The 43,100-nt window shown below is 61.5% G+C and carries 33 protein-coding genes and 1 pseudogene; 22 read left to right on the top strand and 12 right to left on the bottom strand.

The window, feature by feature from the left end:
* Window positions 1-205 (top strand): transposase (locus K6T12_RS16335; protein WP_255611821.1); only part of this gene is annotated, 205 nt, incomplete at its 5' end.
* Between the two features lie 192 nt (window positions 206-397).
* Window positions 398-1,036, top strand: coding sequence for a hypothetical protein (locus K6T12_RS16340; protein ID WP_222223939.1), 639 nt, complete (start codon window positions 398-400; stop codon window positions 1,034-1,036).
* Window positions 1,037-1,098: 62 nt separating this feature from the next.
* On the opposite strand, the gene K6T12_RS16345 is transcribed toward K6T12_RS16340, so the two are convergent.
* Window positions 1,099-2,040: a LysR family transcriptional regulator gene (locus K6T12_RS16345; protein ID WP_315853621.1), complete on the bottom strand. Its 942-nt coding sequence runs from the start codon at window positions 2,038-2,040 to the stop codon at window positions 1,099-1,101.
* 269 nt (window positions 2,041-2,309) lie between these two features.
* On the opposite strand from K6T12_RS16345, the gene speB reads away from it, so the two are divergent.
* The 3 genes from speB (at window position 2,310) to K6T12_RS16360 (ending at window position 6,446) form a co-directional block, all read left to right on the top strand.
* Window positions 2,310-3,257 (top strand): agmatinase, encoded by a 948-nt coding sequence (gene speB, locus K6T12_RS16350; RefSeq protein ID WP_222223940.1) that lies wholly within the window; start codon window positions 2,310-2,312, stop codon window positions 3,255-3,257.
* 505 nt (window positions 3,258-3,762) lie between these two features.
* Window positions 3,763-5,202, top strand: coding sequence for an APC family permease (locus tag K6T12_RS16355; protein ID WP_222223941.1), 1,440 nt, complete (start codon window positions 3,763-3,765; stop codon window positions 5,200-5,202).
* A 332-nt stretch (window positions 5,203-5,534) separates the two neighbouring features.
* Window positions 5,535-6,446 (top strand): helix-turn-helix transcriptional regulator, encoded by a 912-nt coding sequence (locus K6T12_RS16360; protein WP_222223942.1) that lies wholly within the window; start codon window positions 5,535-5,537, stop codon window positions 6,444-6,446.
* 788 nt (window positions 6,447-7,234) lie between these two features.
* Here the strand turns inward: K6T12_RS16360 and lhgO are convergent.
* Together lhgO and glaH are read right to left on the bottom strand one after the other, a co-directional pair.
* Complete coding sequence (lhgO, locus tag K6T12_RS16365) at window positions 7,235-8,443, bottom strand: L-2-hydroxyglutarate oxidase (protein ID WP_222223943.1); 1,209 nt, start codon at window positions 8,441-8,443, stop codon at window positions 7,235-7,237.
* Window positions 8,444-8,518: 75 nt separating this feature from the next.
* Entirely contained in the window at window positions 8,519-9,475 is a 957-nt protein-coding gene (gene glaH / locus K6T12_RS16370; protein WP_222223944.1) for a glutarate dioxygenase GlaH, read from the bottom strand.
* A 183-nt stretch (window positions 9,476-9,658) separates the two neighbouring features.
* On the opposite strand from glaH, the gene csiR reads away from it, so the two are divergent.
* Entirely contained in the window at window positions 9,659-10,369 is a 711-nt protein-coding gene (csiR, locus tag K6T12_RS16375; protein WP_222223945.1) for a DNA-binding transcriptional regulator CsiR, read from the top strand.
* 61 nt (window positions 10,370-10,430) lie between these two features.
* Here csiR and puuR read toward each other — a convergent pair whose 3' ends face one another.
* The 7 genes from puuR to K6T12_RS16410 form a co-directional block, all read right to left on the bottom strand.
* The gene (gene puuR, locus K6T12_RS16380) at window positions 10,431-10,973 is read right to left on the bottom strand and encodes an HTH-type transcriptional regulator PuuR (RefSeq protein WP_222223946.1); all 543 of its coding nucleotides are present in this window, start codon (window positions 10,971-10,973) and stop codon (window positions 10,431-10,433) included.
* A gap of 199 nt (window positions 10,974-11,172) precedes the next feature.
* Entirely contained in the window at window positions 11,173-12,021 is an 849-nt protein-coding gene (locus K6T12_RS16385) for an ABC transporter permease subunit (RefSeq protein ID WP_222223947.1), read from the bottom strand.
* On the bottom strand, window positions 12,021-12,926 hold the full coding sequence (locus K6T12_RS16390; RefSeq protein WP_222223948.1) for an ABC transporter permease subunit: 906 nt from the start codon (window positions 12,924-12,926) through the stop codon (window positions 12,021-12,023). The genes K6T12_RS16385 and K6T12_RS16390 overlap by 1 nt, the downstream gene beginning before the upstream one ends.
* The gene (locus K6T12_RS16395; RefSeq protein ID WP_222223949.1) at window positions 12,923-14,068 is read right to left on the bottom strand and encodes an ABC transporter ATP-binding protein; all 1,146 of its coding nucleotides are present in this window, start codon (window positions 14,066-14,068) and stop codon (window positions 12,923-12,925) included. The genes K6T12_RS16390 and K6T12_RS16395 overlap by 4 nt, the downstream gene beginning before the upstream one ends.
* 123 nt (window positions 14,069-14,191) lie before the next feature.
* Window positions 14,192-15,307: an extracellular solute-binding protein gene (locus K6T12_RS16400; RefSeq protein ID WP_222223950.1), complete on the bottom strand. Its 1,116-nt coding sequence runs from the start codon at window positions 15,305-15,307 to the stop codon at window positions 14,192-14,194.
* A gap of 161 nt (window positions 15,308-15,468) precedes the next feature.
* The gene (locus K6T12_RS16405) at window positions 15,469-16,833 is read right to left on the bottom strand and encodes an aspartate aminotransferase family protein (protein ID WP_315853622.1); all 1,365 of its coding nucleotides are present in this window, start codon (window positions 16,831-16,833) and stop codon (window positions 15,469-15,471) included.
* A 104-nt stretch (window positions 16,834-16,937) separates the two neighbouring features.
* On the bottom strand, window positions 16,938-17,720 hold the full coding sequence (locus K6T12_RS16410; protein ID WP_222223952.1) for a gamma-glutamyl-gamma-aminobutyrate hydrolase family protein: 783 nt from the start codon (window positions 17,718-17,720) through the stop codon (window positions 16,938-16,940).
* A gap of 288 nt (window positions 17,721-18,008) precedes the next feature.
* Here K6T12_RS16410 and K6T12_RS16415 point away from each other — a divergent pair, with 288 nt between their 5' ends.
* The 3 genes from K6T12_RS16415 (at window position 18,009) to K6T12_RS16425 (ending at window position 22,473) form a co-directional block, all read left to right on the top strand.
* On the top strand, window positions 18,009-19,379 hold the full coding sequence (locus K6T12_RS16415) for a glutamine synthetase family protein (protein WP_222223953.1): 1,371 nt from the start codon (window positions 18,009-18,011) through the stop codon (window positions 19,377-19,379).
* A gap of 110 nt (window positions 19,380-19,489) precedes the next feature.
* Window positions 19,490-20,911, top strand: a complete 1,422-nt coding sequence (locus K6T12_RS16420; RefSeq protein WP_255611823.1) for an aldehyde dehydrogenase family protein — start codon at window positions 19,490-19,492, stop codon at window positions 20,909-20,911.
* 89 nt (window positions 20,912-21,000) lie between these two features.
* Window positions 21,001-22,473 (top strand): Na+/H+ antiporter NhaC family protein, encoded by a 1,473-nt coding sequence (locus K6T12_RS16425; protein ID WP_222223954.1) that lies wholly within the window; start codon window positions 21,001-21,003, stop codon window positions 22,471-22,473.
* Window positions 22,474-23,032: 559 nt separating this feature from the next.
* On the opposite strand, the gene K6T12_RS16430 is transcribed toward K6T12_RS16425, so the two are convergent.
* Window positions 23,033-23,890 (bottom strand): helix-turn-helix transcriptional regulator, encoded by an 858-nt coding sequence (locus K6T12_RS16430; protein WP_222223955.1) that lies wholly within the window; start codon window positions 23,888-23,890, stop codon window positions 23,033-23,035.
* Window positions 23,891-24,183: 293 nt separating this feature from the next.
* Between K6T12_RS16430 and argS the strand changes: the two genes are divergently transcribed.
* The 13 genes and pseudogenes from argS to K6T12_RS16495 all read left to right on the top strand — a co-directional run bounded on the left by argS (window position 24,184) and on the right by K6T12_RS16495 (window position 41,750).
* The gene (gene argS / locus K6T12_RS16435; protein ID WP_222223956.1) at window positions 24,184-25,920 is read left to right on the top strand and encodes an arginine--tRNA ligase; all 1,737 of its coding nucleotides are present in this window, start codon (window positions 24,184-24,186) and stop codon (window positions 25,918-25,920) included.
* A 470-nt stretch (window positions 25,921-26,390) separates the two neighbouring features.
* Window positions 26,391-30,215, top strand: coding sequence for a M36 family metallopeptidase (locus tag K6T12_RS16440; RefSeq protein WP_222223957.1), 3,825 nt, complete (start codon window positions 26,391-26,393; stop codon window positions 30,213-30,215).
* Between the two features lie 535 nt (window positions 30,216-30,750).
* Complete coding sequence (locus K6T12_RS16445) at window positions 30,751-31,851, top strand: polyamine ABC transporter substrate-binding protein (protein WP_222223958.1); 1,101 nt, start codon at window positions 30,751-30,753, stop codon at window positions 31,849-31,851.
* A gap of 168 nt (window positions 31,852-32,019) precedes the next feature.
* A complete protein-coding gene (locus K6T12_RS16450; RefSeq protein ID WP_222223959.1) occupies window positions 32,020-33,195 on the top strand; it encodes an ABC transporter ATP-binding protein in 1,176 nt (391 codons plus the stop codon).
* The gene (locus K6T12_RS16455; RefSeq protein ID WP_222223960.1) at window positions 33,192-34,100 is read left to right on the top strand and encodes an ABC transporter permease subunit; all 909 of its coding nucleotides are present in this window, start codon (window positions 33,192-33,194) and stop codon (window positions 34,098-34,100) included. Before K6T12_RS16450 ends, K6T12_RS16455 begins: the two co-directional genes overlap by 4 nt.
* Window positions 34,100-34,930, top strand: a complete 831-nt coding sequence (locus K6T12_RS16460) for an ABC transporter permease subunit (protein WP_255611825.1) — start codon at window positions 34,100-34,102, stop codon at window positions 34,928-34,930. The genes K6T12_RS16455 and K6T12_RS16460 overlap by 1 nt, the downstream gene beginning before the upstream one ends.
* Before the next feature lie 391 nt (window positions 34,931-35,321).
* Window positions 35,322-37,313 (top strand): methyl-accepting chemotaxis protein, encoded by a 1,992-nt coding sequence (locus K6T12_RS16465; protein ID WP_222223961.1) that lies wholly within the window; start codon window positions 35,322-35,324, stop codon window positions 37,311-37,313.
* Window positions 37,314-37,523: 210 nt separating this feature from the next.
* Window positions 37,524-37,868 (top strand): cupin domain-containing protein, encoded by a 345-nt coding sequence (locus K6T12_RS16470; protein WP_222223962.1) that lies wholly within the window; start codon window positions 37,524-37,526, stop codon window positions 37,866-37,868.
* Between the two features lie 213 nt (window positions 37,869-38,081).
* Entirely contained in the window at window positions 38,082-39,017 is a 936-nt protein-coding gene (locus K6T12_RS16475; RefSeq protein ID WP_222223963.1) for a LysR family transcriptional regulator, read from the top strand.
* Window positions 39,018-39,097: 80 nt separating this feature from the next.
* The gene (locus tag K6T12_RS16480) at window positions 39,098-39,685 is read left to right on the top strand and encodes an endonuclease dU (protein WP_222223964.1); all 588 of its coding nucleotides are present in this window, start codon (window positions 39,098-39,100) and stop codon (window positions 39,683-39,685) included.
* 71 nt (window positions 39,686-39,756) lie between these two features.
* Window positions 39,757-40,098: pseudogene (locus K6T12_RS16485) on the top strand (TRAP transporter large permease subunit); the annotation flags it as partial.
* A 95-nt stretch (window positions 40,099-40,193) separates the two neighbouring features.
* A complete protein-coding gene (locus K6T12_RS16490; RefSeq protein ID WP_222223965.1) occupies window positions 40,194-41,030 on the top strand; it encodes a helix-turn-helix transcriptional regulator in 837 nt (278 codons plus the stop codon).
* Window positions 41,031-41,105: 75 nt separating this feature from the next.
* Window positions 41,106-41,750, top strand: coding sequence for a LysE family translocator (locus K6T12_RS16495; RefSeq protein WP_222223966.1), 645 nt, complete (start codon window positions 41,106-41,108; stop codon window positions 41,748-41,750).
* 37 nt (window positions 41,751-41,787) lie between these two features.
* On the opposite strand, the gene K6T12_RS16500 is transcribed toward K6T12_RS16495, so the two are convergent.
* Window positions 41,788-42,735, bottom strand: a complete 948-nt coding sequence (locus K6T12_RS16500; protein ID WP_222223967.1) for a hypothetical protein — start codon at window positions 42,733-42,735, stop codon at window positions 41,788-41,790.
* Window positions 42,736-43,100: the final 365 nt, after the last annotated feature.

The following is a 43,100-nucleotide window of genomic DNA, read 5'->3' on the forward strand; positions in this document are numbered from 1 at the left end:
AGAGAAGATCGATAGCCCGATGGGGCGTCACCTGTACAGCGAGCGTTTGGGTACGGTGGAACCGGTGTTCGGTAATATCAACACCAACAAGGGGCTGAAACGCTTCACCTTGAGAGGTGAAGGCAAGGTCAACGCCCAGTGGCTGATGTACTGCCTGGTGCACAATATCGAGAAGATCGCCACGCAGGGCGAGGTGCGGCATTAGGTGAAGCCGGAAGGCCGGTTTTGAGCTGAGACTAGGTCCAATCCGGGGTGTAACAACAAATAGTATCTGTTTGAATAGTCGAAAGAAAAACGACCATCGGTGAACAAACAGGCTTAAATGAACAGGAAGAGGATAAGTCGGATGGGGAAATTTATGCCGAAAGGTCTAATCCGACAGCCTCGTTAGAAATCAATGGAAGATAATGTGCTCGAAATAATTTTAGGTTCGATAGCTGGTAATGCTTTAGTTGTTGGCGTTCTCGCTTTTCTATTCAAAAGTATCGTAAACCATCGACTTGAAAAGGATATGGCAATCTACCACGAAAAAATTCGACTCGATAACGAAAAGATATTGGGTGAATACCGATCAGAATTAGAAAAAGAAAGGATAAGGCTTCAAATATCCTATGGTGGAATATTTGAGAAACAGGCAGAAGCGATAATTGAAATCTACAATTCTGTTTTAGGTGTAGAAAGAACGATGAGCAATGCCATGCATGCTGGCGAAAATAAAGAAGAGTATTATGAAGCTTTTATTGAGAACTGGCGGGTCTTATCAAAGTCCCTAGATGAAAAAAGAATTATCCTTCCAGAGCATGTAGTGGAGTTGCTCAAAAAAATACAAAAAGACGTGTTTTGGGGAGTTCATGACTATCGACGTGCTGATTACCAATTAGGAAAAGTTACTCTCAGTAATGAGCAGATCGATAAGTTATTTGATAAACAAGATCGAGCGCTAGCTATAACAGATAAAATGCCCGAGATAAAACAAGAGTTGGTTGTGTCTCTAAGGAAGCTGATTGGTGTTTCTCATGGCGAGGGTGGAAATTAATTTCTAACAATTGTAAGCACTTGACCCAAAAAGCTACGCTTTCCGGTCAAGTGTTACAGGCGTTAAAACCCACCGATCTCCCGCCTCAACCAGCAAACCGCCGGGTCCTGCGCATAGAGCGGGTGCTGGATCAGGGTCATCTCGACGCTGTCCAGCCCTGCCGGCGGTTGCACCATCCGCACCGGCAGCATCTGCATAAACAACTCGGCCATCTGCTGCGGCAGGGTGATGATCGCATCGGTCATGGAGACGATCCGCGCGGCGGCGGTGTAGTTGAGATTGCAGGAGATGGTCTGGCGGCTCAGTTGCCGCTCGGCCAGCCAGAGGTCCACCGCGCCGAGGCGTCCGCCGGCCATATCGGTGAACTGGATATGGGGTTGACCGATGAACTGCTGCAGGCTCAACTGATCGCCGACTTGCTCGTTGTGCTCTCCCACCAGGCAGACCAGCTTTTCCTGCTTCCAGGGCTGTTGCTGCAACCCCTTGGGGATTTTGTGGAACGACTCCAGGCCGACCACCAGGTCCACCGCCCTGCTCTCCAGGCCATTTTGCAGTACCGCATCGGTGATCCATTGGATCTCGAAACTGATATTGGGCGCGGTCTGCCTCACCCTGGCCAGCAGCGCCGGGTAGTGAACCAGTTCGAAATAGTCGGTGGTGGCGATCACGAACCTACGCCGGGAGGTGGAGGGGTCGAACGGCTCCGGCTGCGCCAGGGTCGCTTCCAGCAGCTTCAACGCCTGCTGCACCGCCGGCAGCATCGCCTGCGCCCGCGGCGTCGGTTGCATCCCCTTGGCAGTGCGTACCAGCAGCGGGTCGCCCAGCTCTTCGCGCATCCGGTTCAAGGCGTGGCTGACCGCCGGCTGGCTGAGACAGAGCTTGTCCGCCGCCCGGGTGACATGGCACTCGGTCATCAACGCCTCGAACACCAGCAGCAGGTTCAGGTCGAACCGGCGCAACAGCCCGGATTTTTTAATTTCTTCGATTTCTTTTGGTTCTGTCACTGCCGGCTCCTGCTTCGATGCATCACAGCAGGAATGCCACCACTGGCCTGAAGGCAACAATCAGTCGCCGGAATGCCGGACCACGCGGGGCGCGCCTGCCACATGCAACCTCCCATATGAAATAGGTACTCTCCTACTGCAGAAATAATTATTCATATCATGCATCTATTAATCATATTAATTCATTTCCTTAATTTATGGTCAGGAAATATCGTCAGATCTTCTCTGAACTCTTCACCGAGCTCTTCACTAAACAACGGGAGATCATCATGTCCGACCAAGCCAAAGATGCCTACGCCAAGGCCAACGAGGAGTACCAGCCGATCTATGCCGGCGCCACCGACACCTTCCTGGGTGTGCCCCGCTGCGAGGCTATCGAGCAGAGCGATGCCGACGTGGTGGTGGCCGGTATCCCGTTCGACCTGGCCTGCAGCGGCCGCTCCGGCTCCCGGCTGGGGCCGCGGGCGATCCGCACCGCGTCAGCCAACCTGGCCTGGGAGGGGGTGCGCTGGCCCTGGGATTTCGCGTTGGAAGATCGGCTGAACGTGGAGGATAGCGGCGATATCTTCTTCCAGTACGGCGAGCCGGAAAGCTTCGTCACCAACGCCGAAGCCCATGCGGCGCGGGTATTGGAAGCGGGCAAGAAGCTGCTCAGCTTTGGCGGCGACCACTTCGTCACCCTGCCGCTGCTGCGCGCCTACGCCAAGAAATACGGTCCGCTGGCGCTGATCCATTTCGACGCCCATACCGACACCTACTCCGGCGGCTCCAAGTACGACCATGGCACGGTGTTCTACCATGCGGTCAAGGAGGGGCTGGTCGATACCGAGCACTCGATCCAGATCGGCATCCGCACCTCCTTCAACAGCGCCGACCACCCGTTCGAGGTGCTCGATGCGGCCTGGGTTAACGACCATGGTCCGGCGGCGGTGCTGGAACGGATCCGCAGCCGGGTCGGCGATCGCACCGCCTACCTGAGCTTCGACATCGACGGGCTGGACCCGAGCTGCGCGCCGGGCACCGGCACGCCGGTGGCGGCCGGCATCACCACCGACTGCGCCCTGAAGGTGATTCGCGGCCTGAAGGGGATGGATCTGGTGGGGATGGATTTGGTGGAGGTGGCGCCGAGCTACGACCACGCCGAGATCACCGCGCTGGCCGGCGCCACCCTGGCACTGGAGTTCCTTTATGTGTTGGCTTCGGGAGAGAACAGTTAACAGATTGGAGTGAACAGTGGGGAGGCCGTCGTTGGAGTGCGAGCCTCTCCCGGTTAGATCTTGGGTTCCGGCGAAATCCCGTTGGGGTTGGCGGAGCTCACCCGCAACCTACCCGCTCAAATAGCGATATCATGAAGGTGTCCCCGGATTGGCGGTATTGTCGCCGGATTGCCATCGCCGCGGGTCGCGCCTCCCACTCAATCTTTGCGCTACCTCCGGCTGCATGCAATCGCCGGATTGCCGGACCACGCGGAGCGTGCCCCCACCCCTTTCTGCGGGCATTTCAGGCCACTACCCCTGAACAGGGTATACCGACACCGCCCCTCGTCGCAGACACTATTCTTACGATAGCGCCCATACCGGCCGTGACGTTCAAGTGCTTCCGTCCTTGAGATAAACGCCGGTAGATGAGGGATCGAATTGGCGGGCCGCGGCCCGCCGCCGCAGAGGGACCGGCATCCGGCGTTATCGGCCTATGCGATAAAAATAACTAGAGACGGTTCTAATGAGCACGCCAAATAGCCATAAGAAAGCCCTGACTGCGGCCGATGTCACCCTCTACACCGTGTCCGCTATCCTGCTGGTCGATCAGATCGCCATGTCCGCCGCCGTCGGCGAAGCCGCCATCTTCTGGTGGCTGGTGGTGATCGGCCTGTTCCTGATCCCCAATACCCTGGTTACCGCCGAACTGGGCACCGCCTACCCCGAACAGGGCGGTATCTACGCCTGGGTCCGCGACGCCTTCAACACCCGCTGGGCAGCCCGGATCACCTGGCTGTACTGGGTCAATATCGCACTCTGGATGCCGGCGGTGTTCATCATGTTCTCCGGTATCTTCGCCGCGCTGTTCATGCCGGAGATGAGTCTCTGGGGCCAGATCGGCCTCGGTGTCGCCATGTGCTGGCTGACCACCTGGGCCAATTGTATCCGGCTGGAATACAGCAAGTGGATCCCCAACCTGGGTACGCCGATCAAGTTCGTGGTAATCCTGACCTTGGCCGGGGCCGGTATCGGCTATGGCCTGGAGCACGGCTTCGCCAACGATATCAGCCTGAGCAGCGCGCTGAACGACTGGCAGGCCGGCCTGGCCTACCTGCCGGTGATCGTCTACGGCTGCCTGGGGCTGGAGCTGATCAGCGCCGAGAGCGACGAGATCCGCAACCCCAAGCGTGACGTGCCGCGGGCGATGATCGCCGCCGGCCTGATCTCCGCCACCCTGTACATCTTCGGTACCGCCGGCGTACTGGCGGCGGTTCCGGCGGAACAGATCGATATGATCGACATCCTGGCCACCACCCTGAAGGAGCTGTTCGGCGGTACCGAGCTGGGCAACCTGTTCGCGCTGGTGATCGGCGGCCTGACCCTGTTTACGCTGTACTCCACCATGGTGACCTGGACCCTCGGCGGTAACCGCGCGGTCGCCGAAGCGGCCGATGCCCGCGAGATGCCGGCGGTGTTCGGCTGGAGCCATCGCAAGCACCAGACGCCGGTCGGCGCGGCGATCATGACCAGCCTGGTCAGCTCGACGATCATGGTGCTGTACGGCCTGATGGCCCATAGTGCCGAGGAACTGTTCTGGACCCTGTTCTCGTTCAGCGCGATCGTCTTCCTGCTGCCCTATATCGGCATGCACTGTGCCTTCATGAAACTGCGCTTCAGCGATCCGCAACAGCCGCGTCCGTTCCGCATTCCGGGCGGCAACGCTGTCGGCATGGTGCTGTCGGTGCAGTGCATCGCGATCCTGTTGCTGGCGATCCTGCTGTTCTTCTGGGTACCGGGCGAACCGCTCGACCTGATGGTACTGGCCCAGGTGGGTGGCGGGGTGCTGATCACCCTGATCATCGGCGAGTACCTGGTCCACCGCGGCGAAAAGCTGAAGGGAGACAACCGCGCAAAGGAGTCCCCCAACAAGGCCAAGCCGGCCGCTGATCCGCTGCGCGCCTGATCCTCTCCTCTATCAGCCCCGGCAACCTCGTTGCCGGGGCTTTTCCATTCAACAGATCCCTTCCTGAATCAGCTCAATCCCGCCCGACCGACAGCCCTCTGCGGTATCCCGCTAACTGGCCGTTGAACATTCCCACAGTTACCCCTCCTTTGCGCCCACCCCAAAAGCCAATGAGCATTATTTTGTTCAATTGAGCAATCAAACTACCAATATTTCGATATTTATTGCATATTAACGATCACTCAAAGAATGACAGAGCCCTGACCCACGCCTGACTAAACGGACCGCAGGGCATATCAAGGGCAGCAAACTCGGTAACGGCGGGAGAACCCATGGGCTCCAACAATCGCTACGGCACTCTGTTCGCACAGGCTCCGAACGCGCCCCCGGTAGTCAATGGGGTCGACTTCAACGGCGCCGCGACACAGCATTGGCACCGCAACCTGGCCAGCCTGATCGAAGCCGGCCTCAGCGATCAATCACTGCCGATGCTGCTGGATGCGTTGGAACAGCTGGTCAACGCCAGCGGCAGCACGCTGATCGTCTATCCGAAAGGCGGCCAGCCTTACTGGCCGTTCCGCCGTCTGGCCGCCGGCCAGAGCCCGGCCGTCCATATCGACCGCTATGTGCATGGCGCCTACCTGCTCGATCCCTATTACCTGATGGCACTCGAACAGCAGCTGGAGGGGCCTTACGCCATTCGGGAGGTGGCGCCGGGCGGCTTCGAGCAGAGCGAGTTCTACCGGCTCTATTACCGGCAGGTAAACCTGGCCGACGAGATCTGCCTAATCGTCCAGAGCGGTGATGGCGGCAATATCCAGGTCTCGCTGAGCCGGCACGACGCCAACCCGCGGTTCGCACCGCAGGACAAAACACGGTTGGCAACGGTGTTTCCGCTGGTCCGCGCGCTGCTGCTGAACTGGTGGGGGCAGGACCGGGCGAACTCGCTGGAATCTCACCTCGACCGGGCACTGAGCAATTTCGGCGGCTCGCTGCTGACACTACGGGAGATGGATATCCTGCAGTTGATATTGCGAGGCAACTCCATCAAAGCGGTCGCGCAGCGGCTGGAGATCAGCCCGGAAACCGTCAAACGCCACCGCACCAATATCTACGCCAAGCTGGATATCAGCTCACAGTCCGAGCTGTTCCACCTGTTCATCGACTCGCTGCGTACCGTCACCGCCGATTCGCCGGCCGACCCGCTGGTAAACTACCTGGCACCGGCCAGGCGCAGTAGCTGACCCACTCATTTAAAGGTTCAGAGTGGATTTGCGGGGGAACATCCCCTCAGCTGACCAAGCGCCGCGTGGGCACAAACAACGTGCCCATCCTACAAGACTGACGAGGCCAGCCCCGTCGCGGTCGGAGCCCGCTGCTACAGGGTTCCGTGGTCCGCAGATAGCATCTCCCGAGGCCGGCCTCTACGGCCTTTTACATCCGGTGTGGCTCGAGTTCCTGCGGGTTCTTCACCACGCCAAGGTAGGGCCGGACCCGGCCGGGTAGGTCTGGCCGGGTAGGCCTGGCCGGGTAGGCCTGGCCGGCCAAACGCCGGCAGGCGTTTTCAACCACCTGCGGCGGTAGCGTCCTCCAAGGCGCTGCCGTAGCAGCCCGCTCCGAGGACGATATCCACCCGACGAGGCCAGCCCCGTCGCGGTCGGAGCCCGCTGCTACAGGGTTCCGTGGTCCGCAGATAGCATCTCCCGAGGCAGGCCTCTACGGCCTTTTACATCCGTTGTGGCTCGAGTTCCTGCGGGTTCTTCACCACGCCAATGTAGGGCCGGACCCGGCCGGGTAGGCCTGGCCGGCCAAACGCCGGCAGGCGTTTTCAACCACCTGCGGCGGTAGCGTCCTCCAAGGCGCTGCCGTAGCAGCCCGCTCTGCGGGCGACCGATCCATAGCCCCGGCGGGACCTCTATTGGTCGCGGATAAATCCCCTCCTACAAGGTGGGCACGGTTTTTATGCCCACGCGGTGTTTGTTCACCTGAGCTAGATGTTTCCCGCTGATACTTACATAAGATTAAAAATCCGTTAGCCGACCTGTTCCACCACCTTGTCGCAGATGTAGTTGCCGATCGGGATCGCCGAGGTGGCCGCCGGCGAAGGCGCGTTGCAGACGTGCAGGCTGCGCGGGCTTTCGGCGAACAGGAAATCATGCGCCAGGGTGCCGTCCTTCATCACCGCCTGGGCGCGCACCCCGGCCGGATAGGGCTGCAGGTCGGCCAGTTGCAATTGCGGGCAGTATTTCTGCACCGATTTCAGATAACCAGGCTTCCACCAGGAGTTGCGGGTCTCGATCAAGCCGGTCCGGAAGTGTTGCTTCAATACCTTCCAGAAGCCGCGGAAGGTCAGCATCTGCCAGCAGTCGCGCAGGCTGATGTTGATCCGGCCATAGCCCTCCCGCTTCCAGCCCTGCACCGCATTGGGCCCGACGGTGACCGAGCCGTCGATCATCCGGGTCAGGTGGACGCCGAGAAACGGCAGATCCGGGTCGGGGATCGGATAGATCAGATGGTTGACGATCCGGTTATGCTTGGCCGGCAGGCGGTAGTATTCACCGCGAAACGGCACGATCTGGAAATCGGTTTCGATCCCCAGCATCCGGGTGGTGCGGTCGGCCATCAAGCCGGAACAGGTGATCAGGAAGCGGCTGCGGACCTGCTCGCGCCGGCCGTCGCGGTTTACCTCCGCCACCACCATCTCATCGGTTTCCCGCAAACCGACCACTTCGCTGTTTAGCCGCGCCTCGCCGCCGAGCTGCTCGAAGCGCTCGGCCATCTTCAGGGTGACCAGCTGGTAATCGACGATGCCGGTCGCCTTGACGAATATCGCCCCGACACCGGCGATGTTCGGCTCCCGCGCCTTTAGCGCCGCCTCGTCGAGCCACTCCACCTCGATCTCGTTCTGCTGGCAGCGCTCGTAGAGCGCCTGCATCCGCTGGTACTCGGTCGGGTTGGTGGCCACCAGCAGCTTGCCGCACTGATCGAACGGGATCGCATTGTCGCGACAGAAGTCGATGGTCGCCTTGACGCCGGCGCGGCAGAACTGTGCCTTCAGGCTGCCCGGCGCATAGTAGACCCCGGCATGGATCACGCCGCTGTTACGGCCGGTCTGGTGGCTGGCGAACTGCGCTTCCTTCTCCAGCAGCAGGATCTTGCGGTCGGGAAAACGCTGTTGCAGCTGCCAGGCAGTCGACATACCGACGATGCCACCGCCGATGATCAGGTAGTCGTAAATCATGGGTGGGTGAATTCCTCTAACGATAACATACGCGGAAGCACCGGGCCGGGGCTTCCGCCGGACGAATAACGCGGCTCAGCGGGTAAAGTGGCCGCGCTGGCGCAGCAGCTCGCGGCTCAGCCCCTGATGGGCGACGAACTTGTCGCGGCCGTGCAGCCAGCAGTGGTTCTGCACCACCAGCATCGAGCCCACCGGTACCCGCACGTTGAAGCAGTTGGGCTCGCTCTCCAGCGACTCGCTCATCGCATGCAGATAGAGCCCCTGCGCCATGTTGGCCGGCTCGGCGAACTGGTCGATAAAGAGCATGTGCGGCTTGCCGTTGGCGTCCTCCTCGAAGAACACCGGGTGCTCGATTTTGTAGTCGACCTTCTTGCTCGGCGGCGACGCCCAGCGGATGTTCTGCTTGGCCAGCGGGTGGTGGTAGAAACGGTCGAGCTGCTGCCAGTCATCCAGGTGCAGCAGCAGCGAGTCGCCACCCTCCATGTTCTCTTCCGCCATCTTCATCATCAGCACGAAGTCGGTGCGCTCATTCACGTAGGTGCCGTCGTTGTGCAGCTCCATGCGGCGATGGGCCTTGCGCAGGTAGCTGTCGCTGCTGTCCTCGTTGCGCACCGTGAAACGGGCGTAGTACTTGCCGTACATCGCATCGAAATTGGGCAGACCGACCAGGTGCGAGACCGCGGTGGACAGCTTGACGTTGAACTCGGCGACATCACCCTCCGCTTCCCCTTCGAACTGCAGCAGAAAGGCGCCGCGCGCACGGTCTTTCATGATCGCCAGCAACTGCCGGCCCAATGTGTAGTCGCAGGCCTTGTCCAGCGCGTCGGCCACGGCAAAGCGCAGAAACGGCTTGTACTCGATCGCCTGCAGCGGCCACTGCTCGGTGGCGGCGGCGAAAGCTTCGATGACCGGCCGGCTGAGGGTAACCACCTGCAGACGTTTGTTGGCGGCAAACGGCGCCACGTTGAATCCTTGCGGTTCGCATTGTTGTTCGGGCTGCTGTTGTTCGGGCTGACGCAGAAGTGCGGTCATGGTGTGTCCTCCACGGTTCTGTTTATTTTTATCGACTTATTGTTACCGACTACAAACAACGATGAAAACAAATAATGTCGACATTTTTATTTTTCGTCAACGTTATTCAAAGATGTAGTTTGTTAATATTTTTGTCGCCTTGCCGTAGAATGAACGACGCTACTAACGAAATCAGAGGCTTATATGGCTGATTCCGCCCAACAGCCGGCCACGGAATCCGGTGACAACTTCGCATCCCAGGTACTGGGATCTCTGAAGCAAGACATACTGAGCGGCTACTTCAGCCCCGGTGAAAAGCTGCGCATGAATCGCCTGAAGGAGCGCTACCAGGTCGGCGTCAGCCCGTTGCGCGAAGCCTTGTCACAGCTGCTGGTCGAGCAGCTGGTGATCGTCGAGAACCAGCGTGGCTTTACCGTGCATCCGATCTCCATGGAGGAGATGCTGGATATCTATGAAACCCGCGCCCACATCGAAGCGCTCTGCATCAGCCAGGCGATTGAGAAAGGGGATGACGAGTGGGAAGCCAATATCCTGGCCGCCGCGCACCGGCTGAAGAAGTCCGGCGACCTGATCGACAAGCAAGCGGATGAGCTGCAGGAGTGGGAGGTTCGCCACCAGGCGTTTCACAGTGCCATCGCCCAGGGCTGCAACTCGCCCACGCTGCTGCATGTGCGGCGTTCGCTGTACGAGAAGGCGTCACGCTATCGCAACCTGTGGCTGAAACACAACATGGTGGACGGCACCATGTTCGACGCCAACCAGAAAGAGCACGACGAGCTGATCGATGCCCTGCTGAAGCGGGATACCGCCCGGGCGACAGCGCTGATTCGCCAGCACTTGCTGAGCCCCAGCAAGGCATTGAAGGAAACGCTGCCCAGCCTGCTTGAAGGCTGATCAATTATTGGCGCTACAGAGGCTGGCCATGCGGGCGGGAATGCCGCATGGCCGCCGCAGTTCAGAAGGTCGGCGGGGTGTGCGCGCTGACGATACGGCACACTTTCTTGGATTTGTTACGGAAACGGTGCGGAATCCGGGTGGAGAAACAGTAGCTGTCACCTGCCACCAGGTTGTACACCTCGCCACCGATGGTCACCTCGACCGATCCTTCGATCACGGTGCCGGCTTCCTCGCCCTCATGGGACATCATCTCGGTGCCTGTATCGGCACCCGGCTCATAGGTTTCGATCAGGAATGCCAGGTTGCGCTGCTCTTCGGCGCTGCCGACCAGCTTCAGTTCGATCCCCTCGCCGCCCACATCGATCAGCTCGTCGGGACGATAAACCACCTTCTCCTTGGCTTCGATATCGACGGTAAAGAACTCGGTCACCGACATCGGGATACCGCTGAGTATTTTCTTCAGTGAGCTGACCGACGGGCTGACCCGGTTCTGTTCGATCATCGAGATCGTACTGTTGGTCAAGCCGACGCGCTTGGCGAGCTCCCGCTGGGATAGACCGTAAATCTGGCGGATCTTTTTAAGCCTGTCACCGACTTCCACGTTGCAATTCCTCTCGCAATATATTGATCATGCGTCATGACCTTATGCGCGGCATCTTAGCATGTGCCGCTGGGCGGGAGCGATTACACGCTGAAACTTCAGCGCGGTCAACGATGATTGCACGGGTGGCCCGCTGCCGGTCGCCGACTGGCGGCGGGCGGTGACTTTTCTTTTCCGATTACAGCCCGGCCCCTGCCGCTCAACCGCTGGCGCCCGCCGGCTGCTCCGGGGGATCCAGCTGTTGCTGGGCGCGCTGTTCCACCCGGCGGGCGAACCACCAGGCGATGAACACGAACAGGCTCACCGTCAGAATGATCAGCGTCGCCAGCGCATTGATCTTCGGACTGACGCCGAGACGCACGCTGGAGAACACCACCATCGGCAGGGTTGTCGAGCCGGGGCCGGAGACGAAGCTGGCGATCACCAGGTCATCCAGCGACAGCGTGAACGCCAGCAGCCAGCCGGACAGCAGTGCCGGCAGGATGATCGGCAGGATGATCACGAAGAACACCTTGACCGGCGGCGCCCCCAGGTCCATCGCCGCCTCTTCGATGGAGATATCCATCTCGCGCAGCCGGGCATTGACCACCACCGCCACGTAGGCGGTACAGAAGGTGGTATGGGCGATCCACACGGTGGTCATGCCGCGGTCGGTCGGGAAACCGATCATCTGTCCCATCGACACGAACAGCAACAGCAGCGACAGGCCGGTGATCACCTCGGGCATCACCAGCGGCGCGGTGATCATGCCGCCGAACAGGGTGTGGCCACGGAAGCGGCCGAAGCGCACCATCACGAATGCCGCCAGGGTACCGAGCACCACCGCCATGGTGGCCGACATGAAGGCGATGCGCAGACTCATCCAGATCGCGGCCAGCAACTGCTCATCCCTCAGCAGCTCCAGGTACCACTTGGTCGAGAAACCGCCCCACACCGTCACCAGCCGGGATTCGTTGAACGAGTAGATCACCATGATCAGCATCGGCAGGTAGAGGAACACCAAGCCCAAGACCATGACGGCGGTAGAGAAACTGAACCGTTTAGCCATTAGCGTGCCTCCATCTCTTTAAGCTGATAGCGGTTGAACAGCGTAATCGGTATCAACAGCAGGCTGAGCATCACGATCGCCACCGCCGCCGCCACCGGCCAGTCCCGGTTATTGAAAAACTCCTGCCAGAGCACTTTGCCGATCATCAGGGTGCTCGGGCTGCCGAGCAGCTCCGGAATGACGAACTCGCCCACCACCGGAATGAACACCAGCATCGCGCCGGCGATGATGCCGGCCTTGGTCTGCGGCAGGGTCACCGAGAAGAAGGTGCGCAGCGATCCGGCGCCCAGGTCGGCCGCCGCCTCCAGCAAGGAGTTGTCCAGCTTCAGCAGGTTGGCGTACAGCGGCAGGATCATGAACGGCAGGTAGGCGTAGACGATGCCGACATAGACCGCGATGTCGCTGTGCAGCATATGGATCGGCTCATCGGTGACGCCCAACCAGATCAGCAGATTGTTGAGCAGGCCGTTGTTCTTCAGGATACCGATCCAGGCGTACACCCGGATCAGGAACGAGGTCCAGGACGGCAACACCACCAGCATCAGCAATACGTTGCGTACCCTGGGCTCGGCGCGGGCGATCGCGTAGGCCATCGGATAGCCGATCAGCAGACAGATCAGGGTGGAGACCAAAGCGATCTTCAGCGAACTGAGGTAAGCGACCAGGTAGAGGTCATCCTCCAGCAGCATCAGGAAATTGCCGAGGTTCAGGTTGAACGACAGCATCTCGTCCTCGATGCTGACGATACTGGAGTACGGCGGAATGGCGATCTCCGATTCGGCAAAGCTGATCTGCAACACGATGGCGAACGGCACCATGAAGAACAGCAGCAACCAGAAGAACGGGATCGCCGTCACCCAGTTGCGGGGCTGAGGCAGTCTTTGGGTTATCGCCAGCATTTTCATTCCAGCACCACCCCGCTATCCGCGTTCCACTGAATGAATACCGGGTCATGGAGCCGGTAACGCACCTCGCGGCGTTCGATATTGGAGCGTACCGCCAGTACCCGCATGCCGCTGTCGAGCTGCACGTGGTAAACCGAGTGACCGCCCATGTAGGCGATATCGGCGATGGTGCCGGCGGCCCAGTTGTATGCCTTTTCCGGCCGGACCTTGCTGAGCAGGACTTTCTCCGGTCGCAGCGCCACCGCCACCTGCTGATGACCCGGCCCGGTGATACCGTGATCGACATGGATCAGCTGCTGCAGCTGCGGCGAGCGGATCAGTACCGCATCCGGTTCCTCCTGCTCGACCCGACCCTCGAACAAATTGACCGAGCCGACGAATTCGGCGGTGTAGCGGCTGTTGGGGTATTCGTAGATATCGTGCGGCGTGCCGACCTGTACCAGCTCACCCTGGTTCATGATGCCGATGCGGTCGGCCATGGTCATCGCCTCCTCCTGGTCGTGGGTCACCATCACGCAGGTCACCCCCACCTGCTTGAGGATATCGACCACCTCCAGCTGCATCTGGCTGCGCAACTTCTTATCCAGCGCACCCATCGGCTCGTCGAGCAGCAGCAACTGCGGTCGCTTGGCCAGGCTGCGCGCCAGCGCCACCCGCTGGCGCTGGCCGCCGGACAGCTGGTGCGGCTTGCGGTTGCGGTAAGGCTCCATATGCACCAGCGCCAGCAGCTCATCGACCCGTTGCTCGATCTCGCGCTTCGGCAAGCTCTCCTGCTTCAGGCCGAAGGCGATATTGCCGGCGACCGTCATATGGGGAAACAGCGCATAGGACTGGAACATCATATTGAACGGTCGGCGGTGAGGCGTGATCCCTGACACATCCTCGCCCTCCAGCAGGATCGCGCCGGAGGTCGGCTCCTCGAAGCCGGCCAACATCCGCAGCAGGGTCGACTTACCGCAGCCGGATCCGCCCAGCAGCGCGAAAATCTCGCCCTTTTCAATGTTCAAACAGAAATCGCGTACCGCGACCGCCTCGCCAAACGCCTTGCTGACATTCTGGATGGAGATCAACGTTTTACCGGCCGCAGCCTTCAACTCGGCTTCGAAATCAAGCACCGCGGTGGTTACCCCGTGGACACCCATAACAATACCCCTGGATTTTATTTTTAGATCGGGTTTGCAAGGCGCCTGCCGGAGCTGGATACGGAGCTATCGCCCCGGCAGACGCCGGGCCCGGATAACGTTGTTAGCCGGGCAGGGTCGGCCTTAGCGGCCGGATTTCACGTCGGTCCAGACGCGGGTCTGAACACGGGTGATCTTCTGCGGCAGCACCTCGTAGGTGAACAGCTTGGCCTTGGTCTCATTGGACGGGAAGATACCGACATCGTCGCGGATCGCCTTATCGACCAGACCCAGCGAGGCTTCGTTCGGGTTGGCGTAGGCGACGAAGTTGGTGATCTTGGCGATCACCTCCGGCCGCAATACGAAGTCGATGAACTTATGGGCGTTGTCCTTGTTGGTCGCATCGGCCGGGATCGCCAGCATATCGAACCACATCGCCGCGCCCTCTTTCGGGATGCTGTAGGCGACATGCACGCCGTTAGCGGCTTCCTGGGCACGGGCAGCGGCCTGGATCACGTCGCCGGAGAAACCGACCGCCACGCAGATATCGCCGTTGGCCAGGTCGTTGATGTATTGCGAGGAGTGGAAGTAGGTGATGTGGGGGCGGATCGATTTCAGCAGCTGGGCGACATCGTTCTTGTAGTCGGCCTTCTGGCTGCTGTTGGGATTTTTCTTCAGGTAACGTAATGCGGCGGGCATGATCTCGGACGGGGTATCCAGCATCGCCACCCCGCAGGAGGCGAGCTTGGCGATATTCTCCTCCTTGAACACCAGCTCCCAGCTGTCGACCGGCGCGTCCTGGCCCAGCGCGGCCTTCACCTTGTCGACGTTGTAGCCGATACCGGTGGTGCCCCACAGGTACGGTACCGCATGGGCGTTACCCGGATCGACGTTGTTCAGTTCGGCCAGCAGCATCGGATCGAGGTTGCTGTAATTGCCCAGCTTGCCCTTATCCAACTCGGCGAAGACCCCCGCCTTCACCTGCCGCCCCAGGAAGAACGAGGTCGGCACCACCACATCAAAGCCGGAGTTGCCCGACAGCAGCTTGGCCTCCAGCACCTCGTTGCTGTCGAACACATCGTAGATCACATCGATACCGGTTTCTTGCTCGAACTGCTCGATCACTTCCGGGGCAATGTAGTCCGACCAGTTATAAACCTTTACCACCTCCTCGGCCTGAGCCTGGCTGACCGCCATCGCGGATGCCAGCGCGGTCCCGATCGCCCACTGACCGAGTCGATTGTTAAGCAGTTTCGTCATGATAAAGCCTCACTTATTAAACTTATTTTCATCTGAGGTTGCTCGATATCGCTTGGTGGCGGCTCTGCTCCTTTTGATTCGCCACCAAGTGACGTCTAATTGGCGACCGGCAGTGACTGCCGGCCGCCGGCATTTGCTGAGAGGACGTTCGCTTGCCGGGCTTAAACGCCCAGCTCCTTGGCGGTCAGATCCAGCGCCTTGCGGGCTTTGTCGACCAGTTCATCGACACCGTCGTCGGTCAGTACCAGCGGCGGCGCAATGATCATGGTGTTGCCCACAGCGCGCATCACCAGACCGGCCTTGATCGACATATCGCGGCAAATATCGCCGGCCGAACTGCCGTCGAAGCGTGCACGGCTCTGCTTGTTCTTGACCAGCTCCAGCGCGCCGACACAGCCGACACCACGGGTCTCGCCGACCAGCGGATGCTCCGCCAGTTCGCTCCAGCGCTGCTGCAGATACGGGCCGGTCTGGTCCGCCACCTTGGCCACCAGCTGCTCACGCTCCAGGATATCCAGCGTCGCCAGTGCCGCCGCGCAGGTGACCGGATGGCCGGAATAGGTGTAGCCGTGGGCGAAGTCTTCGCTGTCCTCTTTCAGCACCGCGGCAACCCGGTCGCCGACCATCACCCCGCCAAGCGGCTGGTAACCGTTGGTCACCCCTTTGGCGAACGGCATCAAGTCCGGTTTCAGGTCGTAGTACTGCGAGCCGAACATCTTGCCGGTGCGGCCAAAGCCGAAGATCACCTCGTCGACCACCAGCAAAATGCCGTATTCGTCGCAGATCCGCTTGATCTCCGGCCAGTAGGTGGCCGGCGGTACGATGACGCCGCCAGCCCCCTGGATCGGCTCGGCAATGAAGGCCGCGACCTTGTCGACGCCCAGTTCGTTGATCTTGGTTTCCAGCTCACGCGCCGCCTGCAGACCGAACTCCTCCGGGCTCAGCTCGCCGCCTTCGGCGTACCAGTACGGCTGCTGGATATGTTCGACATAGGGCAGCGGGATGAACTGTTTGTGCATGAATCCCATACCGCCGAGGCTGGCGCCGGCGATGGTGCTGCCGTGATAACCGTTGCGCCGGCCGATTATCACCTTCTTGTCGGGCTGACCTTTCAGATCCCAGTAGCGGTGCACCATGCGCACCACGGTATCGTTGGCTTCCGAGCCGGAACCGGTGAAGAACACGTTGTTCATGTGCTCCGGCGCAATGTCGGCCAGCCGGCGGGCCAGCTCGATCGCCGGCGGGTGGGTGCACTGGAAGAAGCTGTTGTAGTACGGCAGCTCCTGCATCTGCTTGGCGACCGCATCGACAATCTCCTGGCGGCCATAGCCCAGGTTGCAGCACCAGAGGCCGGACATGCCGTCCAGGATCTGGTTGCCTTCGGAATCCCAGATGTAGACCCCATCGGCGCGGGTAATGATGCGGCTGCCCTTCTTGCGCAATGCGCCGAAATCGGTGAACGGATGCAGAAAGTGCTCGCCGTCCAGGCCCTGCAGCTGCTTGGTCAGTCCTACGCTGGTTTTCATATTCATGGTCATTCAACCCCGTTGTTCTGTGGCGCTACCCGTCACGGCAGCGCCTGACTGTTTCTCAATACCGGCAGGCGCTCGCTCGCCACCGGCTTTTGCTATCAAGTGTTCGATGCGCGCTGCCGGGCGCGCTGCCGGCAGGCCTCGCCAAAGGCGCTGAAGATCGCCTGGTAAAACGGATGCCGCTGCAACTGCCACTCCGGATGCCACTGGGCCGCCAGCAGAAAGCTCGACTCATCCGCCAGCGAGAACGCTTCGATCAGTCCGTCCGGCGCCCGCCCCTCGACCCGTAGCGCCTCCGCCAATCGGTCAACGCCCTGCATATGCAGCGAGTTAACCTGCTGCTTCAGCTCAGCGTTCATCAGCCGCGCCAGCAGGCCGTCCGGCTCCAGCATCAGCTCGTGGGCGACGGCGTACTGCTGCTCCAGCGTGGCGTCCTTGTCCTCCCGGTGCTCGATCATCCCCGCCACCTCGGCCAGTTGCTGGTGCAGGGTGCCGCCCAGTGCAACATTGATCTCCTGAAAGCCGCGGCAGATACCCAGCACCGGGATCTGCAGCTCGACCGCCCGACGGATCAGCGCCAGCGTCGTCTCATCCCGCTGTGGATCGGCCTTACTGTCGGCCAATTCCGGTTCGGCACCGTAACGGTGCGGCTCAACATTGGAGTAGCTGCCGGTCAGCAGCAGCCCGTCCAAGGACGGCAACAGCGCCGCCATCTCCTCGCCGAGGGCCGGCATCACCAGCGGCGCAACGCCGGCGCCGTCGCGGGCCGCCCGCAAATACTTTTCGCCCACCAAATGAAATCGATGGATGCCGACCTGGTCGGTACAGGCCGGGACACCCACCAGCGGACGATCTCTTTTTTCAACACCACACAGATTCATCGGTCTCACCAAAGGATCATTTCGTACTCAACGAAAACAAAGCTAGCCGATCAAAATAATCATTACAATCATTTTTTTGATCAAAACAACCGATCAAAAGGCGAATAAAGGGTCTTTTTTTGGCTAAAAATTCGAATAGAGATCATTTTTATGATCAAAACAGGGTTGACCAATGCGATTTGAGGGACCTAGTATGAAAACCAAAATAAACAATATTTTGATCACAAGATGCCATTTCGGCCTCTTCCACGCGCTGGACAGTGATCAGCAAGCAGGCAGGACTGATCCATGACTTCTATCAACCATCACTTCGAACCCGCTGATTTTCTTACGGAAAATCCGACCATTGAGGCAATCGACCTACTGATTCCCGACATCAACGGGGTGATTCGCGGCAAGCGGATCGAGCGCGACGGCCTGAGCAAGGCCTACGTCAACGGCATCAACATGCCGGCCTCGATCTTCTCGCTGGACATTACCGGCAGCACCGTCGAAAGCTGCGGACTGGGACTGGAGATTGGCGAACCGGACCGCACCTGCCGGCCGCAGCCGAATACCCTGACCACCACGCCCTGGCAGCGGCGGCCGATGGCACAGCTATTGATGAGCATGTACGAGGAGGACGGCAGCCCGTTCTTCGGCGATCCGCGCCACGTGCTGGCCGGCATTCTGGCCCGCTTCCAGGAGATGAAGCTCACCCCGGTGGTGGCGGTCGAGCTGGAGTTCTATCTGGTGGACCGCGAGCGCAACCCGCAGGGCCAGCCACAGCCGCCGCTGTCACCGAAGAACGGCAAGCGTGAACACCACACCCAGGTGTATTCGATCGACAACCTGGACGATTACGCCGACTTCCTGCGCGATATCGCCCGTTTCACCGCCGAACAGAACATTCCGGCCGATACCGCCATCGCCGAGAACGCCCCGGGGCAGTTCGAGATCAACCTGCAACACCAGGACGATCCACTGGCGGCCTGCGATAACGCCATTTTGCTGAAGCGGGTGATCAAGGCCGCCGCCGAACGGCACGGTATGGAAGCCTCCTTTATGGCCAAGCCCTACGAGGAGGAAGCGGGTAACGGCATGCATATTCATGTCAGCCTGCTGGACCAGCAGGGCAACAACGTATTTGCCGATGCGGAACAGCCCTACAGCCGGACCCTGCAACACGCCATCGGTGGCTTGCTGGAACTGATGCCGGCATCGATGCCGCTGCTGTGCCCCAACGTCAACTCCTATCGCCGCCTGCAACCGGGTCACTACGTGCCCACCGCGCCGACCTGGGGGATCGATAACCGCACCGTAGCGGTACGGATTCCGGCAGGCCCGAAAACCGCCACCCGCATCGAGCACCGGGTCGCCGGCGCCGACGCCAACCCCTACCTGGTGATGAGCGCCATCCTGGCCGCAATCCATCACGGCATCAGCAACCAGTGCGATCCGGGCGAGCGCGCGGAAGGTAATGCCTTTGCCAACCGGCAGGCCGGCCTGCCGACCCGCATGGCCGAAGCACTGGCACTGTTGCGTCAGGACCAGCTGCTGAGCAACTACCTGACGCCGGCATTTGTCGAGCTGTACCTGGCCTGCAAGGAGGACGAACTGGCCCAGTTCGAACGCCATGTCAGCCCGCTGGAAACCCAGTGGTACTTGTCGGCGCTATAACAGCCAGAGACAGGACACGAGAAAAGCTATTGAAACGTTGCCGCCGGTCGACCGGTACCCGCAAAACGGGCCCCGACCAGCGCAACAGCCAGAAGGTATTAGAGGTACGAATGATGAAATCCTATACCGAGCTGTACATCGACGGCGGCTGGACGCCCGCCAACGGCCAGGATCGCGCCGTGATCAACCCGGCCACGGAAGCCATAATCGCTTCGGTACGCGAGGCGGACGCGTCGGATGTCGACCGTGCGGTCAGTGCCGCCCGCCGGGCCTTCGACAGCTGGGCCGCCACCAGCGCCGAGCAGCGCAGCCGCTACATCGCCGCGATCTGCGACAAGTTGGAACAGCGCCAGGAGCAGCTCGCCCGGACCATCACCGAGGAGATGGGGATGCCGCTGCATCTGTCGCGGGGCTGGCAGGTGGCCGGGCCGATCAGCGGGATGCGCGCCTATATCGAGCGCGCCTATCTGATGGAACAGCTCAGCGGTGACAGCCACTCGGTGATCAGCCGGGAGCCGATCGGCGTCTGCGCCTTCATCACCCCCTGGAACGTGCCGTTGCACCAACTGGTCGGCAAGGTCGCTCCGGCCCTGGCCGCCGGCTGCACCATGGTCTTGAAACCGTCCGAGATGACGCCGCTGCATGCCTACCTGTTTGCCGAGGTGGTGGATGAAGTGGGCCTGCCGGCCGGCGTCTTCAACCTGGTCTGCGGCGACGGCCCCGCAGTTGGCGCACCACTGTGCCGCCACCCGCAGGTGGATATGGTGTCGTTCACCGGCTCCACCGGCGCCGGGGTGAAGATCGCCCAGGCCGCCGCGCCGAGCATCAAACGGGTCTGCCAGGAGCTGGGCGGCAAATCGCCGTTCATCATCACCGAGGATGCCGATTTCAGCGCGGCGATCGAATACGGCGTGCGCGACGTGATGGTCAACTCCGGCCAGATCTGCTGCTCACTGACCCGGATGCTGGTGCCGCAGAACCGTTACCAGGAAGCGGTCGAGCTGGCCAGGCAGGTGGCCGAGGGGCTGCAAGTCGGCGACCCGATGGACGACAACAGTTTTATGGGGCCGCTCAGCTCAGCCGCCCAGCGGGAACGGGTGCGCAGTTACATCAGCCGCGGCGTCGAGGAAGGGGCCACGCTGGTCACCGGCGGTATGGAACCACCGGTCGGGCTGGACCAGGGCTACTACGTGCGCCCTACCATCTTCGCCAACGTCGACAACCGGATGGCCATCGCCCGTGAAGAGATATTCGGCCCGGTGCTCTGCCTGATCCCCTACCGGGATATCGACGAGGCGATCAGCATCGCCAACGACACCCCCTACGGTCTGTCGGCCGCCGTCTGGGCGGCAGACGCGGAGCAGGCCCAGCAGATCGGCCGGAAGATCCGGGCCGGCCAGGTCAACGTCAACGGCGGCGGCTGGAACTACACAGCCCCGTTTGGCGGCTACAAGCAGTCGGGCAATGGACGCGAGTGGGGTGACGAGGGACTGGCCGAGTTCGTTGAAATTAAATCAATGCAGTTCCCCTGAGATTGCTGCACTATGTGGGGACGTCTTGACCGCACGGTCGCCCCCCACTGACTCCAGAATTCGAATAAAAAGAGTTAAGCGGACATCACATGAATACTACAGTCCTTACTGCGTCACAGCAGACCCCGTGGCGCTCGGTTTTCTTTTACCTCGCCATCGCCCTGGGCTTCGGCTACCTGTCCACCCAGCAGATCGACGGCGACAGCTACGGCGCATTGAGCCTGCTGCCGTCACTGCTGATCGTGGCGGCAGCCGTTGTCACCAAGAAACCGCTGGAATCGATCTTCGCCGGCATCCTGGCCGGACTGCTATTGCTCGACCCCGGCAACCTGATCAACGGCCTGGCCGATATCTCCACCAGCGTGATGATGAACGAGACCATCGCCTGGATCATCCTGGTCTGCGGCATGATGGGCGGTCTGATCAATATGCTGGAACGGGGCGGCAGCGTGCTCTGCTTCAGCGAGATGCTGATCAATCGCCTGAAAACCAAGCGCCAGACCCTGCTCTGCACCGCCGCCCTCGGCGTGCTGGTGTTCATCGATGACTACCTGAACTCGCTGGCGGTCTCCGCCTCGATGAAAAACCTGACCGACCGCTACAAGATCTCCCGCGAGAAGCTGGCCTTCGTGGTGGACTCCACCGCCGCGCCGGTCTGCATCCTGGTGCCGATCTCCACCTGGGCGGTCTATTTTGCCGCCCTGTTGGAGGAGAACAACGCGGTGGCGGAAGGTTCCGGCATGTCGCTGTATATCGAGTCGATCCCCTACATGGCGTATGGCTGGGCGGCGCTGCTGATCGTTGCGTTGGTGGTGTTCGGCCTGCTGCCCGATCTGGGGCCGATGAAAGCGGCCGAAAAACGTGCCCAGGCCGGCCAACCGATCCCGGACGGCGTCAGTGGCGACGGTTTCGACACCTCCAAGCTGCCGAGAACCTCGGCGGCGCGCGGCCTGACCAACTTCCTGCTGCCGATGGCGGTACTGGTCGGCGCCAGCGTCTACTACGAGATCGACCTGCTGAAAGGCGCGCTGGTCGCCTCTTTGTTCACCATGGTGCTCTACTACTGGCAACGGCTGATGGACTTTGGCCAACTTGTCGACTCGATGCTGGACGGCTTCAAGGTGATGCTGCACCCGATTGCGGTGGTCGCGGCCGGCTTCATGGTGAAAGAGGTCAACGACCAGCTCGGCATGACCCCGTACATCATCGATACCGTATCGCCCTACCTGTCCCGCGAACTGCTGCCGGCGATCGTGTTCACGGTGATGGCGGCGGTGGTCTTCGCCACCGGCTCCAGCTGGGGCGTATTCGTGGTGTCACTGCCAATCGTGATCCCGATGGCGCAGAGCCTGGATATGTCGATGCCGCTGACCGTCGGCGCCCTGCTGTCGGCGTCCGCCTTCGGCAGCCACGCCTGCTTCTTCAGCGACTCAACCGTACTGTCATCCCAGGGCTCCGGCTGTACCATCGCCGGCCACGCCGTCACCCAGCTGCCCTACGCACTGATCGGCGGCAGCCTGGCAATGATCAGCCTGCTGATCCTTGGATACGCAATGGCCTGAGCCACGGCGCCTCCCACCCGATAAACCAACCATCGCGTTTGCCTTCATCGCATGGGTTTGGGCACCAGGTTTTGACCCGGTGCCCTTTTTTGCGTTTTTTGCGTTTTTTGCGTTTTTTGTTTTCTGCGTTCTTTGCGTTCTTTGCGTTCTTTGCGTTCTTTGCGTTCTTTGCGTTCTTTGCGTTCTTTGCGTTCTTTGCGTTCTTTGCGTTCTTTGCGTTCTTTGCGTTCTTTGCGTGGATTATCGGGAAACGTCTAGATCAGGTGAACAAGCGCCGCGTGGGCACAAAAAACGTACCCACCCGACAAGGCTACGCGCGACAAGAAATTCTTCAGACAGGATAGTTCGGCGCGATATCAGTTGATTGTAGGGCTGGACCCGGCCGGCCAAACGCCGGCAGGCGTTTTTAACCGCCTGTGGCGTGGCGCCCCGGGTGGCGCCCTACAGAGAAGAGACGCTCAGCACAAAGTAGACATGGACGCGGCTGGCGGGGGCTGGCATAGATGATTCCCGCTAAAACACAAAGAACCTTATTTTGCGCCGGACCAAAAAGCGGCTCTTAGCCCTGCTGCATATAGGCCGCAAGCGGGTCCTCGTCGAGCCGACCGCCGGCGTAGGAGAGCGCTGCGATAAACAGCGAGAACAGCTCGGACTGGGAGGACAGGTCGAGCTTGGCGTACATGTTCTTGCGGTGCATCTGCACGGTATCCGGCGAGATACCCAGTTTCTGCGCCGCCGATTTGGAGGAGTGGCCGCGCAGCAGCAGCAAGGCGACCTCGCGCTCACGTTCGGTCAACACCGAGCTGCCGAAGTTGTTGAACGCCGCCTCCACCTGCGCCCGCATCCCCGGCGGCGCATCCTGCGGCAGCGCTTGCGCCTCCAAGACATGCTGCCAGTACTGCCGGCTGGCGCCCTGCACTACCGGATTCATCTGCCGCAGCAGCGCCAGTTCCTCGGCGGAGAACGGCGGATGATCGCCCTGGCGACCGACGGCGAAGGAGAACTTGATGCCGTCCTTGGGCTCCACCACGAAGTAGGCGTCATCCAACAGCGACGCCTCCTTGTAATAGGTGCGGTAGTAATCGCTCTGGTAGAAATCGTCCGGCGCCACCTCCGACAGGTGGTAGAAGCCCGGCGCCAGCCCCTCCGACACCGCCAGGCAGAACGGGTCCAGCAGGTAGGCGCCGGAGAAGTAGGTGTCGATATGGATCTTGCGGCGATCCTCCGGAATCCCCAGGTCATACAGCAGCACCGGGGTTTCGTTGCGTCGCTCCAGCACCAGCATCACCGCCTCCACCTCGACCACCTGGTTGATCGCGGCTACCAGGTAGCGCGGGAAGTCGGTATCGGCCAGATGACCGAACAGTTCGCCAACGGCTTGATTCCACTTATCGAACTGAGATTGGCCAGCGCTCATCGCAAAGCTCCCGATATCACTCTAATTGGCGGGCTAACCTAGGGTCTGCCCGATACCTTGTCAACAACCCGTTCAGGTCAGCTGAAGATACCCCCGCACAGGGTATATCCGTCACCGGCCTGGCCGTTTAGAATCCCGGTCGGCGGTTTTTTTGTCCCCACGCAACAGCCACGATGATCGCCGCGATCATTAGCTGCTTCACCCGGGTTAGATAAAAGACGCCGATCCAGGCAGCACGGCAGCGTTCGCTGCTACGCTAAGAAAACTATAGAAGGAATCAGCTGAGCCAGACCATGAAGATTCGCGAACTACTTTCCAACCGTGTCCAGGAAGCCATGATCGCCGCAGGCGTGCCCGACAGCTGCTCGCCGATGGTCTCGCCCAGCAACCGACCGCAATTCGGCGACTACCAGGCCAACGGCAGCATGGCCGCCGCCAAGCAGGTGGGCACCAATCCGCGCGAACTGGCGCAACGGATCGTCGACCAGCTGCAGCTTGAGGATATCGCCAGCAAGGTGGAGATCGCCGGGCCCGGCTTCATCAATATCCATCTGTCGCCGACCTGGCTGGCCCAGCTGGTCGAGCACGCGCTGAGGCAGCCGCGGATGGGGCTGAACGCCGTACAGAACCCGCAGACCGTGGTGATCGACTACTCCTCACCCAACCTGGCCAAGGAGATGCATGTCGGCCACCTGCGCTCGACCATCATCGGCGATGCGCTGGCGCGGCTGCTGGAGTTCCAGGGCCACAAGGTGATCCGCCAGAACCATGTCGGCGACTGGGGCACCCAGTTCGGCATGCTGATCGCCCACCTGGAGGACCAAACCGCCGCCAACCAACTGGCCGAGGTGGCGCTGGCCGACCTGGAAACCTTCTACCGCGCCGCCAAGCAGCGCTTCGACGACGACACTGCGTTCGCCGAGCGGGCCCGCGACTACGTGGTGAAACTGCAATCCGGCGACGCGCGCTGCCTGAGCCTGTGGCAGCAGTTCATCGATATCTCGGTGGCCCACAGCGAGGAGATCTACCAGCTGCTGAACGTCACCCTGACGCGCCGCGATATCCGTGCCGAGAGCGCCTACAACGATGACCTGCCAGGCATCATCGAGGCACTGCAGCAGCAGGGGCTGGTACAGGAGGACCAGGGTGCCCAGGTGGCGTTCCTGCAGGAGCTGGCCGACAAGGAGGGCAACCCGCTGCCGATGATCGTGCAGAAGTCCGGTGGCGGCTACCTGTATTCCACCACCGACCTGGCGGCGGTGCGTTACCGTAACCACCAGCTGTTCGCCGACCGTATCCTGTACTTCATCGACGCCCGTCAGTCGCTGCATATGAAGCAGGTGTTCACCCTCAGCCGCAAGGCCGGCTTCGCCAAGCCGGAGTGCAGCCTGGAACACCACCCGTTCGGCACCATGATGGGCGAGGACGGCAAGCCGTTCAAAACCCGCGCCGGCGGTACCGTCAAGCTGGCGGAACTGCTGGAGGAAGCGGTCAGCCGGGCCGACCAGCTGCTGGCAAGCAAAGGCACTGAACTGACCGACGACGCCCGCCGCCAGGTGGCGCGTAAGATCGGCATCGGCGCGGTCAAATATGCCGACCTGGCCAAGACCCGCACCAACGACTACGTGTTCAACTGGGAATCGATGCTCAGTTTCGAGGGCAATACCGCACCTTACCTGCAGTACGCCTATACCCGCATCCAGAGCATCTTCCGCAAGGTGGACCAGCCGGTAGACGCCGATGCGCCTATCGAGCTGGCCGAACCGCAGGAGCAGGCGCTGGGGCTGAAACTGCTGCAGCTGGAGGAGGTGATCGACCAGGTCGCCCGCGAAGCCTACCCGCACCTGCTGTGCAACTACCTGTACGAACTGGCCAGCCTGTTCATGAAGTTCTACGAGCACTGCCCGATCCTGCGCTCCGACGTGCCGGCCGCCAGCCGCGCCAGCCGGCTGCGGCTGTGCCAGGCCACCGCCGACACCCTGGCCACCGGCCTGGATCTGCTCGGTATCGAGGTGATGGAGCGGATGTAAGCTTTTTATGGTTCATCGCGGATTGGCGGGAATCATCCACATCAGGTAACAATCGCTGCGTGGGCACAAAAAACGTGCCCACCCTATCAAGGCTCTCGATCGTGCATCTGACGCCGGGGGTCGCTTTAGAGAAGCGGATACCCGTCGCCCTCACAGCCCGCTGTTACACCGGAACCCCGTAGCAGCGGGCTCCGACCGCACGATGCCCTCTCCCTGCCAATGCAGCTCCCCACCACTGTTCAGCCAGCTTTACCCAAAAGCGACGTTTTGTAAGGTCAGTCTTACAGATTTTCGCGTACCACTCCGCGTCTCCGCACTAACCCGTTGAAATAAAAAGCCGCTCCTCATTGGCTGAATTTTTGCCTGCTGTTATTTAGGAACCTGCGAATAAGTCCCTTGTGTTCTCTGCGGGCTCTAGAACGGCCATCCCCGGCACGCTGGCAATCGTCAAAGGCAGGAGGGCGAGCACAATGTTCAATCCCGGTAAGCACAAGACCCTGTGGCTGCTCTCGGGCGGTCTGCTGACAGCCCTGCTCGGTCTCGCTCCGAGCAGCACTCAAGCGGCACCGGCGAATGCAAACAATCCGATTCAGTACCTGAGCGGCCCGCAGCAGGGCGATCCGCTGGGCATTGCCATTCGCTACCTGCAGCAGAACCACCAGGCGCTCGGGCTGTCCCGCCAGGATATCGCCGACTTCATGGTCAGCGACCACTACAGCTCCAGCCATAACGGCGTCAGCCATATCCACCTGCGCCAGCGCTACCGGGGAATCGAGGTGCATAATGCCAGCCTCAATATCAACATCGCCGCCGACGGCAGCGTGATCAATCTCGGCAACCACTTCATCGCTAACCTCGAAACGGCCATCAATACCACCGAGCCCGCCCTGCCGCTGGGCCAGGCGATATCCGCCGCGGCCCGAGCGCTGGGATTGGACCCGGCCATCGGCCCGATCTCCCGCAATCCGATCAGCGGCAAGCTGGTCTATCAGCCGGTCGCCAAGAACCTGTTGCGACTGGCCTGGGATGTCGAGATTTACGAACTGGATGCGCAGAACTGGTGGACCCTGCGCATCGATGCGCTGACCGGCACGCTGCTGGACCGCACCAACTACGTGGCCCACGACAACTACCGGGTGTTTCCCGAGCCGGTGGAAAGCCCCAACCACGGCAGCCGTTTCAATATGCTCGATCCGGCGGACAGCATCGCTTCCAGTTCCGGCTGGCTGTCCGGCAACTGCAGCCGCGGTAACAACGTCGACGCCTATCTGGACACCAACGCCAGCAACTCGCCCACCGGTGGCGACAGCGCCCGCGCCTGCGATGCGGAGCTGGATTTCAGTTTCCCGCTCGACCTGTCCCTGTCGCCGGACCAGTACCGCCCCGCCGCCGTCACCAACCTGTTCTACTGGAACAACCTGCTGCACGATATTTTCTACCACTACGGCTTCGACGAGGTCGGCGGCAACTTCCAGGAGAACAACGGCGGCCAGGGCGGCAGCGGCAGCGACTCGGTGATGGCAGAAGCCCAGGATGGCGGCGGCCTGAACAACGCCAACTTTGCCACCCCGCCGGATGGCGGCAATCCGCGCATGCAGATGTTCCTGTGGGACCAGACCACGCCGATGCGCGACGGCGATCTGGACAACGGCGTCATCGCCCACGAGTACGGTCACGGTATCTCCAACCGGCTGACCGGCGGCCCGGGCACCACCAGCTGCCTGAGCAACACCGAACAACCGGGCGAGGGCTGGAGCGACTATTTCGGCCTGTGGGTGACCATGACCGACAGCGACCAGCCGCAGGACCGGCGCGGTATCGGCACCTATGTGCTCGGTGAACCGACCGACGGCACCGGCATCCGCGACTACCCCTACAGCACCAGCATGAGCATCGATCCACGCACCTACAACAGCATCAAGTCGGCCGCGGTGCCGCACGGGGTCGGCTCGGTCTGGGCCGCGATGCTGTGGGAGATGACCTGGGCGCTGATCGGCGAATATTACTTCGACAGCGATATGAAGCAGGGCCTCGGCGGCAACAATATCGCCCTGCAACTGGTGGTCGACGGCCTCAAGCTGCAACCCTGCTCGCCCGGCTTCGTCGACGCCCGCGACGCAATCCTGCTGGCGGATCTGAACAACTACGGCGGCGCTCACCAGTGCCTGATCTGGCAGGCCTTTGCCAAGCGCGGCCTCGGCTACAGCGCCGACCAGGGCAGCAGTTCGAGCCGCACCGACGGCAGCGAGGCGTTCGACCTGCCGCCGGTCTGTCAGCAGATCCTGGCGATCATCAGCAGCGCCAGCCCGTCGCCGGTCGAAGCCGGCCAGCTGCTGACCTACAGCCTGCAGATCGACAACCGCACCACCGACACCCTGAGCAATGTCACCGTCAGCGATACCCTGCCGCCCTACGCCAGCTATGTTGAGGAATCGGCCGACTGCGGTGGCAGCGAATCCGGCGGCGTCCTAACCTTCCCGCTCGGCACCATGGCCAGTGGCAGCAGCAGAAACTGCTCCTTCCAGGTGATGGTCAGCCCGTCGGCCGGCGTTCGCTTACTGGAGGACGACATGGAAAACGGCAGCGCCCTCTGGACCGTCAGCCACGGCAGCGGCAATGTGGATTGGGCACTCGGCAACGACAACCCGAACAGCCCCTCCCACGCCTGGTTCGCCGAGGATATCGCCACCAGCAGTGACCAGTACCTGAGTCTGGCCAGCCCGCTACTGCTCGGCGACGAGGCGCTGTTGCGATTCTGGCACCACTACGATACCGAAGCCGACTGGGATGGCGGGGTGGTGGAGATCTCCGCCGATGGCGGCAGCTGGACCGACCTGGGGACGCTGATGTTCCAGAACGGCTACAACAGCACCATCAATACCAACCCGGCCAGCGCGATCAGCGACCGAAAAGCGTTCTCCGGTAACAGCGGCGGCTACCAGCAGACCCTGGTGGATCTGGCCGGCTACCAAGGCAGCCAGGTGCGGATCCGTTTCCGGATGGCTACCGACGGCTTCGTCGATGGCCTCGGCTGGTACCTGGACGATCTGGCGATCCTGAACCGGGCGCTGCTGTTCAACCAGGCCTGCGTGACCGCGTCCGGAGGCGATTCGGACTGCAGCAGCCTGCTGACCGCGATCGACCCGCCGCCACCGGTACCGGCACCGCAGATCCAGGTCAGCCCGACCAGCCTGTCGGCCACGCTGATGCAGGACGAGACCAGCTACCAGTCGCTGACCATCGCCAATAGCGGCAGCGAACAGCTCATCTGGGATATTTATGAAGACTCGGACGGCAACTGCAGCAGCATCAGCGGTACGCTGAGCTGGGCCTGGGTTTCCCCCTCTTCCGGCAATACCGCACCCTCGGCCAACAGCTCCGTGACGGTCGAATTCGATGCCAACAACCTGGCCGCCGGCCAGTACAGCGGCGCGCTCTGCGTGCAGAGCAATGACAGCGACAATACCCCGGTCAGCGTGGCACTGAGCCTGACCGTCAACGACCCGACCGCCACCCAGCAACAACAGGCCAATGGCGAAATACCGGGCAGCGGCGCGGTCAGCGGCAATTACCAGAATACCTGGCAGGATGACGGTCTATATCAGCAGCTGCAGGAGACCCATCAGGGCGGCAAGCCCAGCGACCGCTACGACCTGCTGGAGCACAGCTGGACCTTCAACCTGCAGAACGGTAGCGGCCTGAGCTTCCACGCCAACGCCTGGGCCGATGCGCCAAGCAGCGACGGTGACGCACTGCTCTGGTACTACTCCATGGATGGCAGCAACTGGAGCTGGTTCCACACCCTGACCGCCACCAGCAGCGGCAACGCGATCAATCTGCCGCTGCCCGACCTGGGACAGGGCACCCTGCATATCAAGGTGAAGACCTCCGACCAGACGCCGGGCAATAACAGCAACGACGGCCTGACGGTGGACTACCTGATGGTCACCGAAGGCGGCAGTTCGACGCCCGAGCCGACCATCACCATGACCCTGTCCGGGCTGGACGGCAGCGCGGCCACCGGCCGGCGCAACCGCTGGGATGCCAGCGCCACCGCCACCGTGATAGAGCAGGGCACGACCAACCCGGTATCCGGCGCGCAGGTCACCGGCAGTTGGAGTAACGGCGGCAGCGGCAGCTGCACCACCAACAGTAGTGGCCAGTGTTCGATCAGCAAATCGAACATCAAGTCCAACGTCTCGTCGGTCACCTTCAGCGTGACCAATGTCAGCCGGGGCGAAGACGACTATCAAGCGAGCCCCTGCTGCAGCAGCGTGGAGATCTTCGCGCCCTAGGAATCTGTCGAGCTTGGCCGATCGTAGCGAGGGCGAAGCAGGAAGCCAGAGCCGAGTAGGTCAGTGCTAAGTCCGATAGGCTCCGAGCGGTTCCATTGTCCAAAATGGCCGCACGGTGGGCTAATGCTGTTCATTTAAGGCAATGTGCCTTAGCAATTTGAGCAAAGTCTCTATCGGGAATGGAATAGACTGGTAGGGCGTACTCGGTGTGCCCTTTGGGTATCAGTGCGCCACCGCCGCAGGCGGTTGTGGAGCCCTGTGGGCTCCTGGTCGACTAAAGTCAACCCTACAGTCACCGTTCCAGCCACTTTTCTGAACAGTAGTTAGGTTTCAAGCTACCGTCGCCCACCATGGCGCACGCAATGGCTGCCTACAACACCGCTACCTCGTTTTGCCCCCAAAACCGACCTACCCAATCAGGGTATATGGCCCCGCCAAGCCGCATGCCATTTTAAAAACACAGAGGCTACCGGTGCCGCCGACCGGCACCTGCACCGCCGCGACCGATTCAAATAATAAAAACGAGGTAACAGCAATGAACCCGACCCTCAAGAGCCTGCTGCTGGCCGGCGCCACCCTGGGCCTGGCCGCCAACGCCACCGCCGGCGACAAGGATACCGTTCACATCTACAACTGGGCCGACTACTACGCCGAGGACACCCTGAGCAACTTCGAGCAGCGCTCCGGCCTGAAGGTGCAGTACGATGTGTTCGACTCCCACCAGGTACTGGAAACCAAGCTGCTGACCGGCGGCAGCGGATTCGACCTGGTCTACCCGGAAGGTTCCAACATGCTGAAGCGGCAGATCGCCGCCGGTGCCTATCAGAAGCTGGATAAAAGCCAGCTGACCAACTGGGGCAATATCGACCCGACCGTACTGAAGTGGCTGGCGGACAACGATCCGGCCAACGAATACGCAGTGCCCTACACCTGGGGCACCGTCGGTATCGGCTATAACATCGCCAAGCTGCAGGAACGGCTGCCGCAAGCGCCGACCGACAGCTGGCAGCTGCTGCTGGATCCGAACACCGTCGCCAAGTTCACCAACTGCGGCGTCACCATGCTGGACGACCCGATCGCCGCCTACATGGCGGTACAGGCCTACCTTGGCCGCGACCCGGCCAGCACCAGTAAAGACGACCTCAAGGCGGTCGAAGAACACCTGCAGAAGATCCGCCCCCACATCACCTACTTCCACAGCTCACAGTACCGTCCGGCGCTGGCCGCCGGCGACGTCTGCCTCAGCCAGAGCTACAGCGGCGACCTCTACCTGGCCCAGGCCCGCGCCGATGAGACCGGCAACGGTATCAAGCTGGCCTACAGCATCCCCCGTGAGGGCGCCGAAGTGTTCATGGACGTGATGGCCATTCCGGTCGACGCTCCGAACGCCGATAAGGCCCACCTGTTCATGAACTACCTGCTGGAAGGCAAGGTGATCGCCGACGTTACCAACTACACCTACTTCGCCAACGGCAACAGCGCCGCCGAGCCGTTCATCGACGATGGTATCAAGCAGGACGCCGGTATCTACCCGCCGGAAACGGTCAAGGCGAAGCTGTTCACCAAGCCGACCTACCCGCAGAAGTTCGTCCGCAAACTGAACCGGATGTGGGCCAAGGTCAAATCCGGCCGCTGATCGGCCCCCTTTCCGCCTGTCGATTCAGGCGACACAACCCACGGCATACGGGCGGCAGACACAGCTCTGCGCCCGTCACTTCTGACGACGCCGGCCAGCCTGGCTTGCCGGCGCACTTAACGTCACTACCGGTAATAAAAATACCGGTCGGACAGTTGAGGAATCATTATGACCACTGCTTCACCCATTGCGGAAACCACCGACCAACAAGCGCTGTTCTACAGCCGGTCTGATCTGGCACAGGATGCGCTCCTGGCCGAGCGCGGCTTTATCGAGATCCGCGCCATCAGCAAGGCATTCGACAGCGTGCTGGCGGTCGACAATATCGACCTGCAGATCCGCAAGGGCGAGATCTTCGCCCTGCTGGGCGGCTCCGGCTGCGGCAAGTCCACCCTGCTGCGGATGCTGTCCGGCTTCGAAACGCCCACCCGCGGCGATATCCGCATCGATAACGAATCGATCCTGGCGATGCCGCCCCATCAACGGCCGACCAACATGATGTTCCAGTCCTATGCGCTGTTCCCGCATATGAACGTCGAAAAGAACATCGCCTACGGCCTGCAGCAGCAGGGTTTGTCCAACGCCGATATCGGCCAGAAAGTCGACGAGATGCTGCGGCTGGTGCATATGGACGCCTACCGCAAACGCAAGCCGAATCAATTGTCCGGCGGTCAACGCCAGCGGGTGGCGCTGGCGCGCAGCCTGGCGCGACACCCCAAGGTGCTGCTGCTGGACGAGCCGATGGGCGCGCTGGACAAGAAGCTGCGCAGCCAGATGCAGCTGGAGCTGGTCGAGATCATCAAGCAGGTCGGCGTCACCTGCGTGATGGTGACCCACGACCAGGAGGAAGCGATGACCATGGCCGATCGCATCGCGATCATGAACCAGGGCCGGCTGGTGCAGGTAGGCACCCCGCATGAGGTATACGAATACCCGAACTGCCAGTTCGCCGCCGAGTTCATCGGCTCGGTCAATGTGTTCGACGGCAAGGTGTACGAAGAGGGCCCGCAACATGCCCGTATCCGCTGCGAGCTGCTGCGCCAGCCGATCCTGATCGACCACGGCATCAGCGGCCCGGCGGGCCAGAAACTGAAGGTGGCGGTGCGGCCGGAAAAGGTGCTGCTGAGCAAGCAGCCGCCCAGCCAGCCGGACAACTGGAACAGCGGCCGGATCATGGAGATCGCCTACCTCGGCGGCCACTCGATCTACCACGTCGAACTGCCGACCGGCCTGGTGGTGCAGGCGACCCGCTCCAACACCGAACGGCGCGACGTGCAGTACCGCATCCATGACGAGGTCTTCATCCACTGGAACGCCGACAGCGGCGTGGTGCTCGAGCAATGAACAGCCTGATCCAAAAATTGACGCCCGCCAACGCGGGCATCAAGGGGGTGATCGGCCTGCCCTACCTGTGGCTGCTGCTGTTTTTTTTCGTCCCCTTCATCTTCGTGCTGAATATCAGCTTCGCGGAATCGATCGTTGCGATTCCGCCCTACAGCGATTTGGTGTCGTTCGAAGACGGCTTGCTCAATATCAGCTTCAACCTGGACAACTACCTGATCATGCTGGAGGACGATCTTTACTGGCTGGCCTACGCCGGCTCGTTGAAGATCGCCTTCTTCTCGACCCTGCTCTGCTTGCTGCTCGGCTACCCGATGGCCTATGCGATCGCCCGCGCCGAGCCGAAGCTGCAGTCGATTCTGCTGATGCTGGTGATCCTGCCGTCATGGACCTCGTTCCTGATCCGCATCTACGCCTGGCTCGGCATCCTCAAGAACAACGGCCTGATCAACAACCTGCTGATGGGCGTCGGCATCATCGACGAACCGCTGGCGCTGCTGCACACCGACCTGGCGGTCTATATCGGCGTGGTATACGCCTACCTGCCGTTCATGGTGCTGCCGCTGTACACCAACCTGGTCAAGCTGGACCGCACCCTGCTGGAGGCCTCCGCCGACCTGGGCGCCGGCCCGCTGAAGACCCTGTTCCGGGTCACCCTTCCGCTGACCAAGACCGGCATCATCTCCGGCTGCATGCTGGTATTCATCCCGGTAGTCGGCGAGTTCGTCATTCCGGAACTGCTCGGCAGCCCGAGCACCCTGATGATCGGCAAAGTGTTGTGGCAGGAGTTCTTCAACAACCGTGACTGGCCGGTAGCCTCGGCGGTGGCGATCGTGATGCTGCTGTTGCTGATCGTGCCGATCGTGCTGTTCAACCGCTACCAGCAGAAAGAGATGGAGGGACACTGATGCACAGACTGCGAATGGGTTTTTCAACCTGGATGATGCTGTTCGGCCTGCTGTTCCTCTACCTGCCGATGGCGATCATGATGCTGTTCTCGTTCAACGAGTCGCGACTGGTGACGGTCTGGGGCGGCTTCTCCACCAAGTGGTACGCCGCGCTGCTGGAAGACGACCAGATGCTGTCGGCGATCTGGACCAGCCTGCGGGTGGCGTTCGGCGCCGCCAGCATGGCGGTGGTGATCGGCACCCTGGCGGCGTTCGTGATGGTGCGGTTCGGCAAGTTCCGCGGCCACACCATGTTCGGCGGCATGGTCACCGCGCCGCTGGTGATGCCGGAGGTGATCACCGGGTTGTCGTTGCTGCTGCTGTTCGTGTCGATGGGCCAGATGCTGGGCTGGCCGTCGGAGCGCGGCATGACCACCATCTGGATCGCCCACACCACTTTTTGCGCGGCCTACGTGGCGATCGTGGTCAACGGCCGCCTGCGCGAGATGGACCGCTCCGTCGAGGAGGCGGCGCAAGACCTGGGCGCCCCGCCGGTCAAGGTGTTCTTCGGCATCACCCTGCCGATCATCGCGCCGGCACTGATATCCGGCTGGCTGCTGGCGTTCACCCTGTCACTGGACGACCTGGTGATCGCCAGCTTCGTCGCCGGGCCGGGCTCGACCACCCTGCCGATGGTGGTGTTCTCCAGCGTGCGACTCGGCATCAGCCCGAAGATCAACGCGCTGGCGACGCTGATCATCCTGTCGGTCAGCCTGCTGGTGCTGCTCTCCTGGTGGTACGCCCAGCGGGTGGAGCGCAAGAACCGCGAGCTGATGCAGCAGACCGGCTGATGGCTATTCCCGTAAACAGCTGACGCGGCAAAACCGTAATCCTGACCACTTTCGGGATTACGGTTTTTTCATTGGGGCCAGCATTTTCACGGTCGTAGGGGCTTCAGCCGCGACCGAATGAAGGAAGGAAGGAAGGAAGGACGCTAACCCTGTCGCAGCTGAAGCCGCTCCTACAGGTTTCGTGCTTCGTCGCAGTCCGCTCCGAGGGCGATAGCTGCGAGCCCTGCCAACCTTGTCGCGGTCGGAGCCCGCTGCTACAGGGTTTCGCTCTTCGTAGCAGCCCGCTCCGAGGGCGACCGGCCATGGTGCAGATAACCCAGCCACTTGTCGCGGCTAAAGCTGCTCCTACGAAACATGCAAAACAACGACAAACAATAACAAAGAGGATGTTATGCGACTCTCGGTATCACAACGGATCGGCGGCGGCTTCGGCCTGCTCTGCCTGCTGCTGTTACTGGTGGGCGCTATCGCCTGGTACAGCTTTCAGACCATCGACCGGCAACTCAGGCTGGTCACCCGCGAGGCGACCCCGCGGGTCGAGCAGAGCGGGCAGCTGCTGACCGAACTGCTGCAGACCAAGTACCTGCTGCGCAGCTACCTGGCCGCCAGCGACGAGCAGAACTTCAGCGCATTGGAACAGCAACTGGAACAACGCCGCCTGCAATTCAGCCGACTGATGACGCAGATCCGCCAGTTGAGCGAGCGGCAACCCTCGCTGCAGCAATCACTGACGCAGATCGAACAACAGACCCGGCAGCTGTTCAGCAGCGCCGAGCAGCTGTTCCAGCAGCACCGCAGTTACTGGCAAAGTAGCGACCGTATGGCGGCGGCCCGGCCAACCTACGACGAGACCGTCGAGGAGTTGCTGTATACCCTGGAAGACACCGTGGCGGTGCAGGTGGATTTCACGCTGATCGACAACGCCCGCTTTATCCATAACCGGCTCAGCTACGTGGCCAACCTGCTGGAGCAGCTTCTGGAACAGCAGGATCTCGCGCAGAGCCGTCAACGCTGGCAGCAGATCGAGCAACAGCTGGCACCGGTTGCCGACAAGCTGGCGGAGATCGAGCAGCTGTCCGCCGAGAGCCACGCCGAGATCGATGAGTACTGGCAACCCTACCAGGCGCAGCTGCACGCTCCGGACCAGCTGATCCAGAGCCACCTGCAGGCACTGAACGCCAAGCAGAGGGCACAGCAGTACCTGAGCGAAGTGGAATCACTGGTCAACGATAGCGAACAGCTGCTGCAGGCCTTTATCGGCAATGCCAGACAGCAGGCCAGCCAGGCGGAGCAAACCACCGAGGCGACCATCAACCGCGCCAGCATGCTGATCGCGCTGGGCTCGCTGATCGCCCTGCTCGCCGCCGCCGCCATCGCCTGGCTGCTGGTGCGGCGGATCAGACGCTCGCTCGGCCTGGTGATGGACGGCCTGCACAGCGTCGCCGAAGGCCGGTTGGACGTCAGCCTGGCGGCGGACGGCCAGGACGAGTTCGGCCGGCTGGCCGGCAGCGTCAACCACCTGGCGGGCAACCTGCGCCAGTTGGTCAGCCAGATCCGCCAGGCGGCACAGGAGCTGCAGCAGACCGCCAGCCGTTCCGAACAGCTCAGCCAGCAGACCCAGACCGGCGTCGCCAGCCAGAGCCTGCAGAGCGCCCGGGTGGCCGCCACCATGAACGAGCTGGAAGCCAGCGCCACCGAAGTGGCCCAACACGCCGAACAGACTCTGCAGCAAGCGATCGCGGCGGACGGCGCGGTGACCGACGGCCATCAACTGATGGAGCGCAACCGCCAGGCGATGCGCTCGCTGAGCGAACAGGTCAGCGGCTCCACCGAGCAGATCGAACAGCTGCAAGCGTTCTGCGAATCGATCGGCGAGGTGATCGACGTGATCCGCGCCATCGCCGAACAGACCAACCTGCTGGCGCTGAACGCCGCCATCGAAGCGGCCCGCGCCGGCGAACAGGGGCGTGGCTTTGCGGTGGTGGCCGACGAGGTGCGTTCGCTGGCCAGCCGCACCCAGGGCTCGACCGCCGAGATCGAACAGATGGTCGCCAAGCTGCAGACCGGCGCACGGCAGTCGGTCGACACCATGGCCCGTAGCCGCGAGCAGGCCGACGATTGCCTGACCCAGCTACAGCAGAGTGCCGACGGCCTGATCCGGATCAGCAGCGCGGTCGAGCAGATCCGCCAGATGAACACCCAGGTCGCCGCAGCGACCGACCAGCAGCGCACCACCGCCGGCGAGATCAGCCAGAGCCTTAGCGAAATCAATCAGGTCACCGAGCGCACCGCCCAGGGTGCCGAGGAGACCGCCCGGCAGAGCAACTCGCTGAACGCCCTGGCCCGCCAGCTGGACGAGTTGATCGGCCGGTTTTCGCTCTGACGCATGGAGACCGAGAAACGGCGGCCAGGTTCCCTAATCAGGTAATGGGCGCCTGGCCGCCGATTCGGCATAGTGGCGCCGTTTTTTCATCGGCAACAGCCGGCGCCCCTTTCACTGGCGACCGGCTTGCCGCCGTTTAACCCAAACGTCCAACCAGGCTCCAGCGCCGGCTGGAATCGTTTTCAGCAGAATATTCAGGAGAATTGATCGATGTCGACTATCCAACGACTGACTATTGCACCGAACAGCGAGCTGAGCGCCGCCGAAGGCACTATCGAAGGCAACCCGATGGAACAGCTCGCGAGCCAATACAGCCATAGCGATGGCGCGACCGAGGTCGGCAGCTGGTTCTGCAGCGCCGGCACGCTGAGCTTCGATGACTACCCCTGCGACGAGGTCTGCTTCATCACCGAAGGCAAGGTGGGTCTGACCGATCTGGCGACCGGCCAGGAGCAGATCTTCACCGCTGGCGACGCCTTCATCTGCCGCAAAGGCAGCCAGCTGCAATGGACGATCTATGAAGACTGCCGCAAGTTCTTCGTCATATTGAGCTGATCGTTTATCTAATAATGCCGGGCATTGCAGACACTGCGATACCCGGCAACATACCCCACCCCCAAAGCGTCAAACACCCTTGGCAGAAAGCGCAGTTCAAGCAGCTGAAGCCTCCCTGCCAGTGCTCTATTCCCCTCCTACTTACTTTTATATTTATAATGACCAGTCACATATCATTATTAAATAAACAAATCTAATTTCCAGGGGCTGCCCATGGGCAAACGTAAGACCGCGATCGCCGGCCAGCTGGCCGACCTCGACCTGCGCCTGCTGCGGGTATTCAAGGCGGTGACCGATGCCGGCGGCTTTACCGCCGCCGAAGTGGAGTTGAACCTCGCCAACTCGACCATCTGCAACTACATCGCCGACCTGGAGAAGCGGTTGGATATGCGGCTGTGCGAACGCGGCCGGGCCGGCTTCGGGCTGACCGAGCACGGCAAGGTGGTGTACGAGGCGACGGTGGAGCTGCTATCGGCGGTCGACCAGTTCCGCAACCGGGTCAACCTCTCCCACGGCCGGCTGATGGGCCATCTGCACTTGGGCTGCGCCGAGCATATGCTGGGGCTGCCGCGCGCCTTCATCGTCGATGCGCTGCGTCATTACGCCGTCAAGGCACCCGATGTGCAGATGCGGATCTCAACCATGGCCTCCGACGACGTGATTCCGGCGGTGATGGACGGTCGGGTACAGATGGGGATCACCGTGTTGCACGGCCCGATGCCGCAGCTGCGCACCATGAAGCTGTATGACGAGGAGATGCTGCTGTACTGCGGTCGCGGCCATCCGTTGTTCGAACGGGACGAAGCAAAGCTCAGCGAAGCCGACCTGCAGCAGTACAAGTTCGTCGAATCGCCGCGCCTGCAACCCGGCCGCGAGCTGGACCCGGTGATGGCCGGTTGGCACAAGCAGGTCTCGGCGCACCACCAGGAAGCCCGCGCCACGCTGATACTGACCGGCCAGTATCTCGGCTTTCTGCCGCGCCACCTGGTGGAGAACTGGGGTTGGGAATCGCAACTACGGCCGCTGTTCCCTGAGCGGTTCGGCTACACCAACACCTTCCATGCGATCAGCAAACCGCACACCGCCCAGGACCTGGTGGTCGACACCTTCTTTCGCTGCCTGCGTGAGGCGATGGCCACCGAGCGCTGACCACAGCTACCTTTAAAGGTATCGGGGCCGCGCTGCCAGCGACAGCCGCCCCACCCTGTAATCTGCACGGCGTCCAGACGATGCGTTCTCTCGATACTCTGCTGGCGTCCGACAAAAAGCTGCGGGCGATCGGCTTTGACGACGCCCCCTTCCAACGGGGCCTGCACAGCACCGTCGCCGTGGCCGGTGTGGTCTGCAGCGATACCCGCTTCGAGGGGATGTTGTGGGGTCAGGTCGAGCAGGATGGTCTGGATGCCACCGACCAACTCTGCCGGCTACTGACAGCCAGCAAGTTCTACCAGCAGGTCAACCTGGTGTTGACCGACGGTATCGCGCTGGCCGGATTCAATATCATCGACCTGCCCCGCCTGGCGCAGCAGCTCAATCGTCCCTGCATCGCGGTGATGCGCCGGCCGCCAAACGTCGCCGCGGTCGACCGGGCGTTGCGCACCTTCGTCGACTACCTACAGCGCCGCCAACTGCTGGAGCGGGCCGGCCCGGTCCATAGCCAACGGGGATTCGTCTACCAGCAGAGCGGCTGCACGCCGGAAAGCGCCGCCCTGGCACTGGCCCGGCTGACCGATACCGGCAAGGTGCCGGAAGCGTTGCGGCTCGCTCACCTGATCGGCGCCGCGGTGGTCACCGGCCAGAGCAGCAAGCGGGCCTGAGAATCAATCAACGGCGCTAGCAGTCCACCGTTACAGCCCCACCTTCTTCAGCTTTTCGTAGAAATTGGCCCGGCTTCTTCCTCGACTGGATCGAGATCACGCTGATCATCCTGCCGCTGCTGGCACCGGTGATCTCGGCGCCGGGGCTGGATATCGACGGCTACGGCGTGGTCGACAACCCGGAGCTGGTGTGGTTCGTGATGCTGGTGGCAATGGCGTTGCAGACCTCGTTCCTGACGCCACCGGTCGGCTTCGCGCTGTTCTACCTGAAGGGGGTCTGCCCGCCGAACGTCAAGCTGACCGATATCTACAAGGGGGTGATCCCGTTCATCCTGCTACAGCTGTTCGGCCTGCTGATCCTGGTGTTCTGGCCGCAGCTGGTGCTCTGGCTGCCGGCCAACGCCTACAGCTGATCGGCGGTAAGTGGAGACGCTGAACACGATAGGCTTTCCACGCCAAGCGACCGTTCGTTATGCTGTGCGAACCCACCTCGGCAATGGAGTAGACCTTGTCCCAACAGGTTCGCGATATAGAGCAGCAGTACTGGCGCCACGCCCACTTGCCGCAGCTGGAGCTGCGCAGCACCCGGTCCAGCCGGCGGGCCTACAAGGCCCACAGCCATAGGGCATTGTCGATCGGCGCGATCCAGTCGGGCCAGACCCGGCTGGAGTGCGATGGCCGGGAGCTGCTGCTGCAACAGGGCGAGCTGGTGATCATCGAGCCGGGGCTGGTGCACGCCTGCAACCCGGTCGGCGACGCGGCACGTGGCTACCATATGCTCTATATCGACACCCCCTGGTGCCTGGCCCAGCTAGCGGCGCTTTACGCCCGCCCGATCGAGCGGCTGAGTTGCGAGCAGCGGCTGATCCGCCAGCCGCAGCTGTTCGCCGACTACCTGGCGCTGGTCGATCAGCTCACCGCATCGGTCGCCGACCCGGCCCCACTGTTCGAGCGGTTCGCGTTCAAGATCCTCAGCGGCTACTGTTCGCCCGGCCAGGATCGAGAGGAGCAGCCCGCGCTCTGCCATCAGGTCAAACGGCTGCTGCTCGAAAACCTGGCGCAACCGCCGTCGCTGGAGCGGCAGGCCGGGCAGCTCGGCTATTCGAGGGAAACCCTGATCCGCACCTTCGGCAAGTCGTTCGGCATAACCCCGATGGCGTTCGTCAACAACGCCCGTATCGAGCAGGCCAAGCTGCTGTTGAAAGCCGGTCAGCAGATTGCCGAGGTGGCATTGGAGCTGGGCTATAGCGACCAGAGCCAGTTCCACCGGGCGTTTGTCGGCTACACCGCCTCGACGCCGCGCCAATACCAGCAGGCCAGGTCAATTTCCGACAATAATCGTTGAACCCGTTGCCTTAGAGTCGAGCGACTTCGTTCCTTTACGTTCGTTTCCATCGCTTGCTCGACCCGGAGGTGACCCATGATTCCTTTCGATAACCTGATTCCCGCCGCCTTTCCGGCATTGGCCCTGGCCCACTTGCTGGCACTGCTCAGCCCCGGCCAGGATTTCTTCCTGATCGCCGGCCATGCGATTCGTCACAACCTGCGCGGCAGCCGCTTTATCTGCCTCGGCGTCGCGCTTGGCAATGCCCTCTATATCGCCATCGCGATCCTCGGCTGGAGCGGCATCCGCGATAATCCGCAGATCTTTGCCGCCATCGAGCTGGCCGGCGCCGGTTACCTGTTGTGGATCGGTATCCAGCTGCTGCGCAGCAAGCCGCAGGGGGATGTTGCCGCTTTCACCACAACCACCGCCCCATCGGCGGCCAAGCAACTGTTGCTGGGCCTCAATTCGGCGCTACTCAATCCGAAAAACGCGCTGTTCTACATGAGCCTGATGGCGGTGATCCTGGGCAGCCAGGTGACCTTGCCGCAGCAGCTGTTCTGCGGCCTGTGGATGTGCCTGGCGGTATTGGGATGGGATCTGCTGGTCGCCGCGACCATCGGCCAGCCGCGGGTCCGGGCGCTGCTCAGCCGCAAGATCCATCTGGTCGAGCGCGGCGCCGGCGCGGTGCTGATGAGCTTCGGCATCGGATTGATCGCCCAGGCCGGCAGCCGGGGTTGAACCGACGCCCGACAAACAGACTGCCCGGCGCAGCCACTCAACCTGTCGATTGGCTGCGCCGGTCGCGGCTCAGTTTCAGGTAGACGCCGAGGCCGATCAGCATCGCCACCGCCGCCATCAGCATCCATACCGCATTGATCACCGCACTGCCGCCGTCACCGCCATCGAGCAACGACTTGAACATCAACAGCAGCGCCTCGATCGACACCGCGATGATGATCGCCGCCATGAAGCGCGAGATGGTGCGTCGGGTGGTGTCGTGGTGGTGAATATCCTTGTCGACCAGTACCTCCTCTTCGAGGATCGTCTTGCCGAGGTCGAATATCGACATTCCCAGGGTGATCAGGATCACGATACCGAAAGCCCCGGTAGCCACGCTGCTAGCGTCACTGAACACCCGCACCAGCGACTCCAACGCCGAGTAAAGCAACAGCGCCGACACCAGGATCAGCATAAAGCCGATGAAGCCGTAGATCCCCTGGAAGTAGTGATGGAACCGCGAGCGCATCTCGTCGCCGTTCAGGTAGGAGATCAGTCGCTGCAGATTGATATTGATCACCAGGTAACCACGATCGGTACCGTCCGGATCGACAAAATGCTGCACCGCCGAGATCGACAGTTGGTGGGTGGCGCTGGACAGGTAGGGGTTGGTGACCACCACCGCGTTGGGCCGAGCCCGGGCCGCCAATACATAAGGGCGCTGGCTGCGGTCACTGCCCTTGCCCAGCGAGCGCCGCTTACGCTCGCTGACCGTGGGGCTGTAGGCGGAATCCATCAGTTGGACGCCGCCGCAATCCAGACTGTAGATCAGCTCAACGAAGGGGTAGGCCTCGCTCAGATAATCGACCGTCTGCTGCTGGGCGTTCTTGTCATGCAGTAGCGCCAAACCGTTCAGGCTGGTCATCATCGATTCCATCAAGCTATGGATGGTCGCTTCATACTGCCGATAGTGTTCCAGCAGCCGAAAATGGTTCTGGGTGCTCAAGGTTCCGTCGTTCTCTGCTTGGTTATCGTTATTAGGCCGGAGCCTTCGAATATAACGCAGCAAAATGACATTGTTAGACTTTGGTATTAACAACCAGCCATTTTTCAAAAAAAACCGACGAATTTGATAAAGCCCGGCTTCGAAATCCTGTTTGAAGTCCGCGGCCTGTCGCCCTCGGAGCGGGCTGCGAAGCACGGACCCCGTAGCAGCGGGCTCTGACCGCGATGGATATGGCACGGTCTATCGCCCTCGGAGCGGGCTGCTTGTATCTCTCGTTGATGGGTGATTAGCTACCGCCCATCGCAAGGAGCCGGTGAGCCAGGCGGGCTGCGAAGTCGAAAAGACTGCCCTGTAGATGAGGCCCC

Origin of the sequence: Marinobacterium arenosum (genome assembly GCF_019795155.1) — a bacterium.
Lineage (GTDB): Bacteria > Pseudomonadota > Gammaproteobacteria > Pseudomonadales > Balneatricaceae > Marinobacterium_C > Marinobacterium_C arenosum.

Coding starts and splice junctions, on each gene's coding strand:
- K6T12_RS16340 (WP_222223939.1), top strand. CDS start 398: ATGGAAGATAATGTGCTCGAAATAATTTTAGGTTCGATAGCTGGTAAT.
- speB (WP_222223940.1), top strand. CDS start 2,310: ATGTCCGACCAAGCCAAAGATGCCTACGCCAAGGCCAACGAGGAGTAC.
- K6T12_RS16355 (WP_222223941.1), top strand. CDS start 3,763: ATGAGCACGCCAAATAGCCATAAGAAAGCCCTGACTGCGGCCGATGTC.
- K6T12_RS16360 (WP_222223942.1), top strand. CDS start 5,535: ATGGGCTCCAACAATCGCTACGGCACTCTGTTCGCACAGGCTCCGAAC.
- lhgO (WP_222223943.1), bottom strand. CDS start 8,443: ATGATTTACGACTACCTGATCATCGGCGGTGGCATCGTCGGTATGTCG.
- glaH (WP_222223944.1), bottom strand. CDS start 9,475: ATGACCGCACTTCTGCGTCAGCCCGAACAACAGCAGCCCGAACAACAA.
- csiR (WP_222223945.1), top strand. CDS start 9,659: ATGGCTGATTCCGCCCAACAGCCGGCCACGGAATCCGGTGACAACTTC.
- K6T12_RS16385 (WP_222223947.1), bottom strand. CDS start 12,021: ATGGCTAAACGGTTCAGTTTCTCTACCGCCGTCATGGTCTTGGGCTTG.
- K6T12_RS16390 (WP_222223948.1), bottom strand. CDS start 12,926: ATGAAAATGCTGGCGATAACCCAAAGACTGCCTCAGCCCCGCAACTGG.
- K6T12_RS16395 (WP_222223949.1), bottom strand. CDS start 14,068: ATGGGTGTCCACGGGGTAACCACCGCGGTGCTTGATTTCGAAGCCGAG.
- K6T12_RS16400 (WP_222223950.1), bottom strand. CDS start 15,307: ATGACGAAACTGCTTAACAATCGACTCGGTCAGTGGGCGATCGGGACC.
- K6T12_RS16405 (WP_315853622.1), bottom strand. CDS start 16,833: ATGAAAACCAGCGTAGGACTGACCAAGCAGCTGCAGGGCCTGGACGGC.
- K6T12_RS16410 (WP_222223952.1), bottom strand. CDS start 17,720: ATGAATCTGTGTGGTGTTGAAAAAAGAGATCGTCCGCTGGTGGGTGTC.
- K6T12_RS16415 (WP_222223953.1), top strand. CDS start 18,009: ATGACTTCTATCAACCATCACTTCGAACCCGCTGATTTTCTTACGGAA.
- K6T12_RS16420 (WP_255611823.1), top strand. CDS start 19,490: ATGATGAAATCCTATACCGAGCTGTACATCGACGGCGGCTGGACGCCC.
- K6T12_RS16425 (WP_222223954.1), top strand. CDS start 21,001: ATGAATACTACAGTCCTTACTGCGTCACAGCAGACCCCGTGGCGCTCG.
- K6T12_RS16430 (WP_222223955.1), bottom strand. CDS start 23,890: ATGAGCGCTGGCCAATCTCAGTTCGATAAGTGGAATCAAGCCGTTGGC.
- argS (WP_222223956.1), top strand. CDS start 24,184: ATGAAGATTCGCGAACTACTTTCCAACCGTGTCCAGGAAGCCATGATC.
- K6T12_RS16440 (WP_222223957.1), top strand. CDS start 26,391: ATGTTCAATCCCGGTAAGCACAAGACCCTGTGGCTGCTCTCGGGCGGT.
- K6T12_RS16445 (WP_222223958.1), top strand. CDS start 30,751: ATGAACCCGACCCTCAAGAGCCTGCTGCTGGCCGGCGCCACCCTGGGC.
- K6T12_RS16450 (WP_222223959.1), top strand. CDS start 32,020: ATGACCACTGCTTCACCCATTGCGGAAACCACCGACCAACAAGCGCTG.
- K6T12_RS16455 (WP_222223960.1), top strand. CDS start 33,192: ATGAACAGCCTGATCCAAAAATTGACGCCCGCCAACGCGGGCATCAAG.
- K6T12_RS16460 (WP_255611825.1), top strand. CDS start 34,100: ATGCACAGACTGCGAATGGGTTTTTCAACCTGGATGATGCTGTTCGGC.
- K6T12_RS16465 (WP_222223961.1), top strand. CDS start 35,322: ATGCGACTCTCGGTATCACAACGGATCGGCGGCGGCTTCGGCCTGCTC.
- K6T12_RS16470 (WP_222223962.1), top strand. CDS start 37,524: ATGTCGACTATCCAACGACTGACTATTGCACCGAACAGCGAGCTGAGC.
- K6T12_RS16475 (WP_222223963.1), top strand. CDS start 38,082: ATGGGCAAACGTAAGACCGCGATCGCCGGCCAGCTGGCCGACCTCGAC.
- K6T12_RS16480 (WP_222223964.1), top strand. CDS start 39,098: ATGCGTTCTCTCGATACTCTGCTGGCGTCCGACAAAAAGCTGCGGGCG.
- K6T12_RS16495 (WP_222223966.1), top strand. CDS start 41,106: ATGATTCCTTTCGATAACCTGATTCCCGCCGCCTTTCCGGCATTGGCC.